This window comes from Streptomyces sp. TAA486, assembly GCF_000426165.1.
On the sequence record NZ_AUEV01000009.1, the window covers coordinates 171,652 to 229,322 of the forward strand.

A 57,671-nucleotide genomic window follows, 5' to 3' on the forward strand; every position below is an offset into this window, starting at 1 on the left:
GGATCAGTTCACTGCCGTCGACGGCCGGATTCTTGGTTTCCTTCGAAGTGCTGCTCTCAGTGGACAAGTCGACGCTCCAGGACTCTCATCAGCAGGGATGCCGGGTATGCGATCAGAATGAAGACGATGCCGATGACCGTGATCGGCTCGGTCGGCTGGAAGGTCTCGGCACTGAACTGACGGGCCTGGCCCAGCATTTCGAGTGCGCCGATGGTCGCGATCATCGGTGAGTCCTTCAGCATCGCGATGACGTAGTTGCCCAGTGCGGGCACCACGCGTCGGATCGCCTGCGGGAGGATCACCGCACTCCAGGTGCGGGTGCGCGGCAGGCTGAGTGCCGTGCACGCTTCCCACTGCCCGACGGGCACGCCGTCGATGCCGGCGCGGTAGACCTCCGCCGTGTACGTCGAGTAGTGCAGCCCGAGGCCGATCACGCCCGTCACCAGTGCGGAGAAGGTGATGTTCCACTCGGGCAGTACGAAGTAGAGGAAGAACAGCTGCACCAGCAGCGGGGTGTTGCGGATGAACTCCGTGACGGCCGTGACGGGCCAGCTCACGATCTTCAGGGTCGACCGCTGGGCGAGTGCCCAGACAAGACCCAGCGCGAAGGCGATGAGGGATCCCAGCACCAGCGCTTGGAGCGTGAGCAGCACGCCGTCCCACAGGCGCGGCATGAAATCGCCGACTGCGGACCAGTCCCAGCTCATGAGGCACCTCCGGCGGTGGGAAGGTCACGGGAGGCGTCGGCCTGACGCGGCACGCTGGCCCGGCGGCGTGCGCCCAGGTTCTTCTCGGGCGGAGCCTGGCCGATACCCGCCTTGGCATGGCGCTCCAGCACGCGCATGCCACGGGTGAGGACGAAGGCGAGTACGAAGTACATCACCAGGATGATCGTGTAGACGGGCGCGCTCTGGCCGGTCGCGTTGCGCACCAGCGAGGCACCGAAGGTGATGTCCGCGACACCCATGATCGACACCAGGGCGGTGCCCTTGAGCAGTTCGATCAGCAGGTTGTTGGCGGGCGGGATCATCTCGGGCCACGCCTGCGGCAGCACGATCTTGGTGAGCCGCTGCCAGGGGCTGAAGCTGAGCGCGATGCCCGCCTCCTGCTGCGCCGGGGCCACGGCCGCGAGCGCGCCGCGCACGATCTCCGATCCGTACGCGCCGTAGGACAGGCCGAGTGCCAGGACCGCCGCCCACATGGGGACGAGCTGCCAGCCGAAGGCGACCGGGAGCACGAAGAAGATCCAGAACATCAGCACGAGCGCCGAGGTTCCGCGGAAGATCTCCATGTACGCACCGGAGAGGAAGCGCACGAAGCGCAGCCGGTGGGTTCGGCCCACACCGACCACGAAGGCCACGGTGGCGCCGAGCAGGGCGCTGAAGACCGTCAGCTGAACCGTCAGCCAGACGCCCTTCAGCAGCAGCTCCCACAGACCCGCGGTAAGGTCCGTCATTTGCACCGCTCCTTCGCGGTCTTGGTCGTCATCTCCCGCTCGACGAACCCGAAGGGCTTCATGATGCGGAAGAGCTCGCCGCTCTTCTTCATCTTGTGGAGCTCCTCGTTGAAGGCGTCGCGGAGATTGCTCTCGCTCTTGCGGAAGGCGAAGGCGCCGGTGCCCAGGTCGGGCTTGCCGTCCAGCGTGGGCACGAAGTCATCGGTGAACTCCGTCTTGCCGCTCTTGGACTGCTTCACGACATTGCGCACCGTGATCGCGGTGCCCGCGAAGACGTCCGCGCGACCGCCCTGGACCTCCAGCAGTCCCGCGAGCTGGTCCGGGAGCAGCTTGATCTCGCCCTCCTTGACCCCTGCGTCCTTCGCGTAGTCGATCTCCGCGTAGCCCACGCCGGTGGCCATCTTGGCGCCCTTGTCGGCGATGTCCTTGTAGCTGTGCAGGCCCTTGGGGTTGCCCTTGCGAACGATGAACGCGTCCCGCATCTCGTACTCGGGGTCGGCGAAGATGACTTGCTGGCACCGCTCCGGGTTGATGTACATACCGGCAGCGACCACGTCGAACTGCTGGGAGTTGAGACCCGGGATGAGCGAGTTGAACTCGGTCGGCAGCGGCTGCACGTTGTCGATGCCGAGCCGTCCGAAGATGACCCGCGCGATGGCAGGGGAGGAACCGGTCAGCTCACCGTTGGTGTCGATGTAGCTGTAGGGCTGCTCGCCCGCGATGCCCAGCCTGACCGTGCCCTGCGCCTTCAGTCTCTCCAGCAGATCGCCCCCGTCCCCGGTTTGGGCGCTGGACACACGGCTGCAGGCCGTGGTGGCACCCAGCGTTCCGAGCGCCGTCAGCGATGCCGCGCCTGCGAGCATCGAGCGGCGTCCCAGACTTCTGCCGGCTTTCCCGGCATTTCCGGTGTTTTTGCCTGGTGGTGGAGCCATGGGCGCGCAGCTACCCAGGCCCCTGGAAGATATGCGGATCGTTTTCAGCCCTTGACCTGCTCGTTGTGGGCTTGACCGCTGCGCCACCATTGACACGTACGAATCACCACTGCGCGACGCGGAGGCACGATGGCCGAGCGGTTCATTGAAGTGTCGTTGGACAAGCGGGGAGTGAGCTGCACAGCGAAGCTGCTCGACGACCGCGCCCCGATCACCTGCGAAGCCGTGTGGAACGCGCTGCCCCTGGGGGGCGACGTCTACCACGCGAAGTACGCCCGCAACGAGATCTACGCACTGATCCCGCCGTTCGCTCCGGAGGAACCGCCGCTGGAGAACCCGACGATCACGCCCATTCCGGGCGATCTCTGCTATTTCACCTTCACCAACACGCAGTTGAGCACCGCGTCGTACGGCTACGAGGCGGCGGCCGAGAAGCAGGGAGGCCAGGCCGCCCACGCCACCCGGTCCACCGTCATCGACCTCGCGCTCTTCTACGAGCGCAACAATCTCCTCATCAACGGCGACGCCGGCTGGGTGCCCGGCATCGTCTGGGGTGCGGTCGTCGAGGGCCTCGACGCGATGGCCGAGGCCTGCCAGGACCTGTGGCGGGCCGGCGCTCTCGGCGAGACCCTCAACTTCCGCCGGGTCTGAGCGGTCAGGCGCTGCCGGCCAGGGCGGGGGCCGGCACATCCGCGGCCCCCGCCTCGTACAGCGCGTGCGAGGCCCGCAGCACCAGATCGTCCCGGTGGCGTGCGGCCACGATCTGAACGCCCATCGGCAGCCCGTCGCCGTCCAGCCCGCAGGGCAGCGAAGCGGCGGGCTGCTGCGTCATGTTGAAGGGGTAGGTGAACGGCGTCCACTCCGTCCACCGCCGGTAGCCGGATCCCTCCGGCACCTCCAGTCCGGCCCCGAACGCGGTGCCGGGCGTCGTCGGCGTGACCAGCACGTCGTACTTCTCGTGGAACACGCCCATCCGCTTGCCGAGCGCCATGCGGACATCGACGGCGGCCAGGTAGTCGAGGGCGCTTCGCGAGGCGCCGTCCTCGGCGATCTCCCGCAGCGCGGGGTCCATCCTCTCGCGCTGTTCGCCGGTGAAGTACTGGGTCACGCGGGCCGCACCTGCGAACCACAGGGAGTGGAAGGCCTCGATCGGGTCCTCGAATCCGGGGTCGGTCTCCTCGACGTGGGCGCCCAGCTCCTCCAGCCGCTCGACGGAGCGGCGCACCCCGGCGGCGACAGCGGGATCGACCTCGACCCGTCCGCCGAAGTCCGGCGAGTACGCGACGCGCATCCCGCGCACGCCGCTCTTCACCGCTTCGCGGAAGCTGCCGTGCGGCGGTGCCAGCTGGGACCAGTCGCGGGCGTCCGGCTGCGAGATCACGTCCATCAGCAGCGCGGTGTCCGCCGCGTCCCGGGTCATCGGGCCGACGTGCGCGAGCGTGCCGAAGGCGCTGGCGGGATAGATCGGCACCCTGCCGTAGGTCGGCTTGAGGGCGAAGATCCCGCAGAAGGCGGCCGGGATGCGCACCGATCCGCCCGCGTCGGTGCCCAGGGTCAGCGGCCCGGCGCCGAGTGCCACGGCCGCGGAGCCGCCGCCGCTGGAGCCGCCGGCCGTACGGGAGGTGTCGTACGGATTCCGGGTGATGCCGTGCCGCGGGCTGTCCGTCACGCCCTTCCAGCCGAACTCGGGCGTGGTCGTCTTGCCGATGAACACCGCACCGGCGTCGCGCATGCGCGCCACGGACGGCGCGTCCTCCTCCCAGGGGCCGTCGGTGGAGGAGGACCAGGAGCCGCGGAGGGTCGGCTTCCCGCGCAGCAGCAGGATGTCCTTCACCGTCACCGGGACACCGTCGAGCGGGCCCTGCGGTTCGCCGCGGCTCCAGCGCTCGGCCGACTCGCGTGCCTGCGCGAGGGCGTCGTCGACGTCGATCCGGACGAAGGCGTTCACATGGGGCTGCACCTTCTCGGCCTGTTCGAGCACGGCGCGCGTCGCCTCGACGGGGGAGAAGTCTCCGTTGCTGTACCCGGCGACGAGCCGTCCGGCGGTGAGGCTGCTGAGATCCGACATGGGAGCCTTTCGAGTCGAGCGAGTCCGGCCATGGCCGAGGGGTCGGGAGACCGGCGGCGGCTGTCGCACGCGGGCGGCAGCCGAGACCGTCGGACGGATGGGGAAGAAGCGCCACCGGGCGTGGCCCCGGCCTGGCAGACCGGGACCGCGCCGGGCGGGCTCAGGTCGAGGGAACGTAACCGAGGTTCTTGTCGACGACGTTCAGCAGGGGCTCCCCGGCCTCCCAGCGGTCGAAGTTGTCGAGGAACTGGTCGGCGAGGTCGTCCCGCCATCCGATCGTGTCGCCGCTCATGTGCGGCGAGATCAGCAGCCCGGGGACCTCCCAGAGTGCGCTGTCCTCGGGAAGCGGCTCCTCGGCGAAGACGTCGAGGGCGGCGCCGGCGAGCCGGTTGCTGCCGAGCGCCTCCACCAGGTCGTCCTCGATCACGTGCTGACCGCGGCCGACGTTGATGAAGTGCGCGTCGGGCTTCATCCGGGCGAAGGCGCTCGCGTCGAAGAGGCCGCGCGTGCCCTCCGTCAGCGGTGCGACGCACACGACCCAGTCGGCCTGGCCGAGCAGTTCGCCGAGCGCCGCGTTGCCGTGGACACGTCCGAAATCGGGGTCGTCGGCCCGTTCGGTGCGGCCGACGAGGTCCACGGAGACCCCGAGTCCCTTCAGCGTCCGGCCGATAGTTCTGCCAATTGGTCCGGAGCCGACCACAACGGCCCGGGACCCGCCGACCCTTTTCGTCTCCCGGTGCTTCCACCGACGTTGCCGTTGCAATTCCCAGCTGCCGCGGAAATCTTTGGCCATGGCTAGAACCAGCCCTGCCACGTATTCGGCAATGGGTTGGTCAAAGACTCCTCTGGCGTTCGTGACGAGCGTCTCAGGTGAGGCCGCCAGCTCCGGCAGCAGACGGTCGACTCCGGCGCTCGGTGTGTGCACCCAGCGGGGGCGCCGGCCGGACCCCGGCCACGCGTGCCGGACCGCGTCCGACAGGAAGTCCCACACGAGCAGCACGTCGGCCGTCGGCAGCTTCTCCACCAGGCTTTTCTCGTCCGCGTGCTCGACGCGGGCACGCCCGGCGAGGCGGTCTAGCCGGGGCAACGGATCATCATCGAGGACAAGGAGGACAGGCTCGGTCATCGGCAGGAAACCACTTCGAAACGAGGGGGCGGTTGACTGGGCGGGACGGCTCAACTCGGCCGCGGGAAGTCGGCGCACATGCGAGGATTGACCACGGTAGGTAGCGCGAACTACCGTCGTCAATGAAGGCATCTGTCCCGGCGTTCCGGCTAATGACCGGCTTTCATTTCTTCCCTTTCTGGCCATAGGCCACCCCTCCGTTCTTTGGGGCTTACCCATGGATGTCTCCTTCCTCGGCGGACCGCAGCCACAGCGCGGTGTCGGAATCGTCGCTCCCTTCGACTTCGCACTCGATCGGGAGCTGTGGCGTTGGGTGCCGGACGATGTGTCATTGCACCTCACACGCACCCCTTTTGTGCCCGTCGAGGTGAGCCTCGATCAGGCTCGCCTCGTCAGTGAGCACGAGACGCTGCGCGGGGGCGTTCAGGCCCTGTGCGCGGTGGCTCCCGAAGTGGTGGCCTACGCGTGCACATCCGGCAGCTTCGTCGGCGGAGCCGCCGGTGAGCTGTCCATGACCGCGGCCATGGAAGAGGCCGGCGAGATCCCCTCGCTGACCACTTCCGGTGCGCTGCTCGCCGCGCTCCGGGAGATCGGGGCGATGCGTGTGGCCGTCGTCACCCCGTACACGAAGTCGGTCACCGACTCGCTGGAGGACTTCCTCGGCGAGGCCGGCATCGCGGTCACCGGCCGCAGCTATCTCGGGCTGACCGGGGAGATCTGGCGCGTGCCCTACCGCGACGTCGTGGACATGGCGCGCGACGCCGTCGCCGGTGACGCTCCCGACGCCCTCTTCATCAGCTGTACCAACCTGCCGACGTACGACGTCATCCCGCAGCTCGAGGCGGAGCTGCGCATGCCGGTGCTCTCCGCGAACCAGGTCACGGTCTGGGACGCGCTCCGCCGCATCGGAAAGGAAGCGGTGGGCCCGTACCAGGCGCTGCTCGACCCGGTGGCGAGGCGCGGCCCCGCGGCGATGACACCTTCGCCGACGCTGCCGGTCAGCAGGCCTGAGGCGCCGGCAGAGTCGGTCGTCGAGTTCGTCGAGTTCGTCGAGCCGGCCGCCGAGCCGACGGTCCTCCCGGTCGAGCCGGAGGCGGCGCTGGCGAGCGCGGGCACCGACAGCGGCGATCCCCTCGAGGGATACGACCCCGGCCTCGCCTCCGGCTACACGGACGAATGGGGCGGCGGCAACCAGCCGCCGGTGTGACCTCCGGCCGTGTGAGATGAGACACCCCGCCGCAGGGCGGGGTGCACCCAAGAAGAACGGGCGCCGGACAAGGAGTCCGGCGCCCATCCGTGCCCGCGGTCCCCGGTCGTACGTCCGTGTACGAGCTCGCACGCGTCCGTACGACCGGGAAGGTGCGTCACACTCGGCAGCACTCCCCCAGCTAACGCTGGGAGGTGCCCCCGCCCGGCTAACGCTGGGAGGTGCCCCGACATGCGGGACGAGGCAGTCCGTACGCGGGAGTCCGTATGCGGATCAGCCACCAGAACCCCCGGACCGGCCACGCACATCACCGGTGCCGGGCATCCGATCATCCAGCGACGCTTCAGGAGGAGCAGATGGCGAACGCGGCAGCGCAGTCGCAGGCGGTGGGATTCCTCTACCCGGGCTTCTCGGCCGAGGACGACTACCCGCGGCTCGAGCGAATCCTCTCGGACGCCGGCACCGACGTCCGGCTGCCGCTTGTCCACACCGACATCGGCGAGGACGCGCACCGCGCCGACGCCCTGCTGGAGATGGGCTCGGCGAAGCGGCTCGCCGCGAAGATCGAAGAGGTCAAGCAGCACGACATCGAGGCCGTCGTCTGGGCGTGCACCAGCGCCAGCTTCGTCTTCGGCTGGGACGGCGCGCACGACCAGGTGCGCGAGCTGTCCGCCACCGCCGGGCTGCCCGCCTCCAGCACCTCCTTCGCGTTCGCCCACGCCGTACGGGCCCTGGGCGCGGAGCGCGTCGCCATCGCCGCGACCTACCCGGAGGACGTCGGCGAGCTCTTCACCGCGTTCCTGAAGGCGGCGGGCACCGAGGTCGTCGCCATGCGCGGCAGCGGCATCATCACCGCCGCGGAGGTCGGCACCTGGGGCCAGGAAGAGGTGCTGGCGCTCGCCCGCGGCGGCGACCACCCGGAGGCACAGGCCGTGCTGCTCCCCGACACCGCGCTGCACACCGCGGCGTGGATCGAGGACATCGAGGACGCGCTGGGCAAGCCGGTCCTCACCGCGAACCAGGTCACGGCCTGGGAGGGCCTGCGGCTGCTGGACCTCTCGGTGCGCTGCCCGGCGCTGGGCACGCTCTTCACGTCCTGAGGCGCACGACCCGGGTCGCGGCGCAGGAGCCGGAGGCCCGGGGAAGAGATGAGTGCCGCCCGCCGTTGACCACAGCTGGACGTACGTATCACCAGCGAGCGGAGGGCGGCACCCGTGCACGAGGGCAACGCCACAGGCAGCGCGGCAGGCACCGGCACCGGGTCCGGCAGCGGCGACGGCATACGCGGCGAGGCGAGGGGCACGGCCCCCGTACCGCTGTCGGTCCTGGACCTCGTGAACGTCGGAACAGGATTCACCTCCGGCGACGCGCTGCGAGCCACCGTCGAGACCGCGCGTCTCGCCGAACGGCGCGGCTTCACGCGGTACTGGGTCGCCGAGCATCACTCCATGCCCGGTGTCGCCAGCTCCTCGCCGGCCGTGATCCTCTCCCATCTCGCAGCCCGCACCGACCGCATCCGGCTCGGTTCGGGCGGCGTGATGCTGCCCAACCACGCGCCGCTCGTCATCGCCGAGCAGTTCGGCACGCTGGAGGCGCTCGCCCCGGGCCGCATCGACCTCGGCCTCGGACGTGCCCCCGGCACCGACGGTGCGACGGCCGCGGCGCTGCGCCGCACGGACGCCCTACAGGAGGGCGCGGACGAATTCCCGCAGCAGCTCGCGGAGTTGATCCGCTTCCTCGACGACGGCTTCCCCGAGGGACACCGCTACTCACGCATCCACGCCGTGCCCGGGCCGGTGCAGGGCGAGGTGACGCGTCCGCCGGTCTGGCTCCTGGGGTCGTCCGGATTCAGCGCCGAACTGGCCGGCCGGCTGGGGCTGCCGTTCGCTTTCGCGCACCACTTCTCGGCCCGCAACACCCTGCCCGCGCTGGACCTCTACCACGAGACCTTCACACCTTCGGCCGTGCTGGACGAGCCGTACGCGCTCATCGGCGCCGCCGCCCTGGCGGCGGACGACGAAGCCGAAGCCCGCCGGCAGGTGCTCACCGGCGCCCTTGCCATGTTGCGGCTGCGGACGGGCAGGCCCGGCCTCGTACCGTCACCGGAGGAGGCCGAGGCGTACGACTTCGGTGCGGCGGAGCGTGACTTCGTGGAGAGCTGGCTGGCCAACGTCACGTACGGCACGCCCGACGCCGTACGCGAAGGGCTCGACGCCCTCGTCAAGCGCACCGGTGCCGACGAGTTGATGCTCACGGCCAACGTGCACACGCCCTCGGCACGGGTCCGCTCCTACGAACTCGTCGCTGACGCCTACGAATTGCCCTGACATCCGGCGCCGCTCCGGGCGGCCTCGGAGTCACCGTCGCCGCGACGGGACGCAAGGACCAGAGCCGGGCAAAACAGCCCGCCGTGCGCCGAGCCTGCGGCGCTCAGCGGAGCAGTGCCGAGATGCAGTGGGCCGGCATGGGCTTGGCGTAGTGCCAGCCCTGGCCCGTGTCGCAGCCGATGCGGCGGAGCCGGTCCGACTGTGAGGGGTTCTCGACGCACTCGGCGGTCACCGTCAGGCCGAGCTGGTGCGCGAGCCGTACCAGCGCCGTGACGATCGTCTCGTCCGCCGGATTGGGATGCCGTGCCGCGCGGAAGCCCCGTACGAAGCTGCCGTCCAGCTTCAGCACACGCACCGGGAGCCGGCTGAGGTACGCCAGGTTCGAATAGCCGGTGCCGAAGTCGTCGATCGCGATGCGTACGCCCATCTCGCTCAGGGCGTGGAGGGCCTGCAGGGGACGTCCCGCGGAGCCCATCACCGCGGACTCCGTCAGTTCCAACTGGAGCAGGCCCGAAGGCAGTCCGGTCTCCTCCAGCACGCGGCGCACGTCCGCGACGAGGTCGGAGTCCCACACCTGCCGCACGGCCACGTTCACGCTGACGTATGCCGGCGGGCCCGGGTGGGCGAGCATCCACTTTCTCGCCTGGCGGCACGATTCCTCAAGGACCCAGCGGCCCAGCGGTACGACGGCGCCGTTCTCCTCGGCGAGACCGATGAAACGGTTCGGTCCGAGCTTGCCGAACTGCGGATGCTGCCAGCGCACCAGCGCCTCGACGCCCACCAGCCGGTCGTCGTCGAGGCCGACGATCGGCTGGTAGTCCAGTACGAATTCGCGCCGCTCGACCGCGCCGCGCAGCGCGGACGAGAGTGCCTGACGGGTCATCCGGTGGGCGTTGCGCTCGGGGTCGAAGAGCGTCCAGCGCGCCTTTCCGTCGGCCTTCGCCCAGTACAGCGTCGTGTCGGCGTCCTGCATGAGCTGCGTCGGGTCGGTGCCTTCCGCCTCGCGTTCCACGACGCCGATGCTGGCGGAGACGGTGAGCCGCTGGCCGCCCAGGTCGAAGGGCTGCTGAAGGGCCTTCAGGGTGGCCTTGGCCAGGGTGGTCAGCTGTTCCGTGCCGGTCGAGCCGTCCACGAGCAGCGCGAACTCGTCGCCGCCCAGCCGTGCCGCGAGGTGCCGCTGACCGCCGTCCTCCGCGCACTGGATGAGGCGCCGGGCGACCGCGTCGAGCAGTTCGTCCCCGACCCGGTGCCCCATGGTGTCGTTGACGGCCTTGAACCCGTCGAGGTCGAGATAGCAGATGCCGACGCGGCCGGTCGCCGTGTCGGAGAGAGCCGTCGCCAGACGCTCGAAGAAGAGGGTGCGGTTGGGAAGGCGCGTGACCGGATCGTGCATCTGGAGATGGCGGAGCCGGTCGCGCAGCTCGCGCTGTTCGGTGACGTCGGCCACCGACAGCAGCGTCTCGCCGTCGTGCTCGGTGGGCATGAGCGAGATCTCCGCCCAGAAGGTGTGCCCGTCCGGGTTCTTCAGGCGCCGCGTGCAGTTCACACCGGACGTCTCCCAGGTGGTGGCCCGGCGCGGGACGGCGTCGCCGGGGGCCGTGCCCGGAGCGACCGGATGCGGCCGTGCGGCCACGCCGAGCCCGTTGCGGATCATGCTTCCGTCCAGCCCGAGCGAGGGGAGGTCGGTGAGGGAGGTGGAGACGAGCGAATCCGGCGCGGCGCCCAGCAGTGTGCCGAGGGCGTCGTTGGCACTGACCACCCTGCCGTCGCTGTCGACGATGGCCATCGCGAGGCGCGCGGCGTTGAACGCGGCCCGGAAGTCGCTCTCCCGTTTCCGGGCCCGCCACTCCGCCCGGCCGTGCCATCCACCCCGGGTGCGGCCACGCTGCGTGATTTTCTGCGGTGAAGTCCCGGTGCTCTCGCCGGAGTTCCTGCCCGGTCCTTCGATGGGTCCGTTCACCAATCGCTCCCGCCGGGGGGCTCGTCGCGTGCGAATCAGCCGGGCGGTCGGCCCGAGATGCTGTGTGGCGATCCGCGCTGGAAATGTGCCGATCATAGGGGTTCGGGCGTGAGCGGAGCCAGCAACCACGGCGTCCCACCGGGGCGTTGGTGCGCGTGGGACGTAAGTGTGAACGCGAGGGTGACCGTTCCGGCAGGAGTGCGAGAACGGGGTCGTCCGCGTAAGGCAGCGCATCACACACAGTAGTCATATTGCCGCTCACGCGCATGGTCTAACGGAACAGGACTTAGCGGGCATTACGGGCAACGGTTGAAGGGTCCTTACTCCCGTCCCAGTGAGGTCCACACGTGGCGCGTTCGACCAAGCACGGCTCCCGGAGACCTTCCTCCGTGATGTCCGGATGGCGCCGCGCAGCAGCGGTCCTCGTGGCACTCACCGCCTTCGTCGGCATGGGCCTCTTCGCCGGGCCGATCACCGCCGTCGCCGTCGCCGCACCCTGCGCCCTGCCGCGGACCGGCGCCCACCACTCCCTGGGGGTGGACAGCTGGGACCCGGCCTATCCGCGGCCCCGGCACCGCATAGACGCCGCCATGCTCTTCCTGTCCTTCCCCGACTCCCGGCCGCAGACCACGCCGCGGGAGCTGACCGCCGACCACTTCCCCGCCACGTCCGACTTCTACAGACGCGCCTCCTACGGCAAGTTCCGGCTCCACACCACCCCCGGCAAGCGCTGGATCCGGATGCCCTCCAGCTCCCGCTCGTACGGGATAAGGCGTGACTGGAACGAGCGGCAGCGCACGGACTACCTGCGGGACGCCGTCGCCGCGGCGGACCCGAGCGTCGACTTCAGCCGGTACGACCTGGTCTACCTCGTGGCCGACCCGGATGCGCAGGGTGTCGACTCGGACGCGACGAAGGTCGTGAACTTCGAGACCCCCATCGAGGCCGACGGCACCGAGCTGCGACGGCTCGTCACCGTCTTCGAGCAGAGCCCCCCCGACCGTCACGTCCTGGCACACGAGACCGGCCATGCCTTCGACCTGCCGGATCTCTACCAGCGTCCGGCCTCCAACCTGGCCGACTGGGACACCTACGTGGGGGACTGGGACCTCATGGGAAGCCAGTTCGGGCTCGCCCCCGACCTCTTCGCCTGGGAGAAGTGGAAGCTCGGCTGGCTCGCCCGGCGCAACGTCAGCTGCGTACCGTCCGGGGCCGGAGCCAGCACGCACAACCTGCGCTCTCTCGGCGCCACCCCGCTGGGCAGTCGCGGGGACCGGAGGCTGGCCGTCGTACGCACGGGCCGGTACGAGGCGCTGGCGATAGAGGCCCGCGACTCCGAGGGCAACGACCGGGGGCTGTGCGCCGAGGGCGTGCTCCTGTACTGGGTGCGCAGCGACCGCGCCTCGACGTACGGACCCGTGAAGGTCGTGGACGGGCACCCCGGCACCCATGGTTGCTCCGACGGCTCGGTCTATCCGTCCCTCGCGGACGCGCCGCTGGGCAAGGGCGAGAGCTACACGACCGAGCGCGGCGGCGGGGTGCGGGTGGAGGTCGCCGGACGCACGGCGGACGGCGGCTGGCGGGTGAAGGTGACCCGCAAGGACGGGGCGTAGGGGAGTGTGAGCCACGCCGGGAACCGCCGGCTCTGAAGGGCGATGAGGCGGGAATGTTCTTCGTCCTCGCCGAATACTCTTTGTCCTCGCCCTGGCAACGGGGGTGCGGGTGGCGAAGCCCCCGCTCCGCGAGGCGCGGACGAGCAAAAACGACGAGGGCGAAGCCGTTCGCGCTTTCCGCGAACGCCTTCGCCCTCGTCGTCGTGCGCCGCCAGGGACTCGAACCCCGGACCCGCTGATTAAGAGTCAGCTGCTCTAACCAACTGAGCTAGCGGCGCCTGGTGACGTCGTAGACCCTAGCATCACGGTCCGCTGTTCCGGAAATCGGTTCTTCGACGCTCGCGAGGCTCCGACCTGCGCGTACGGGCCTCTGGAGGCGCGTGGCGGTGCGGTCCGGGCGGGGGCGGACGCAGGCGCGCAGCAGGACTTCCGGGCCGGGCAGCCAGGGGTGGCGGACGTCGGGTGCGACCAGCCAGCGGGACTGGCCGGCCTTCCACTCGTGAGCACCCAGAGGTGTGTGCCCGTCCTCATGCTCGGGCTGATGTGTGCTGGGGGCACCGCCCAGCGGTAGCTGGGGGAACAGGGCGGGGATGGTCACGGAGTCGCCGGAGCCCAGGCAGAGCAGCGAGGGGAACGTTTCCGCAGGGGATCCGCCCGCCCATCGGCCCGCCGTGCGCCACTCTCCCCAGCTGAGCAGGGCCGGCAGCCGCTGAGCCGTACCCGGGGCGGCGAAGAGGAGGAGGCGGCCACGGTGGACGGCCACCGGTCCGCTTCCGGGGCCGCTGGACCACAGCCGCTCGAGGATCAGCCGCCCGGTCAGCGGCGCCGTGCTCACCACGTCGAAGGCCGTGCCGCTCGGGAGGACGCTCGGGGAGTCGGGCCGGTGCAGCCACAGGGCGTGGACGCTGGCGGGAAGCGTGCAGGCGGAGGCGAGCCACTCGGCCCCGGCCTGTGTGACGCGGGAAGTGCCCGGCGTGGCGGTGCAGGTTCCTCGCGTCGTGCTGTGCGGCGCCGGGTCGGAGGCGAGCTCGAAGATGTCGGGGATGCCGACGGGGTGGGGGTGCGGGGGAGCGGTGGTTCCCCGCTGCCAGTCACTCATGAGGAACAGATGTACCGGACATGAGGTTCTGTTTTTGAACTTTGAATAGAAATCGGACAAGTGGGGGCGGTGTGCAGTATCGTGCACGCCCTGCATATGCCCGATGACTTGGCGCTGTCACCGCTGCGGAATGCAAGCCGCTTTCCGGACGTCCTCGCGCCCCCGCGCCCCGCCGGAAACCTGTCGCGGCGTCCGCGCACTACTGGGGTCCGCGGTCCTCGAGGAGCTCCCGGCCGAACTCGATCATCTTCCGCGCGTAGTCCTCCGACCAGTCGCCGCGTTCCGCCACGGCGGCGTCGGAGAGACGGTCGAAGCGTTTGGGGTCGGCGAGCTGCGCCGCCGCCATCGCCTGGAACTCCACGGCGCGGTCGGCCGCGGCACGGAACGCCAGGGCCAGCTCGGTCGAGCGCTCCAGCAGCTCACGCGGGTCCGTGATCGTGTCCAGGTCGAAGAACTGCTCGGAGTCCTCCTTGCTGTCCGAGGGCTCGAAGAGCAGCGGTGCGGGTCGGCGGAAGCGCGGAGTGCCGCCGCGCGGGTCCGGAGCCGAATGCGGCTCGGGCATGTGCCTACCTCCATGTGTCGTGGCCGCGACCATTGTCCCGCGTCGGCGGCCCGCTGTGCAGGTCGGCGGCCGCACGGCTCCGGAGCACGGGCGCCGCGCGGGCTCCGGCGCACGCGCGGCTCGCCGGGGCTCACTCCCGCCAGGGCACGGTGTGGGCCGACAGATGCGCGAGCACGGCGTGGTTGGCCTCCCAGCCGTCGGGAAACTTCACGGAGACCCCGAGCTGGACGGGCTCGGTGCCGGGGTGATCGTCGAGCAGTTCCGGGACGCCTGCCCGGCAGACGACGACGCACGCGTGCCGGTGCCGTGAGGTCAGCACGCACAGCCGGCCGGTCTCCAGGTGGAACGCCGTGGCGTCGGGGCGGCCGGAGAGCGGATGGAGCACCACCGTCACGTCGAACTCCCGTCCCTGCAGCCGGTTCGCCGTGTCGACGGTGACGTCCTTGGCGCGCAGCTCTGCCGGCAGCCCGAGCCCGGCCAGCGCGGACCGCACCGCCGCGGCCTGGTCGCGATGCGCCGTACCGACCGCGATCCGGTCGGCGGTGAGCGGGACCGGCCCCGGTGAGCGTTCGTCGGAGCTGCTGCCGTCGCGGGTGAGCAGGCGGCCGACGACCTGGGCCACCGCGGCGACGGCCTCCGGGTCCGTGCGCGGCGTCAGCCGTGCGGGCAGTTCCAACAGGCCCCAGCCCGATCCGGCCGCCTCGTCGATCACCCTGTCCGCCGCGCTGCCGCCCGCCGGCGTCCCGAAGACGAGACGCCTGTCGCCGGGCCCGCTGCCGCTGCGGAAGGGCGTGTACGGATAGAAGGCGCCCGAGACCAGCGGCGCGGCCGAGGCGGGCAGCCGCCACGAGACCGGCAGCCGGTGCTGCGGCAGGTCGGGATTGTGGGACAGCAGGGTGGTCACCGCGCTGGCCGACGGATCGTGCGTTAGGCCCGCCCACTGCTCGGCGCCGACCTGGCTGAACGGGTCGAGCTGACCCGGATCGCCGACGAACAGAGCCCTCTCGAAGAGCCCGGCCACGGCCAGCAGGGCGTCGGAGCGCATCTGGTACGCCTCGTCCACGATCGCGTGGGCCCACGGCTCTTCGCCCTCGCCCCGCTTCACCCAGGCCCACTTCGCGGCGGTGGACAGGACGACGGGCAGCGCGGCGAGATCGGCGATCTTCGCCGAGGTGACGACGTTCGGATGCTCGTCCAGCGCGGGATCGTACGGGCGGGCCTCGCTGCTGTGCAGCCGTCCCACGGGGAGCTCCGGGTCGGCGGTGGCCAGCCGGCCGGTGAGGTCGTCGACCTGGGCGTTGGTCTGCGCGATCACGATCAACGGCCGCCCGGCCGCGGCGAGTTCACGCGCGGCACGTACGACGAGCGTCGACTTCCCGGCACCGGGCGGCGAGTCAACGACGACGCCCCGGTGGGAGCCGCGCAGGGTGTCGTGGAGGATCGCCGCGGTGGCGAGGGACGCGGCTTCGCCGGGCGCCGTCCCACCGGAGGCCGTCGCCCCTGGTGCCGACGGGTGAGGGGGCGCGCTCACAGCAGGTCCTCACTGGTGACGGGGTCGGGTTCGGGGAGCTGCGGCTGCGGTGCTGCGGCGCCGGTCGATGCCGCAGCACCGGCCGGCCCCGCCGAGACGGGTTCGGCGGGCGGCCCGCCGTGCGTCCACGGTGTGTCCTCCACCTCGGGCAGCCCGGGGCCGCCGCGCGGCGCGTGCTCGAAGAGCGTCCAGCACAGCTGCTCGCCCTTCTCCGGCACGGTGCCGGGAGCAGGCTCCTTGCTGCGCCCCATGCCTCCGGTCAGCCGCAGCGTCACCAGCCCGGGCTCGTGGTCGTCGTGCCGTACGAACTCGGCGCTCTGCTGCGCGCCTTCGTCCAGCGCGCGGTGTGCCTTGACGCCGTCGCCGAGATGCGGACGGTCCTGCGTTCGCAGCGTGACCAGGGGACGCGGCATGGCCCGCTTGCCTTCCGAGTACGCCATCTCCACCGAGATGACCTCGCCCGCGAACGCCTCGCCGGAGAACCGCCGTTCGGCCATGACGAGAGGGTCGTCGAGCGCCTCCTGCGCCTCCAGCCGGGCCTGTTCGCGTTCGCGCTGTGCGAGCTTGGCGGCGGCGGTCACGGCGTCGTCGCGCCGCGGCTGCGGTGGTTCCCCGCCGCGCACGCGGTCGCGGTGTGCGGTGTAGGACCAGCGGTCGCGCTTGAAGCGCTCCGCCACGTGCTCGCCCTCCGGCAGCGTCCGCAGCAGATCGATGCCACGCCAGACCGCGTCCCACGCGGGACGCAGCTGGGAGGCGATCAGCTCACGCACCTCGCCCTCCGCGCCGGGGACGCCCGCGTCGAAGCGGTCGATCGCGGGTGACAGCAGCCTGTTGTCGAACGCGGGGTCGGTGGCCGGTCCGGCGGGCGGACACAGCAACTGCCCCGACGCGTCCCGCTGAACCTCCGCCCGGAGCGCCGCCTCGCCGCCCTTCAGACCGTCCGGCGGGTCGATCCACGCCAGCAGCGCACCCAGGTGCTGGTCCTCCAACGCGCTCTGGCCGGTGGCCCAGTGGCGCGCCAGCAGCTCGGTCATGGACACCAGCAGTGAGGAGCCGGGGACGCGGGCGCGTTCGCCGTACAGAGTGAGCCAGCGGCCGAGCAGCGGCACACGCGGAGGAACGAGGTACTGAGCCTGGGCCTGCTGATGCTGGTCCTGCTGCGAGTCGGGCGGGAGGCCGGCGTGCCCTGCCTCCGCGTCCTCCTCGGCGGTGCGCCGGAAGCGCATGGAGCGGCCCAGCAGCCGCACGAAGTCGGCGCCGGGGCCGTTGGGTACGACCAACTGCGGTGCGTCCGCACACAGTTCCACCTGGACCGGCACCTTCTTGCCCGTCTCCGGGTCCGTCTCCTTGCGTTCCTCCCACTCGATGTCGTCCTGCGCCGACTCCACGTGCGGCAGCACGGCGCCGGCGAGGCCGGCCAGGAAGGCGAAGCGGAGATCGCGGTCGCGGGGCTGCGGTACGACGAGCAGTTCCGGGGCCTCGCGGTCGGTGCCGACCATGGCTCCCAATGGCGCTCCCGCCTCGCCCGCCGTGGTCAACGGAACCAGGACCAGGGGCCGTTCCGCCAGGTGCCGGTGGCGCACGGTCGTCCTGGGCTGTGCCCGTCCGGCCGCGGCGGCCTCCATGCGGGCGAGCGCGGACATCAACGACACGGTGGCTCCCCTCAGTTGCGGCGTCCGGCAGCGCTGGTCAAGGCGGCGTTCAGCACGGTGCGCCTCCCAGTGCCTCGGCGCGCAGCCGCGCCGCACGGCGCAACGCGGCCGCCGCGGGCTCCTCCGCGAACGTACCGCCTTCGGCGCGGGCTCCGGGGGCGGAGCCAGGGCCGATTCCGGCATCGGCTCCGCCGAGATCGCCTCCCTCGGGCGGCTGTTCGCCGGCTGCCGCGAGTACGGCGTCGATCGTCGTGAACCCGCCCAGCTCACCTCGCACCGACCGGCCCAGCGACTCCACCGCACCGGCCGCACGCGCGCGGTCACGGCAGTGGAACGCCAGCTCGCACGTGGAGAGGCATTCGGGGGCGTATGCCGCGGCCACCGATTCGACGGCGGCGGTCAGTTCGGGCACGGGCCGGGAAGGGTCGAAGACCGTGCCGTCGGGAAGCGCGACGGCGATCTCCTCGAGCCGGGTGAGACGGGTCAGTTGGCGCCGCGTGCTGGCGACCTGCTTGCGGATGTCCACGCCGTGCGCCGTGGGGAGGTTGGAGAAATCCTTCGGGCACACCAGCAAGGCGTGCTCGCGAACCGCTCCCGCCACGCCGGGCTCCCCGAGGGCGAGTGCGTAGACCGCGGCCTGGCGGGCGGCGGCTCCGACCTTCGCGGCATCCGCCGAACCGTCCAGGATCGGGAAGGACTTGATCTCGACGACCGTGCGGCTGCCGTCCGGGTGGACGGCGATCGCGTCCGGTTCCAGATAGGCCGTCGAACCTGCGACCTCGAGCGCCAGCATCGGGTGGAAGAGCACGGCCCAACCACCGTCGGCGTCGTCCATGGCCTCGCCGGTCTCCCCTGCCCGCGGCCGCTCAAGTGCCAGGCGGGTACGGGCAGTACGGCCCGCCGGGCCGTCCGCGGACAGGTCGGGGAGGGCGACCGCGCCCGGCTCGGGCGGCGTCTCGCCAGTACTTTCACACAGCAGCCGTATGAGCTCCGCGCCACCGTCCGACGTGACCCTCGCCTCGAAGGAGTTGCCGCGGGCGAAGGCGAACTGGGACTGGCCGAAGGGCGCGGGCGCCCCCAACGCGCGGGCCACAGCGGCCTTGTCGACGCCCGCACCGTCCAGCAGTGCGCGCCGTCGGCAGCCGGGGTTCGCGGCGAGGGCGGCCAGGGCGCGGGCGTCCATCGGACGCGGCGGGACGTCGGGGCCGCCGCGCAGCTCGGCGAGACGCCGTCGCAGCGCGCCGGCGCTGCCGGCTGAGTCGGTCATCGGCGTACCCTCGCGGAAGACTGCATCACCTGCGGAAGTGTGGCATCCGGAACCGACAGACGCCGCAGCGGCGCCCGCGCGCCTGTCCCGCTCCGCGGAGACGGTAGGGGCGAACATGGGGCGAGAACGGCAGAGATGACCGGATGCGGGGCAGTGGCAGTCAGCAGGCAGACAGCTGCCGGACGACGGCAGCCGCGTGCCACGGTCATGGTCTGCCACCCCTCCGACGGCTGAAGAGGTTCTCCATGGCAGCGCGCATCCTGCTCGTACGGCACGGCCGGACAGAGTGGTCCACGACCGGACAGCACACCAGCCGCACCGACGTCCCGCTGCTCGAATCGGGCCGCGACGACGCCCGGCTCCTGGGCGAACGGCTCAAGAGCGAGCCGTGGAACGGCCTCCCCGGAGCCGAGGTGCGCACCAGCCCCCTCTCCCGCGCCCGCGAGACGTGCGACATCGCCGGCTTCGGCGACCGTGCCACCGAGTGGGACGCACTGCGGGAGTGGGACTATGGCGCGTACGAAGGACTCACGACGAAGCAGATCCGCGAGGACACGGGCACCGACTGGTACATCTGGCGCGACGGCGTCGTCGACGGCGAGACCATGCGTGAGGTCGCCGCACGTGTCGACGGCATCGTCGAGTGGGCCCGGTCGGCGGACCGCGATGTGCTCGTCTTCGCGCACGGCCACATCCTGCGTGTGCTGGGGGCGCGCTGGCTCGGGCAGGAGACCCCGTTCGGGGGATGCCTGTCCCTCTCGCCGGCCTCCTTCTCGGTACTCGGCTGGGCCTACGGGAAGCCGGCGATCAGCCGCTGGAACGACACCGGACATCTGGACTGAGCGGTGCCCGGCCCCTTGAGGGAGCACGCGCGCCGGTTCTTTCCGTGACCTGCCGCTGCTGACAGGCCCGGTCAGAGTCCCTGTCAGGCTCTGCCGGGCCCTGCCGTCAGGCTCTGTCCGGGGCTGTCAGGCCGTTCGCGGCCGGGGCACGGCGCGGCGCTGCTGCGTGAGGAACGCGTCGACGGTGCTGTCCCCCGCGTACGGGCTCAGCCTGTGGGCCGCCGTGCCGAGCATCGCGCGGATGCGTGAGGACTGCACGGGCCCCAGCAGCGCGAGCGCCTTCGTGCCCGCGTCGGCGGCCTCCTCCGGTCGGTTCAACGCGGCCAGGTCGCCCGCCAGTTCGGCCGTGAACAGGGCCCTGTTGCGCAGGAAGTGCGGGTCCTGCAGAGCCACGGCGCGTCGGGCGTGCGCGGCCGCACGCTCCCAGTCGTGCAGCGCCGACCAGCACTGCGCCTCCAGGCCCGCCAGTTCGGCCTCGCCGAAGAAGCTCATCCATGCCGGGTCGGGGTCGGAAGGGCCGCACTCGAAGAGTGTCTGCGCCCTGCTCAGCGCCTCCTGGCAGGCGGTGCGGTCGCCGAGCCCGGCCCAGCCGCCCGCCTCGCGCATGTTGAGCAGCGACAACAGCCGTGCCGACCCCAGGTGTTTGGCCGCCTGCTGCCCGGCCTGCGCCGCCCGTACGGCCTCGCGTGGGCGTCCGGCGTCGCGGGCGAGGAAGGCCGTGTTGCAGAAGGCGTGGGCCTCCAGCGCCGGGTCGCCGGCGACGCGGGCGGTGGCGAGCGCCTCGGCGTAGTGCGAGCGGGCGTCGCCGAAGCGCTCGGAGTCGTGGGCCAGCCAGCCCACGGAGATGGCGAGTTCACCCGCACCGTTGTGCAGGCGGTCCGTGACGGACTGGCGGCTGGGGGTCCCTGAGTCGAGGAGTTCGTACGCACTGCGCAGCGAGTCGCCGGCGCGCTGGTAGAGGGCATCGGCGCCGTGCCGGTCGTCCAGCAGACGGATCCGCCGTACCGCGTGTTCCAGCGCCTCCGCCTCGGCCTCGCCGACGCGCCGGTGGGCGTGTGCGGACGCGGTGCGGCCGTCCGCTGTCGTGGCCACGGCGCCCAGCGGCGGCATGGCGGTCAGGGCGGCTGCCGGGCCGCCGATCATGAACGCGCGACGTAGCACGTCGCTCTCCTCGTGAATCTCGGAACAGTCTGAACAGATGGTGCAGGTCAGCGAGTTGAGGCCGGGTGCCGTCAAGGCGGCCGGGTCGTCCCCGGGCGAACCGGTGGCACTGCTGGGGCTGTTGGGGTCAATGAGGTTTATGTGATTACTGAGAATGCTGGGGCCGCTGTGATGACCGATGAGCGTACGGGATTCCGGGTGACGCGGCGTCAGGTATGTCGGCGATTTGTCACCTCCGTAAGCCTGTTGCGGGGAGCGGGCCGTGCGGCCCCGTACGGCCTCACGGGCGGAGAAGCCCATGTCGGTGAGCGTGCGACCTGGGAACATGTGCAGGAAGACCCGCTCGTAGGCGTAGTTGGGGCAGCGGATCTCGCCGGCCTCCACCCGTCCGATGTAGCGCGCGTCGCAGGCGACATGCTCACCGATCTCGCGTGCGGCGCGGCGCACGGCGGCGGCGAACTCGGCAGGCGACCGCGCGCCGCGCAGCTGCCGGAAAGCGGTGTTGGGCGCGCGGTGCGGACCCTGCGACGCGGAAGAGGACGACGCCATGGCCGGACGGTACCGGCTGTGACAGGTTCGGCACGCTGAGTTCCGCTACAAAACGGATATCTCACCCATCATCTGCCATGAAGTGCCATCCTTTGTGGCGTGGTCTGCCGTAGCCGTTGACGGTCCCGGGCGTTGAACTCTGCATGACCATTGCCGAGGAGCTCGGAGGAGGCGTCGCTATGGACACCGGTTTGGGAGTCCGCACCGTCTCCGGTGGTGTGCCCTGCGACCTGGTGACCGTCCCCGCCCGTCAGGGCCTGGAGGCCGTGGACATTCTGCGGCTGCGGGACGGACTGGGCCCGGTTCTGCTCTGCGACGGGGACGCCCTCGGCTTCCTCGTACCGCCGGGCACCGCCGCCTGCTGGGATCTGCCGGGCAGCGCCTGCACCCAGACGCCGGGGCGGCCCCGAACGGTCGCACAGGAACCTCCACTTGCCGGAACCGGCTGGCTGGTTCCCCCGGAGTACGCGTTCGGAGTGGCCACCGACGCGTCGCTGCTGCGGGCGGCGCTGGGGGAGGCCGCCCGCACCATCGAGGCCGCCGACCGCTGTCAGTGAGCGGCGGCCCGTGCTGAGCCGCGGCCCGTGCTGAGCCGCTGCCCGTACTGAGCTGCGACCGTACTGAGCTGCGCTGACGCTCTGCGGCGATACTGGACGTGTGGCCAAGGGCGGACAGCGGCGGAGCGGCGGCGCGAAGAGCGACCGCGGAAGAGGTGGCGGCAGCGCCGGAAGCGGCGCGGGTGCCGGTGGCACCCGCGGCAGAGGCCGCCGGGCGCGGGAGACCCTGACCGCGCGGGTCGGGGGCGGCGCCGCCGAACTCGTTCCGGACCCCGAACGTGCGCATGGCTGGTCGCTGTTGCTGGAGGGCGCACCGCAGTCCTACGTCGACCTCGGTGACCCCACCCACCTCGACTTCGAGTACCAGCGCCGGCTGGGCCACGTCATCGACCTCGCCGCGCCGCCCGGACGCCCGCTGCAGGTGCTGCACCTCGGAGGGGGCGCCCTCACCCTCGCCCGCTACGTCGCGGCCACCCGGCCGCGGTCCACGCAGCAGGTCGTCGAGAGCGACACCGCACTGATCGAGTGGGTTCGCACCGAGCTGCCTCTGGAGCGAGGATGGCGCATACGGATACGTGGCGGGGACGCCCGCGAGGTACTGACCAAGCTCCCTCAGCGCTGGGCGGACCTCGTCATCGCCGACGTCTTCGCCGGCGCACGCACCCCCGCGCATCTCACGAGCACCGAATTCCTGCACGAGGCGCGGCGCGTACTGCGTGCGGACGGGATGTACGCCGCGAACATCGCGGACGGGCCGGGAGGGGGTGATGGCGATGGTGCGGTGCCGGGGCGCACGCGCCGCCCGCTGGAGCACTTGCGTTCCCAGATCGCCACCGTGCGCGAGGTGTTCACCTGCGCGGCTCTCGCAGCCGATCCCTCGGTGCTGCGCGGGAGGCGCTTCGGCAACGCCGTACTCCTCGCCGCCGACCGGGAGTTGCCCGTCGCGGCGCTGACGCGGCGCTCAGCGGGTGACCCGCATGCCGGACGTGTGCAGTCAGGAGACGCCCTGGCCCTGTTCGCCGGCGGCGCCGCACCGGTCACGGACGCCACGGCGACGCCCTCGCCCGTACCGCCGGACGACGTCTTCCGCTGACGTACATACGCAGACTGCCGATCGCTGACGGGCCGAAGCGGTCGTCCCTCGGCCGCGCGCGGGCTCAGCCGTTGTCGTAGGACTCGATGCGCGGTGGCCCGCCGTCCCAGCGGCAGAAGATCGAGGAGGACTGCCCGTCCTTGGTGAAGGTCACCCGGATCCAGGTGGTGTCCTTCCAAACCTGCGTGTCCCAGCCGTCGTTGGGGGTCGCCGAGACGAACGTCGCGTAGTCCTCACGCATGTCGAATACGGCCCGGCCGCCCGCGACGCTGGCGCCCTCCACCCTTCCCGAGTACGCGGGGGCCGGCTCGGACGATTCGGACGGCGGCCTGGTCGTGCGCCCGCCGCCCGGCGCGGACTCGGACGGGCTCGGCCGCTGCGTCTCCGGTGGTTGCGGCCTGGACTTCGAAGGGGACGGCGTCGGCTCGGGCTGCTGCGGGGAAGGCGATCCGGGACCGGTCGTCGACGACGAACCGTCCGCGATGGGCAGCGACCGCGGCGGCTCGTACTCCGTTCCGGCCAGGACCGTGTGTACCCCGAACCAGGACAGAGTCACTGCAGCGCTCGTGGCCAGTGCCCACGCTGCGGCGTGCACAAGTGCTCGTCGTCCCATCCCTGTCACCTTAGCCGCAACCTGCTCACTGCCGTTTCGGTATGGACTAATGTGCGCGCATGGCCCGTGTGCTCGTGGTCGAGGACGACCAGTTCGTACGTTCCGCCCTCATCCGACACCTCAAGGACGCCTCGCACGTGGTGCGCAGCGTCGGCACGGCGCTGGAGGCACTTCGCGAAGTCGCCCAGTACGGATTCGACGTCGTGATCCTGGACTTGGGCCTCCCGGACCTGGACGGCGCAGAGGCGCTGAAGATGCTGCGCGGCATCACGGACGTACCGGTGATCATCGCCACCGCGCGCGACAACGAGAACGAGATCGTCAGGCTGCTCAACGACGGAGCGGACGACTACCTGGTCAAACCCTTCTCCGTGGAGCACCTCTCGGCCCGCATGGCCGCTGTGCTGCGCCGCTCGCGAGGCGGCACGAACGGGGGAGGAGGCCAGGGCACGGTCAGGGAGCGGGTGCTGAAGGTGGGCGGCCTCGCCATAGACCCCCTGCGGCGGCAGGCGGAGCTCGACGGGGCGCTGCTGGACCTGACCCGGCGGGAGTTCGACCTGCTGACCTTCCTCGCCGGCAGACCGGGCGTGGTCGTGCCGCGCAAGGAACTGCTGGCCGAGGTGTGGCAGCAGGCATACGGGGACGACCAGACCATCGACGTCCATCTCTCGTGGCTGCGCCGCAAGTTGGGCGAGACGGCCGCCCGGCCCCGCTATCTGCACACCATCCGCGGCGTCGGCGTGAAGCTGGAGGCGCCGCAGCAGGCGCGGCCGTGAGAAAGGACATACGGGCATGAGATGGGCACTGGTGAAGGTGTGTCTCGCCGTGACAGTCATGGTGGTGATCGCCTTCGCTGTGCCCTTGGGGCTCGTGGTGAAGGAGACCGCGCGGGACCGGGCGTTCTCCAACGCGGAGCGGCAGGCGGCAACGGTCGGTCCCGTCCTGGCGATCACGACGGACCGGCAGCAACTGGAGAAGGCCGTGGTCAGCACGGAGGCCGGTGGTGAAGGCCGCCTCGCCGTGCATGTGCCGCAGGCCCCGGAGTCCTCGTCCTCCAGGAAGGCGGGGTCCGCGGAGGCCTCGGCCAGGGCCGGTTCGCAGGGCGCCGTCGAGGTGGGCCGGCAGCGCGCGACGAAGGAGCAGCTGGAGACCGCCCGGCGCCAGGGCCGCGCCTCCACGGTCAGGGTGGAGGGCGGCTACACGCTGCTGCGGCCCACGGCCGTGGCCAGCGGCGAGTTCGCCGTCGTCGAGGTCTTCATCCCGAACGACGAGGTGACTCACAACGTCACGACGTCCTGGCTCATCCTCGCGGGTGTCGGCATCGCACTGATCCTCGGTTCGGTGGCGGTCGCCGACCGGCTCGGGACGCTGATGGTCCGGCCGGCGGGGCGCCTGGCCGCCGCGGCGCACTCCCTGGGCGAAGGCAAGCTGGGCGTGCGGGTGCCGGAGGACGGGCCGAGCGAACTGCGTTCCGCCGCCGTCGCGTTCAACGCCATGGCGGACCAGGTCGTACAACTCCTCGCCAACGAACGGGAATTGGCGGCCGACCTCTCCCACCGGCTGCGCACACCGCTGACGGTGCTGCGCCTCAACGCGGCCTCGCTCGGCGACGGTGACGCGGCCGAACACACCCGTGAGGCCGTCGCCAAGCTGGAGAGCGAGGTCGACCACATCATCAGCACCGCACGCGAACAGCGCGAGCAGCGGGCCCAGACGACCGGCACCATGGAGGCTTCGGCCTGCGACGCGGCGGAAGTGATACGCGAGCGTATGTCGTTCTGGTCGGCACTCGCCGAGGACGAGGGCCGCGAGGCGCGGCTGGCCGGCGTCGACCGTCCTGTCCGTGTGCCCGTCGCCCGGGGTGAACTCGCCGCGGCGCTCGACGCGATGCTCGGCAACGTCTTCCGGCACACGCCCGAGGGCACGGCGTTCTCCGTGGACGTCCACCACGGCGGGACCGCGAGCAACTCGGTGATCGTGCTCGTCTCCGACGCCGGTCCCGGCATAGCCGACCCGGACGCGGCGCTCCGGCGTGGCCACGGCGACGGCAGGCCCGGCTCCACCGGGCTCGGGCTGGACATCGTGCGGAGGGTCGCGGAGTCCACGGGCGGCGACGTGCGCATCGGCCCGTCCGTGCTCGGCGGCACCGAGATACGGGTCTGGCTGACGCTGGACGGCGGCGAGGCGGAGCACCGCCGGCGCGGTCGCCGCCGTTCGGACCGTGTGCGCCGCTCCCGTCTGCCGCTGCGCCGCGCCTGACGCGCGCTGCGTGCGTATGTCCGGTACCGATGCGGCCCTGCGTGGCTGACGGCTCCGGCGGACGGGGGTTCCCGCTGGCGCGGTTGGTTGCCCAACCGGCCTGGGCGGACGGGCGGTTCGGCCCGTGCGACGGGCTCGGCGCCATTGTGCGTCGCCGCCATGTGCATCGCTGTGCCGTACGCGCCTCGCTACCCGCCCCTGGTCCCTGTCGGCGTCGGTACGCGGGACGCGCCGATCGCTGCACGACGCCGATCCGCGTGAGGGACCCGGAACGGTGTGCACCGGGGGAGACGGTCGCCCCGCCGGCCCGAGGCGGCGACGCGACCCGCGCGCACCCACCTGAACCTGCACGTTCGCGCGACTCGCACCCACCTCGTCCGCACCCGGGCGGACCCGCCCGGAGGGCGCTCCGTACGCAGGGATTCCCGCCCCCGTGAGGGGCTTCGGCCCTTCCATAACCGGACCATTGCCCTCCCTTAAGCGCGGCCTAAGTATTTCAACTCCCGTCCGTAACAAGGGAATTGTCCGACTCGGCCCCGCTAGTTTGCTACTGGTCCGCACCATCACCCCCACCCTGATGAGGCATCCCCACGATGACGAACAACCCTGCGGCACAGCCCTCTCGGAGCAGCCGGAAAGTGAAGCTCGGCGTGGCCGTCGCCGCCGCGGCGGCCGTCGCCGGATCGGCCTTCGCGTTCGCCGGGAACGCGAGCGCCGGTGAGGAGGACCAGGACGGCGGGAGCAAGGCGAAGCCCGCGGCGGCCGGCGGTTTCGCGCCGTACGTCGACACCTCGCTCCAGCCCTCCTTCGACCTCCTCAAGAGCTCCGAAAAGACCGGCGTGAAGGAGTTCAACCTGGCCTTCATCACGTCCGGCGGCGGCTGCACCCCCAAGTGGGGCGGAACCGAGGACCTCGGTTCCAACGCCGTGGCGAAGCAGATCGAGGAGTTCCGTGCCAAGGGCGGAGACGTGCGGGTCTCCTTCGGCGGCGCTGCCGGTTCCGAACTGGGCCTCGCCTGCAACTCCGCCGGTGAACTGGCCGAAGCGTACGGCAAGGTCATCGAGGCGTTCGCCCTGAAGAAGGCCGATTTCGACATCGAGGGATCTGCCCTCCCCAACACCGAGGCCAACACGCGCCGTGCCCAGGCGATCGCCCAACTCCAGAAGAAGCACAAGGACTTGGACGTCTCCTTCACCCTGCCGGTGCTTCCCGAGGGGCTGACGCAGGACGGCACCGGACTGCTCGAGAACGCCAAGAAGAACGGCGTGAAGGTCTCGGCCGTCAACATCATGGCCATGGACTACGGGCCGGCCTACGACGGAGACATGGGCAAGTACGCCATCGACGCCGCGACGGCCACGCAGAAGCAGGTCAAGTCGGCGCTGGGCATCGATGACGACGCCAAGGCGTGGAAGACCGTCGCCGTCACGCCGATGATCGGCGTCAACGACGTCACCGTCGAGATCTTCAAGACGGACGACGCGGCCGAGGTGAAGAAGTTCGCCGACAAGAAGAACCTGGGCTGGCTGTCGATGTGGTCGGCCACCAGGGACAAGGAGTGCCCCGGAGGCCCCAAGGACCAGGCGGACCCGACCTGTTCGAGCATCGAGCAGGGCCCTGACGCCTTCGCCGAGGCCTTCACCGGCTGACGTCCGACACGCGCCGGCCGCCCGGCGGCCGGCCCCCGGATCAGAGTGGGGCGCAGCGCCTTCCCCCCCCCACACCCCGTTGCGCCCCACTCTTTCTTTCTCCCGGCTCCGTCAGCGAGCCGGCCAGACGGCCAGGCGGCCCCGGCCGGGCCAGAGGCACGTCCCCGCTGTCACACCTGACCTCACCCCAGAGGGTGACGGAGAGTCGAGATCGTCACCCCTCCGGACAACTCCCGCGTGCGGGCGCCCAGCGGGTGACTTTTGCTGCCAGGTATGACACCTGAGACGCGGCGAGAGTCAGGCATCGTCAGGAGGATATTGACCGGCGGGCTCGCAGCAGCCGTATCCATATGCGGCTTCGCCGGTTCGGCGTCGGTGAACAGCCGGCCCCACAATCTGGCACCGGCGTCCGACGGCGCCGGGCACGGACAGGCCCCGGGACACGAGCGACATGCGCACAGCACGCCGGCGTTCTCCTACTCACGTCCCATAACGAAGGCCGCCCGTATATCCGAACGGTGGGGAGTTCCCGGAGGGTGGGCGGCCGGCCATCACACAGGCATCGACTTCGCCGCCCCCATAGGCACCCCCGTGCGGTCCGTCGGCACCGGCAGGGTGGAACTCGCCGGGGAGGCAGGCGCGTACGGCACAGCCGTGATCGTTCATATGAAGGACGGGAAGCACGTCCTCTACGCACACCTCTCGAAGACCACCGTCCGGTCGGGGCGCGTCGTCCGCGCGAACTCCGTGGTCGGTGAATCGGGCAACACCGGCCGCTCGACCGGCCCCCATCTGCACTTCGAAGTACGCAAGGAACGGGGTTACGGCACCGAAGTCGACCCCGTCACCTACCTGGCCCGGCACGGAGTCCGCATCGCGTAGACCGCGAGGCATCCCGCCGGGCCAGCATGAGGCCCTCACCGGAGAGGCGTCCCGGTGAGGGCCTTGCCATGCCTCGACCGCACACAGGCGTCAGCGGCGGCCGCCGTTGGCCGTGGCGGTCCGCGCGACCGTGGACAGCAGGGTGCCGATGACGACACCGATCACGAGATAGACGCCGGCCGTGCCTGCCTTCGCCTCCCAGCTCGCGTCGGAGGTGAACGGCAGCAGCATCACGGCCGCGGTCCCCAGCGCGATGATCCAGCCGAGGAAGCGCCCCGGCTGCGGCGTCGCGAGCACCAGCAGATGCAGCACGGCGGTGGCCGCCAGCGCGGCGAGTGCGGAGCCCAGCGCGAGCTGCCCCGTGGAGGTCAGCTCCATCGTGCCTTCCTGCTCGGGCGCGAAGACGGGGATGTCCAGGACGCCACGTACGAGCAGCAGCGCGACCGCCGCCGCGAGTGCGGCCACCAGCGCCACGACGACACCGCCCGCCCACAGGCGCGCGAAGCTGACGTGCCCCCGGCCGCCGGGCGGACGGTCGTGGTCGAAGCCGTTCGTCCCCTTCTCGGGCACGTACGTCCCGGAACTGCGGTACGGGTCGGGGTAGCGGGCGGCAGGGGTGTAGTAGCCCCTGGTCGGGTCGAAGGTCTCGAACGGGCCGTCCTGGTCGTGGGAACCCTGCGGGTCGGCCCCCGGGTCCTGGCCTCCACGGCCGGACTGCCCTGATTCCCCGTCCCCACGGCGCCGACCGTGCGGGCTGTGAGGGTCCTGAGGGCCGTTCGGGTCTTGTGGACCTGCCATAGGTATCGAGTCCTCTCCCTGGGCCACCCCGGACCGCCGTCCGTTCCCACCAGGCTCGGTCCGCCCCGCGGCCGCCGCATCCCCAGCGGTCGCACGGCTCACCCACGCGGCCGTACGGCGCCGGTCCGGCCGTCCCGAACGACCGCCCGGCGCAGGGCCGTCGGCGCCGACGGCGAAGCACAAGGCTTCCCACGGCGCACGAAAAAGACCCCCACCCGGTTTCCCAGGTGAGGGCCTTGATCAAAGAGGGTGAATGACGGGACTTGAACCCGCGACATCCTGGACCACAACCAGGTGCTCTACCACCTGAGCTACATCCACCACGACCGGCGCGCTTCCGACCGGCCGAGAAAGAGTGTACAGGGTCGGCCGGGGTGCACGCGCACGGGTTCCTGCGGGGCCGACGGGCCTGCGCGGCCTCGAGCCGCCCCTGCCGCCGACGTGCCGCCGGCCTCAGGCGGCGGGCGGCACCACGTGCTTGGCCGCGATCTTCTTCGCGCCGTCCGCGTCGGGTCCGGGCGCGGGTACGAAGACCGCCTCCCGGTAGTAGCGCAGCTCCGCGATGGACTCGCGGATGTCCGCGAGGGCGCGGTGGTTGCCGTTCTTCGGCGGGCTGTTGAAGTACGCGCGCGGGTACCAGCGGCGTGCCAGCTCCTTTATCGAGGACACGTCCACGATGCGGTAGTGGAGGTGGGCCTCCAGTTCGGCCATGTCGCGCGCGAGGAAGCCGCGGTCGGTGGCCACCGAGTTGCCGCACAGCGGCGCCCTGCCCGCGTCGGGCGCGTACTTCCGCACGTACTCCAGGACCTGCGCCTCGGCGTCGGCCAGGGTCGTGCCGTCGTCGAGTTCGTCGAGCAGGCCCGACGCGGTGTGCATCTCACGCACGATCTCCGGCATCGAGGCCAGTGCCCGTGCCGGAGGACGGATCACGACGTCCACGCCCTCCCCGAGTACGTTCAGCTCGGAGTCGGTGACCAGAGCGGCCACCTCCACGAGCGCGTCGTCGGACAGCGAGAGGCCCGTCATCTCGCAGTCGATCCACACCATGCGGTCATTCATGCGCTTCACCCTACGTCCACACTGTCAGCCGCGGCCCCGCTGTCCCGGCACTCTGGGGGCCCAGGCATCCGATTCGGGTTTGCCGGGCTCCGAGCCCTCCTGGCGGGACTCGCGGTGGACGCGGGAGGCGTCACGCAGGTCGCGTGAGGCGTAAGGGCCGGCCGAGTGCAGCATTCCGTGATGGCCGCCGTTGCCCACGCCGCCGGAAACCGTCGCGTCGCTATGGTGCATCGCGGAGCCGCGTCCGCCTCCCTCAGCGCCGCCCGTGCCCCCGTCGTCGTCCCCGTGACCATTGCCCCCGTTGGCGCCCTCCGGCCGCCGGATGCGGTAGGCCGCCCGGTAGGCGGCCGGCGACGAGCCGAGCTGCCGCCGGAAGTGGCCGCGCAGCGCGACGGGGGAGCGGAAGCCGCAGCGCCCGGCGACCTCGTCGACCGAGTAGTCGGAGGTCTCCAGCAGCCGCTGCGCCTGGAGTACGCGCTGGGTGATCAGCCACTGCAGCGGTGCGCTGCCCGTCAGGGAGCGGAAGCGCCGGTCGAAGGTCCTCCGCGACATGTACGCACGGGCGGCCAGCGTCTCCACGTCGAACTGCTCGTGAAGGTGCTCCAGCGCCCACGCGACGACCTCGGCGAGCGGGTCCGCGCCCATTTCCTCGGGTAAAGACCTGTCCAGATGGCGTGAATGGGCTCCGCCCTCGGTGCCGCTGCCGCGTCGGGGAGGCACCACGAGGCGGCGGGCGAGGGCGCCGGCCGCTTCGGTCCCGTGGTCGGTGCGTACGACGTGCAGGCACAGGTCGATACCGGCTGCGGTGCCGGCGGAGGTGAGGATGTCGCCGTCGTCGACGAACAGCTCGCGCGGGTCGACGTGGACGGACGGGTAGCGCTTGGCGAGCGTCGGCGCGTACATCCAGTGCGTCGTGGCGGGGCGCCCGTCCAGCAGCCCCGCGGCGGCGAGCACGAAGGCCCCGGTGCACAGCCCGACCAGGCGCGCACCTTCCTCGTGCGCCCTGCGCAGGGCGTCCAGAGCCGCGGCCGGCGGCGGCTGGGTGATCGACCGCCAGGCCGGGACGACGACGGTGCCCGCTCGGGACAGTGCGTCCAGCCCGTAGGGAGCGCTCAGTTGGAGCCCGCCGGTCGTACGCAGCGGCCCGTCCTCCCCCGCACACACCAGAAGCCGATAGCGGGGGACCCCGGCGTCCTGGCGGTCGATGCCGAAGACGGAGAGCGGTATGGAGCTCTCGAAGATGGGACCTCCGCTGAACAGCAGTACCGACACGATCTCTCGGCGCCGCCGTGCGGCCAGCTTGCGGGTCGTCGCCGGGCCGTTCGTCGAGTCCTGATGGCTCTTTGGAACGCTCACCGGAAGTCAGCCCCCCTCAATCGTCGCGTCCTCTCGGTCCTGCACGTTTCCCCCGCGGCGAAAGCCAAGATCGAATCTACTGTGTCGGACGTGGCCGGTGGGACAAGTTCGACACTCGACGCTATGTCGACATGGCAACTTGGCGTGAAGCATTCGATCACGAAGCGTTCCATTCGGTGACGCCACTGGGAAGTGCGCATGCCGTCCCTGCCCCGCCGCCGTATGAGCCACACGTGCCCGTCGGTCCTTTCCTCGCAGGTGGCGAGGGGTGGTGAAGTTGCCGTCTCAACTGCCGTGACCAGGAACAAATTTGGCCGAAAAACACGGGGGACGCACGTGGGATTCGGACACACCTCAAACCTACGCCCCCGTGAACCGGCGTACGCCGGTGTGAATTCGGCCGCTACGGCTGACCCGGGGTTCCCCAGTACCGTCCGCCCCTGTGCAGTCCCGTACCGGTGCGGCTGTGACGGCCACGGTGAGGGCCCGGTCCGCCGCTGGTGAAACGGCCGGGGCCCCGCTGCGCGTGCGCGTACCCGGAGAGGCGCAGAAGCACCCCGCACGCGACCGTGACGACGGTGAGCCCGGCGGCCACGCCCAGGGCCGTGGGGAGCGGAACGTCGCAGGTCAGCAGCGTCAGCGGGACCAGCGCACAGCTGAACGCGCCCCAGCGGACGAGCCCGGCGGCAGCGGCGGAGGCGCGGGCCGCGGACTCCGCCTCGGGGTCGTGCTCGTCGTCGTTCTGGTACGCGCGGAAATCGAATCGGAGCGCTGTGGACGGAAGTCGGCGGTTTCCGCCTTGTCGGTGAGTCTGAGTGGGCACGCAGGGATAACGCGGAGTGCGCCGGGGTGTAACTCAACGTGTCCGGATGCTTGTTGTGCGTAAGGGGCGGGACGGGGCGTTGCGTGACGCTGCTCCCTCAGGCATGCTCCGGGGTCAGCCAGTCGCGGCCGGTGCCTCCCAGCGCCCCTGGGCAAGGGGGGAGTCTGGTCGTACCCTTACGGGTAAGAGGCTGGAGAGGGGCCTTGGGGCGAACCTTTGGCCGGATCTTTCCGGGTGCTCAGCGCCCCTCGGCATCCCCGTCCCCGTACGGAAGCTCACAGTCAACCGCCGCTCCCTCCGCACAGAGGACTCCTTTCGCCGAGACACAGATGGCCGGACACGAGATCCCCGAACCAGCGGACCGCAAGCAGGTCGCAGATCACAGTGCGACCGATGAAGCGGTGGAAGAAGCACGCCACTCGTGCGACCCCGCCTTCCAGCACGGCGTCGTGGTGGGCTTCGACGGGTCCATGTCCAGTGAACGTGCCCTGGCTTATGCGATCGGGATGGCCTACAGGTCCGGCTCGGGCCTGATCATCGTCCACGTGGCCAACAGGCTGCCGACGACGGTCTGGGCGGGGTGCGAGCCGCCCGTCTTCGTGGATGTGCCGGACCATCGCACGGAGGTGCTCGGCCTCGAACTCGCTTGTGCGGAGCACCTGTCGGAGGTTCCGTGGATCCTCGTCGAGCGGGGCGGCGACATCTGCCACGAACTCGAAGAGGTCGGGCACGAGTACGAGGCCGACGCCATCGTCGTCGGTTCGACGCACGGTCTCGCGGGGCGGATCTTCGGCTCGGTGGCCGGGCGGCTGGCTCGGCGGGCCGAACGTCCCGTCGTGGTGATTCCGTAACGGCTTCTCTGCCTGTGGGTGCCCAATCGTCCCCTGTGCGGCGCGAGTTCATTTTTTGTCCGGCGCTGAATCTTCTCAACTCGGGATGTGGATTGTGCGCTTGTGAGGGGCATATAGGGGGCACGAGTCACTGCACACATGAACAGCGTGCTGTCGCACGGGAGGTGACGGTCCCGTGGGACGGCAACCTGCCGGCGTTATGGGCGACGCCGGCAAGGGGAGGCGGAATCCCGCGTGGTTGGTGGCCCGCGCGGGATTCCGCCCACCGCTGTCGTGTGTGTGCGCCGCCGCTACTCGACGGTGACGGACTTCGCCAGGTTGCGGGGCTTGTCGATGTCACGGCCGAGCGCCAATGCCGTGTGGTAGGCGAGCAGTTGCAGCGGAATACCCATCAGCACCGGGTCCAGCTCGACCTCGTTGCGCGGCACGACGATCGTGTGGTCCGCCTTCTCCTGCTCCTGGTGCGCCACCGCGAGGATCTTGCCGCTGCGGGCCTTGATCTCCTCCAGCGTCGCCCGGTTCTTGTCGAGCAGTTCGTCGTTCGGGAGGATCGCCACCGTCGGCACGGCGGGTTCGATCAGCGCGAGCGGCCCGTGCTTGAGCTCGGAGGCCGGGTAGGCCTCGGCGTGGATGTACGAGACCTCCTTCAGCTTCAGGGACGCCTCGCGGGCGACGGGGTAGCCCCGCACGCGGCCGACGAACATCATGCTCTTCGCATGTGCGTAGTCCTCCGCGAGCTTCTTGATGTCGTCCTCCGTGCGCATGATCTCGTCGATCTGCCCGGGGAGGCGCCGCAGTCCGGCGATGATCCGCTTCCCGTCGGCCACCGACAGGTCGCGGATGCGGCCGAGGTGCAGGGCGAGCAGCGCGAACGCGACCGCGGTGTTGGTGAAGCACTTGGTGGACACGACGCAGACCTCGGGCCCCGCGTGCACGTACACCCCGCCGTCCGTCTCGCGCGCGATCGCGGAGCCGACGACGTTGACCACGCCCAGCACGCGTGCGCCCTTGCGCTTGAGCTCCTGCACGGCGGCGAGGGTGTCGTAGGTCTCGCCGGACTGGCTGACCGCGATGTAGAGGGTGTCCGGGTCGACGACCGCGTTGCGGTAGCGGAACTCGCTGGCGGGCTCCGCGTCGGCGGGTACGCGCGCCAGCTCCTCGATCATCTGGGCGCCGATCATGCCCGCGTGGTAGGCGGAGCCGCAGCCGAGGATCTTCACGCGGCGCATGCTCCGGGCCTCGCGGGCGTCGAGATTGAGGCCCCCGAGGTGGACCGTCGCGAAGCGCTCGTCGATGCGGCCGCGCAGCACCCGGTCGACCGCGTCGGCCTGCTCGGCGATCTCCTTGTGCATGTAGGTGTCGTGGCCGCCCATGTCGTAGGACTCGGCGGCCCACTCCACCGTCTCGGGCGAGGTCGAGGTGCGGGAGCCCTCGGTGGTGTACGTGCGGTAGTCGTCGGCCTTGATCGTGGCCATCTCGCCGTCGTCCAGGGTGACGACCTGGCGGGTGTGGGAGACGAGCGCGGCGACGTCGGAGGCGACGAACATCTCGTGCTCGCCGATGCCCAGCACGACGGGCGAGCCGTTGCGTGCCACCACGATGCGGTCGGGGAAGTCGGCGTGCAGCACGGCGATCCCGTAGGTGCCCTCGACCATGCGCAGTGCTTCCTGGACCTTGGCCTCGAGGCGTTCGGCCTGTGCGCGGGCGATGAGGTGGCAGAGGACCTCGGTGTCGGTCTCGGAGACGAACGTGATGCCGTCGGCGGTGAGTTTGGCGCGCAGTTCAGAGGCGTTGTCGATGATGCCGTTGTGGACGACGGCGACCTTCTCGTCCGCGTCGAGGTGCGGGTGGGCGTTGACGTCGTTGGGGGCGCCGTGCGTGGCCCAGCGGGTGTGTGCGATGCCGGTGGTGCCTGCGAAGCGGGTCGGTACGCGCTCCTCCAGGTCCCGGACGCGGCCCTTGGTCTTGGCCGTCTTCAGGCCCGAGTTCTTGCCCGTGCCGCTGCTGTGGATGGCGATGCCGGCGGAGTCGTATCCCCGGTACTCCAGCCGCTGCAGGCCCTCCAGCAGGAGCGGGGCAACTTCGCGTTGGCCGATATATCCCACGATTCCGCACATATTGGCTGTTGCCTCTCCCTCGTCGGTTTCCACTTGGTGGTGGGCTGGTCGTCGTGTTGTCGTGTGCCGGGCTTCGGTCGCCGGTCGCGTCCGTCAGTCGCGGGCCGTCATCCGTGTGCGGCGACAGCCGCCGTCGTGCGTCATCCGTAGACGATGCGGCGCAGTTGCCGCAGCGAGAGATCCGGGGGTGCCACCGCGCGGTGCGGCAGCTCGGACGAGATGCGGGCGAAGATCTGCGTGTTGTTCTGTCCTCGGGACTGCAGCTCGCGGTGGCGTCGGCGTACGAACTCCTCGGTCGACTCGTCGAAGTACGCAAGGACGTCCATGACGATCCGGGCCGCCTCACCGCGGTGGAGCGGTGTCGTGCGGACCAGATGGTCGATGAGGTCGTCGTGGACCGGCGTACGCACTTCCAGCACCCTTTGATATTGCGGGCTCGGCGCGATGAACGCAAGAAACCTGCCCGATATCGGGCACGTGTCGCTCTGAATAACTGTGTGTGATGCACACCCCACACCTCGCGGAGCCTGCCCGGTGTCACGGAGCGCGTCACGAAGCGCCGCAGCTGAGGGGGTGCGGAAGGGCCGCGAGCGGCTGACGGCGAGTGGTCTACACCTTGACCCGGCGTGAGCGGCGCGATACACGTGTGTCCGTTCGTCTGCTCCACGCTCAAGCCATGGCCACGCAGTGACGCTGCGTGCGCCCCCATGCACGACGCCCACCGAAGGGACCGCTCGTGAGACGAATCCGGCCGCTGCTGCTGTGCGCCGCTCTCCTCGCAACCGTCCTTCCCGCATCCCTCACCACCCCCGCCGCGGCCGCCGACGACGACTCAGGACGTCAGGCGCGGCAGCCCACACCGCTGAACCAGGTGGTGCCGGCGCCGGAATCGGTACAGGAGGGCGGCGGGCCCTTCACCGTCACGGAGCGGACCGTGATCCGCGTGACCGGCTCCTCCGGCGAGGCCCGCCGCGTCGGGGAGCAACTCGCCGCGCTGCTGCGGCCGTCCACCGGATACCGACTGCCCGTCACGGCGCGGCCCGGCAGCGACGGCATCCAACTGCGCCTCGGCGGCGGGAAGTCGGGCAAGTCCGAACTGGGCGCGGAGGGTTACCGGCTTCAGGTCTCACCGCGGGCGGCCGTGATGTCAGCGCCCACCGGTGCGGGCCTCTTCCACGGCATGCAGACACTGCGTCAACTGCTGCCCCCGCAGATCGAGTCGCGCACAGAGCAGCCCGGCCCGTGGCAGGTGGCCGGCGGGACCGTCACCGACAAGCCGCGCTACGCCTACCGCGGCGCGATGCTCGACGTCTCCCGGCACTTCTTCAGTGTCGACGAGGTCAAGCGCTACGTCGACCAGCTGGCCATGTACAAGATCAACAAGCTGCATCTGCATCTCTCCGACGACCAGGGGTGGCGCATCGCCATCGACTCCTGGCCGCGGCTGGCGACCTACGGCGGCGGGACCGAGGTGGGCGGCGGCCCCGGCGGCTTCTACACCAAGGCCGACTACCGGGAGATCCTGCGGTACGCCGGCGAGCACGAGATGACCGTCGTGCCCGAGATCGACATGCCCGGGCACACCAACGCGGCGCTCGCCTCGTATGCCGAACTCAACTGCGACGGCGTCGCGCCGCCCCGCTACACCGGCACCGAGGTCGGCTTCAGCTCGCTGTGCGTGCCGCTCGATGTGACGTACGACTTCGTCGACGACGTGGTGCGTGAGCTGGCCGCGATGACTCCCGGCCGGTATCTCCACATCGGCGGGGACGAGGCGCACTCGACCAGCCACGAGGACTACGTCGCCTTCATGGAGCGGGCGCAGAAGATCGTCGCGAAGTACGGGAAGACCGTGATCGGCTGGCACCAGCTCACCGGTGCGAAGCCCGCCAAGGGTGCTGTGGCGCAGTACTGGGGGACGAGCGGCGCGGCCGACGAGCCCGAGGTGGTGGAGGCCGCGAAGAAGGGGACGCAGCTGATCCTCTCCCCGGCCAACCGCGCCTACCTCGACATGCAGTACAACAAGGACACTCCGCTGGGGCTGCACTGGGCCGGCTACGTGGAGGCGGAGCAGTCCTACGACTGGGAGCCCGGCAGCTACATCCAGGGCGCGCCCGCAGACGCCGTGATGGGAGTCGAAGCGCCGCTGTGGTCGGAGACGCTGGAGAAGAGCGAGCACATCGAGTTCATGGCCTTCCCGCGTCTTCCGGGGATCGCGGAGCTGGGCTGGTCGCCCGCCTCGGCGCTCGACTGGGACGACTACCGAATGCGGCTCGCACAACAAGGGCCGCGCTGGGAGCAGTTGGGCATGGAGTACTGGCGTTCGCCGCAGGTGCCCTGGCCCGCCGAGGGGGACTGACCGGGGGCGGGTGCCCCTGGCCCCTTACCGGTTTGCTGACAGAGGCCCGTCCCCTCTCCCTGGTGCGAGAGGGGACGGGCCTCGTCTGTACGTCCGCTCGCGGCGTGCCCTGCGGTTCGGGCATCCGGCCTCACCCGCCTGTGGCCGGCGGCTCCGGCCGGCCGTCCCGCCGGGCCGGCCGACTGCCCCACACCATCAGGCAGTCGGCGCCGTGCCGCGACTATCCGACGCCGAGCTCCCTGGCCACCAGCATGCGCTGGACCTCGCTGGTGCCCTCGCCGATCTCCAGGATCTTCGAGTCGCGCCACATCCGGGCCACCGGGTACTCGTTCATGAAGCCGTAGCCGCCGTGGATCTGCGTGGCCTCGCGGGCGTTGGTGACGGCGATCTCGGAGGAGTACAGCTTCGCCAGCGCCGCCTGCTTCTTGAACGGCTCGCCGAGAATCAGGCGGGACGCGGCGTCGCGCCAGGAGATCCGCGCCGTGTGCGCCCGCATCTCCATGTCGGCCAGCTTGAACTGGATGGCCTGGTTGGCGCCGATCGGCTTGCCGAAGGCGTGCCGGCTGTTGGCGTACGCGACGGATTCGTCGACGCAGCCCTGCGCGAGGCCCGTGGCCAGTGCGGAGATCGCGATGCGGCCCTCGTCGAGGATCCGCAGGAACTGGGCGTAGCCGCGGCCCTCTTCACCGACCAGGTTCGCTGCCGGGACGCGCACGTCGGAGAAGGAGAGTTCGCGGGTGTCCGACGCGTTCCAGCCGACCTTCGAGTACGGGGCGGCGACCGTGAAACCGGGGGTGCCGGAGGGCACGATGAAGCTCGAAATGAGGGGAGCGCCGTCGTCCTTGCGGCCGGTGACGGCGGTGACGGTGACCAGACCGGTGATGTCCGTACCGGAGTTGGTGATGAAGCTCTTCGTGCCGTTGATCACCCACTCGTCCCCGTCGCGCTCGGCGGTGGTGCGCGTACCGCCCGCGTCGGAGCCGAAGTCCGGTTCGGTCAGGCCGAAGGCGCCCATGATCTCGCCGGAGCACAGACGCGGCAGCCACTCGCGCTTCTGCTCCTCGGTGCCGAAGCGGAAGATGGGCATCGCGCCGAGGGAGACGGCTGCCTCCAGGGTGATGGCCACCGAGGAGTCGACTCTGGCCAGCTCCTCCAGGGCAAGGCAGAGCGCGAGATAGTCGCCGCCCATGCCGCCGTACTCCTCGGGGAAGGGCAGCCCGAACAGGCCCATCTCGCCCATCTGGCGCACGATCTCGTACGGGAACTCGTGCCGCTCGTAGAACTCACCGATCTTCGGGGCGACAACCTTCTGCGCGAACTCCTCGACGGTGCGGCGGAGTTCCTCGTGCTCGGAGGAGAGGCGGTGGTCGAGAGACATGGTCACTGCTCCTTGTGGGAGTTCGGGTGGGAGCCGGCACCGGTGTCCGCGCCGGTGAGCGCTCGCACGGTGCGTGAGGGGCTGGGGCGGCCCAGCCGGTCCGCCATCCAGCCGCTCGTGGCCGTCAGACGGGCGAGATCGACCCCGGTCTCGATGCCCAGGCCCTGCAGCATCCAGACGAGATCCTCGGTGGCGAGATTGCCGGTGGCGCTCTTGGCGTAGGGGCAGCCGCCGAGGCCGCCCGCGGAGGCGTCGACGGTGGTCACCCCGTGCCGCAGCGCGGTGAGCGTGTTGGACAGCGCCTGGCCGTAGGTGTCGTGGAAGTGGACCGCGATCCGGGCCGCGGGCACTCCGGCGGCGGTCAACTCGCCGACCAGCGCTGTGACATGACCCGGTGTGGCGACGCCGATGGTGTCGCCCAGGCTCAGCTCGTCACAGCCCATGTCGAGGAGCGCACGGCAGACCTTGACCACCTGAGCGGGCGGGACGGGGCCCTCCCACGGGTCGCCGAAGCACATGGAGACATAGCCGCGGACCCACTGATCCTCTGCCTTGGCCCGCGTGACCACCGGCTCGAACATCGCCAGGGATTCGTCCAGGGACCGGTTGAGGTTGGCCCTGGCGAAGGACTCGGTGGCGCTCGCGAACACGGCGATGTGCCGGCAGCCGTGGGCGACGGCGCGGTCCAGGCCGCGTGCGTTGGGTACCAGGACCGGCAGCCGGACGTCCCCCGGGAGGTCCGCGAGCAGCGGCATCAGCTCTTCGGCGTCGGCGAGTTGGGGGACCCACTTGGGGTGCACGAAGCTCGTCGCCTCGATGGTCTCCAGTCCGGCCTCGCGCAGCCGGTGGATGAACTCGGACTTCACCTCGACGGGGACCGTCGCCTGCTCGTTCTGCAAGCCGTCCCGCGGTCCCACCTCGTGGATCCGCACCCGCGGTGGAAGCCCGTCGTCGCCGAAACGCATGGGAAGGCCCTCGATCACGCCTCTGCCTCCTTCTCCTCGGCGCCGTCCGCCGCGGGATGCGGCTCCACGACGGCGAGCACCTGATCCATGGCCACGGTGCTTCCCGCCGTGACGTCCAGCTCGGTGACCGTGCCGTCGTAGGGGGCGGTGATGACGTGCTCCATCTTCATCGCCTCCACGACGAGCAGGCTCTGTCCCGCGGTGACCTTGTCGCCGGCGGCGGCCTTGACCACCGTGACCGTGCCGGGCATGGGTGCCGTCAGGGCGTCGGCGCCGTGAGCTCCCGCACCGCCGCGGAGGGCGGCCGCCACCGGGTCGTGGTCCTGTACGTGCCAGCTGTCTCCGTCCCGGCCCAGCCAGTGGCCCGACCCGGAGGGGACGTGGGCCAGTTGGAAGGTGATCCCGCCCCACTCGACGAGCAGCCCGTGTGTTCCGGCGCCTTCGCGCAGCCGGGCCGCGCGGGCCTCGCCGTCACCGACACGGACCTGCACGTCGTCGGGACTGCTCGCGGGGGAGTGGCCCCCGACGCGGACGACAACCGGGTCGTGCCCGGGCACCTTCAAGTGGTGCACGGTCCAGGCCGGTTCACCGCCGAGGCGCCACCCCGAGGGCATCGAGAACGGGTCGGTCCATCCCGACGCTGCTTCTCGTGGCTCGAGCGCCGCCTGGCGCAGCAACGCGGCCGCTGCGTAGACCTCTTCGGGAATGTGCCGCGGCACCAGCGAGGCCGCGGCGCGGTCCACCAGACCGGTGTCGAGAGCGCCCGCGGCCACGTCGGGGTGCCCCAGCAGCCGTCGAAGGAAGCCCGTGTTGGTCTCCACGCCGAGCACCGTCGTCTCGGCGAGCGCGGCGCGCAGCCTGCGCAGCGCGGTGGGCCGGTCCGGACCGTGGGCGATGACCTTGGCCAGCATCGGGTCGTACGTCGTGCCCACCTCGGTGCCGGGCAGCAGCCCCGAGTCCGTGCGTACGCCCAGGCCTTCCGCCTCCCGGAGCAGCAGCACCGTGCCCGCCGAGGGCAGGAAATCCACCCTGCCGCCGTCCGGACCGGAGGCGCTGCCGGCTCCGCCCGGGGCGGCCTGGACGAGGGCCGTCTCGGCGCAGATGCGCGCCTCGACCGCGTGGCCACTGAGGCCGATGCCGGCCTGGCCGAAGGGCAGTTGCTCTCCTGCCGCGACCCGCAGCTGCCACTCGACCAGGTCCACGCCCGTGATCATTTCCGTCACGGGATGCTCGACCTGGAGACGGGTGTTCATCTCCATGAAGTAGTACGGACGCGGGGTGCCGCCGTCCCGCGGCGCCTGCTCGCCGCCCGGAACGATGAACTCCACCGTGCCGGCGCCCCGGTACCCGCAGGAGCGGGCGGCCTCCACGGCGGCTTTGCCCATCGCCGTGCGCGTCGCCTCGTCGAGCAGCGGGCTCGGCGCCTCTTCGATGATCTTCTGGTGGCGCCGCTGGAGGGAGCATTCGCGCTCGCCCAGGTGCACCACGTTGCCGTGCCCGTCCGCGAGGACCTGGATCTCGATGTGGCGCGGCGAGTCGATCCAGCGCTCCACCAGCAGCGTGTCGTCGCCGAAGGACCCGAGGGCCTCACGCCTCGCCGCCGCGATCTCCTCCGCCAGCGCCGCCTCGTCCCGCACCAGCCGCATGCCCTTGCCGCCGCCCCCGGCGGACGGCTTCAGCAGCACAGGCATGCCGATCTCCCGTGCAGCGGCGGCCAGTTCGGAGTCGTCGAGACCCGATCCGGACGAGCCCGGCACGACGGGGACGCCCGCAGCCCGCACCGTCTCCTTGGCGCGGATCTTGTCGCCCATCAGATCGATTGCCGTCGCGGGCGGGCCCACGAAGACAAGCCCGGCCTCCGAACAGGCCTGCGCGAACGGCGCGTTCTCCGCAAGGAAGCCGTAGCCCGGGTGGACCGCCTGGGCGCCGCTGCGCTCCGCGGCCTCCAGCAGCCGCTCCGGAGACAGATAGCTGGCGGCGGCCTGCGCCGGGCCGATACGCACCGCCTTGTCCGCCTCCCGGACATGGCGTGCTGCGGCGTCTCCGTCGCTGTATACGGCGACGGAAGTGATGCCCAGCTGCCGCAGGGTGCGGATCACCCGCACCGCGATCTCGCCGCGGTTGGCAACCAGCACGCTGTCGAACATCGTCACAGTCCCCATCCTCACGATGCAGCCCCTCACATACGGAAGACGCCGAAGCCCGGCTCCCCGGAATCCTTCGCCGGCAGCGGTGCGTTGGCGCACGCGGTGAGCGCGAGGCCCAGCACGGTCCGTGTCTCCAGCGGGTCGATCACGCCGTCGTCCCAGAGCCGCGCCGTCGCGTAGTAGGCGTTGCCCTGCTCCTCGTACTGGGCACGCACAGGGTCGCGGAACTCCGCCTCCTCCTCGGCGCTCCACTCCTCGCCGCGCGCCTCCATCTGGTCGCGCTTGACGGTCGCCAGGACGGCGGCGGCCTGCTCGCCGCCCATCACGGAGATCTTCGCGTTCGGCCACATCCACAGGAAGCGGGGGCTGTAGGCACGGCCGCACATCGAGTAGTTCCCCGCGCCGTACGAACCGCCCACGACCACCGTCAGCTTCGGCACCCTCGTGCACGCCACGGCCGTCACCATCTTCGCGCCGTGCTTGGCGATACCGCCCGCCTCGTAGTCGCGCCCGACCATGAAGCCGGAGATGTTCTGCAGGAAGAGGAGGGGGATGCCGCGCTGGTCGCACAGCTCGATGAAGTGGGCGCCCTTCTGGGCCGATTCGGAGAAGAGGATGCCGTTGTTGGCGACGATGCCGACCGGATGGCCGTGGATCCGCGCGAACCCCGTGACCAGCGTCGTGCCGAACTCGGCCTTGAACTCCTGGAACCGGGAGCCGTCGACCACACGGGCGATCACCTCGCGCACGTCGTAGGGCGTGCGTGAGTCGACGGGCACCGCGCTGTAGAGCCCCGAAGGGTCGACGGAAGGCGGCTCCGACGCCCGCACGGACCAGGGCAGCGGGCCTCGCTCGGGCAGGGTGTCCGCGATGCGCCGCACGATGCGCAGCGCATGCGCGTCGTCCTCGGCGAGATGGTCCGTGACACCGGAGACCCGGCTGTGGACCTCGCCGCCGCCCAGCTCCTCGGCGGTGACGACCTCGCCCGTGGCCGCCTTCACCAGCGGCGGACCGCCGAGGAAGATCGTGCCCTGACCGCGCACGATCACCGCTTCGTCGCTCATCGCGGGTACGTAGGCGCCGCCCGCCGTGCACGAGCCGAGCACCGCCGCGATCTGCGGGATGCCCGCACCCGACATGCGCGCCTGGTTGTAGAAGATCCGCCCGAAGTGCTCGCGGTCGGGGAAGACGTCGTCCTGCATAGGGAGGAACGCGCCGCCCGAGTCGACCAGATAGACGCACGGAAGCCCGTTCTCCAGGGCGATCTCCTGGGCGCGCAGATGCTTCTTCACCGTCATCGGGTAATAGGTGCCGCCCTTGACCGTGGCGTCGTTGGCGACGACGACCACCTCGCGCCCCGAGACCCTTCCGATGCCCGCGATCACGCCCGCCGCCGGTGCCGCACCGCCGTACATCCCCTCGGCCGCGAGGGGGGCGATCTCGAGGAAGGGGGAGCCCGGGTCGAGCAGCGCGTCCACCCGGTCGCGCGGAAGGAGCTTGCCCCGCTCCGTGTGACGCGCGCGGGCGCGCTCGCCGCCGCCCAGCCTGGCGGCGGCCAGCCTCTCCCGCAGCTGTGAGGCCAGCTCCCGGTGCGCGGCCTCGTTCGTGCGGCAGGCGTCGGACGCCGGGTCGATGCTGCTGACCAGCGCCGGCCCCGGCCCTCCGGCCTGGCTCGGGGGAATCCCCCCGGCCTGCGGGACAGCTGCCCGCCCCGGTGCCGACTGCGGCTGCTCGTGCCTCACCTCGCGCCCCCTCGCCCTCTGCTCATGACTGCTGCGGCTGCCCATGACTCCGGCCCGTTTCGCGGAGCACCCCGGTTCATCACGACCGTCCGCCCGCCACGGGTGCCGGCGGCGGTGGTCGAAGCGGTGGCCGATCTGTGCCCGGTGTCGCGCTCGGCGACTGTGATCCACGACTGCTCATCAGCGGTTAACGTCCATTAACCACCGTCCTCAAGGTTAACGCTCGCTAACCCTCCTGTCTAGAATGGATTCATGAGCACGCAGACGGGGCCCACCCCCACCCGCCGCGAGCAGATCCTGCGCGAGGCCGCCCGTCTCTTCGCCGAGCGCGGCTTCCACGGCGTCGGCGTCGACGAGATAGGAGCAGCGGTCGGGATCAGCGGCCCCGGTCTCTACCGCCACTTCGCGGGCAAGGACGCGATGCTCGCCGAACTCCTCGTCGGCATCAGCGAGCGGCTGCACGAGGGCGGCCGCATGCGGGTGGAGGAGTCGGCCGCTGCGGGGCTCGCCCCGGAGGCGGCCCTGGACGCGCTGATCGCCGGGCACATCGACTTCGCGCTCGACGACCGTTCGCTGATCACGCTCCACGACCGCGAGCTGGACAGGCTGCGTGAGAGCGACCGCAAGCAGGTGCGCAAGCTCCAGCGGCAGTACGTCGAGCTGTGGGTGGACGCCGTGCGGGCCATCTACCCGGAGCTGACGTCGCTCGAGGCACGCGTCGCGGTGCACACCGTCTTCGGTCTGCTCAACTCCACGCCCCATCTGAGCGGTTCGTCCGCCCTGCCCGACCGCGAGACCACGGCCGCGCTGCTGCACCGGCTCGCGCGGGGCGCCCTTGCCGCGGCTCCCGCCGAAGCGGAACCGGGGCGCATGCGTGCCGGATCAGTGGGCACCACCGCTGGTACCACCTCTGGACAGCGCAGCTGACCCGTGGGTAGCTTTGACTGAGCAAGCGCTTAGCCCAAGCTGAGTCACGTCCGTACGCGCATGCATCCTGCCCGGTGCCTGGCCGCCCGTACGGGCTCTGTTTCGGCCCGGTGCGCGAGAGAGCGGGACATGAGGAGGCGTGCCAGTGCGACGCACGGTATTCGGCGAGGACCACGAGGCGTTCCGTCAGACCATCCGGGATTTCATCCAGGCCGAGGTCGTACCCCACTATCCGGAATGGGCCGAACAGGGCTACGTCCCGCGGAGCTTCTACAAGAAGCTCGGTGAGCTGGGCGTCTTCGGCATCGAGGTCCCGGAGGAGTACGGCGGCGCGGGCGAAAAGAGCTTCAAGTTCAACGCGGTGGTCACCGAGGAGTGCGCGCGGGCCGGCGTCAGCTTCGGCGGCTCCAGCGTGCACACCGCGCTGTGCCTGCCCTACATACTCAAGTACGGCTCCGAGGAGCAGAAGCAGCGCTGGCTGCCCTCCTTCGTGTCCGGCGACATGATGACCGCCATCGCCATGACGGAGCCCGGCACAGGCTCCGACCTCGCGGGCATGAAGACCACGGCCAGGCTGTCGTCGGACGGCAAGCACTATGTGCTCAACGGCGCCAAGACCTTCATCACCGGCGGGGTCCAGGCCGACCGCGTCCTGGTGTGCTGCCGTACCTCGCCCGCCGACCCCGAGGACCGGCGCGGCGGCATCTCCATCCTCGTCGTCGACGCCAAGAGCGAGGGCTACGCCGTCGGCAGGAAACTCGACAAGCTCGGTCTGCGCTCGTCCGACACCGCCGAACTCTCCTTCACCGACGTCAAGGTGCCCGTCGAGGACATGCTCGGGGAGCCTGGCAAGGCGTTCACGTACCTCACGCACAACCTGCCGCAGGAGCGGCTGGGCATAGCCATCGGCGCGTACGCCATGTCGTCGGCCGCCGTGCGGTTCGCGCACGAGTACGTGAACGAGCGGACCGTCTTCGGCCGCGAGGTGGCCTCGTTCCAGAACACCAAGTTCGTGCTGGCCGACTGCAAGGCCGACGTCGATGCCATGCAGGCGGTGTGCGACCGCGCCCTGGAAGCGCTGGACGCGGACGAGTTGACGGCGGCCGACGCCGCATCGGCGAAGCTGTTCACCACGGAGCTGGCTGCCCGGGTCATCGACAAGTGCCTGCAGCTGCACGGCGGTTACGGCTACATGCTCGAGTACCCGATCGCCAATCTGTACGCCGACACCCGCGTCTCACGCATCTACGGCGGCACCAGCGAGGTCATGCGCTCGATCGTGGCCAAGTCGATGGGGCTGTGACGGTGCGCCCGGGAGCACGTCCTGCGGATGTGATCCGGAACGCTTCACTCCGGATTGTGATCTGCGCCGTAACCGCAGGTAGTTCACCACGGGCACAATCGCAGGCATGAGCAACGAACTGACGTCACTGGTCGACCTGCTCGATCTGGAGCGGGTCGAGCAGGACATCTACCGGGGCGACAGCCGGGAGGCCGTCGTCCCGCGGGTGTTCGGGGGGCAGGTCGCCGCGCAGGCACTCGTCGCCGCGTGCCGGACCGTGCCCGAAGGGCGTCTCCCGCACTCCCTGCACTCCTACTTCCTCCGCCCCGGCGACCCGGGCGCGCCGATCGTCTACACCGTCGACCGCATCCGCGACGGACGCTCCTTCACCACCCGCCGGGTCGTGGCCGTCCAGCACGGGCAGCCGATCTTCCACCTGTCGAGTTCCTTCCAGACGTACGAGGAGGGGCTCGAGCACCAGGAGCCGATGCCGGAGGCGCCCGATCCCGAGACGCTGCCGACGGCCGCGGACATGCTGCCCCGGTACGCGGAGCTCTTCCGCGGCTCGGACGTTCCGCAGCGGCTGATGAAGGCACGTGCCGCCGTCGATCTGCGGTACGTGCGGGAGCCCCCGTTCGCCAGTGCGGGGCAGCCGCGTGAGCCCCGTTCGCAGGTCTGGTTCCGCACGAACGGGAAGCTGGACGGGGCGCTCGACGACCCCACACTGCACATCTGCCTCGCCACGTACGTCTCCGACATGACGCTGCTGGACTCGGTGCTGCTGGCGCACGGCCGCGGAGGCTGGGCGGTCGGCGACGTCGTCGGGGCGAGCCTGGACCACGCGATGTGGTTCCACCGTCCCTTCCGTGCGGACGAGTGGCTGCTGTACGACCAGGTCAGCCCGACCTCCCAGGGCGGACGCGGCCTCGGCAGCGGGCGGATCTACACCCGCGACGGGCGCCTCGCCGTCTCGGTCATCCAGGAGGGTGTCGTGCGGGTGCCGCGCGGCCAGGACTGAGGGCGCGCGGCGCACGGCACGAGCCGTGCGCCGCAAGGGAGTTCAGCGATCCTCCAGCTCCGTGAAGAGTGTCAGCCACTGCTGCGGAGTCACCAGCCCGACCGGTGCGGAGGGGTCGGCGTCCGCGCGTGCGAAGGCCGCGCGGACACGGGCGGTGCGGTGCCGGCGCGACAGCGTCGCCCCGAGCGAGCCGCCGACACCGGTGAAGCCGTGTGCGACGAACTCCCGGTAGGCGGGCATCCGTCGGTGCGGCAGGAGCGGCGTGCCGCGCCGTTCGATCCGCAGCACCGCCGAGTCCGTACGCGGCACAGGCGTGAACGACTCGCGGCCCACCCGGCCCAGCCGGCGCCACCCGAACTGGGGCCAGGTGCTCACGGTCAGCAGCGGCCAGCGCCCGTAACCCCCGGTCGACCTGGCGGCGTACTCGAACTGCGTGAGGAGCGTCGCCGAGGTCAGATGTGACGCGGCGAGGCACCAGCGGACGATGTCGGTCGTACGGGAGTAGGGGATGTTGCCCACCACGGCGAACGGCTCACGTGGGGCCCGGGAGCGGAGGAAGTCCCCCCGGACCAGGCGCAGTCCGGGCCGGGAGCCGAGGCTGCGGGAGAGCTGTGCGGCCAGTCGCGGGTCGATCTCGTAGGCGATGACGCGGCGGTCACCGGTGGCCAGTTGGCGCGTCAGCACCCCTTGCCCCGCGCCGGGTTCGACGACGAGAGCGTCCGGGGGCAGTGCGCCGGCGCGGATGACGCGCCGTACGGCGGCGGTGTCGTGGAGGAAGTTCTGGGAGAGCGTCTTGCGGCGGCGTGCCACGGCGAGGTCCTCGGGTGTGTGAGGACGGGCGCGGCAGCGTGCCGGCGTGCGTAGGTGTGCGCGGTCGCGACGAGCGAGGCGTTCCTTGTGCGCGCATGCGAGGCGTTCCGTACGGCGCTCGTACGGCACGGCTCTGCCGGGCCTGTCCGGTCGATGGGGACACCGGAGGCCCTGGGCACATGCCGGGACGCGTGGCGGAAGCGGTGTTGCGGCAGCGGACGGCTGCGGTCAGGCGGAGCCGCCGGCCGGACGTGGCCGGGCATGCGTGGCGGCAGCGGGAAGCCGGGTGCGCCTCAGGCGTCCTGGCGGATGGCCAGGGCCGGGCGCCGGCCGCGCGGGCGGATGACGAGCTGGGGCATGCGGCCCCAGCCGGTGTTCACCCATAGCCCTGCGGGCATGGGAAGTGCCCCCAGCGCGGCGGCGCGCACACCGTTGATGATCGCCTGCATGGCTGCGGACATGGTCAGGACGCTAAGCGGGTTCGGTGCAGCGGAGCAAACGGTTTTCTCCGCGCCGGCCCGCGGTCACTCCGTGCCGGGTTGTGCCGCCGCCAGCAGGTAGGAGGTGAGGGGCTCGTAGAAGCGCGGGTCGGTGACGTGGTCGTCGAGCGGCACGGTGGCCGCGAGGGTGTTCTCGGCCTCGCCGAGGAAGAGCGCCGGGTCGTTGCAGTCCGCGAAGCCGACCGTCTCGATCCCCTGCTGCCCGGCGTACCCCGCCCAACCGTGATCGGCGACGACCAGGTCCGGCAGCCGTTCCCCGGCCCGGCTGAGCTGGTCCAGCACGGCGGCCATCGGAGCGGGGGAGTGGGTGTGCCACAGGGACGCGCCGCGCTCGTGCACCGCGACGCCGCCGAACTGCACCACGACACCGTCGTCCGTGTACGTGCCCAGCGGTACGCGGACGATGTCGCAGCCCGCGTCGTGCAGCGACCGCGCGAGTGCCCCGTGCATGTCGAGCAGCGCGCCGGGGTGTCCCGTCGCGAACAGCACCCGCAGACGGCCCTCCGCGGCCTTGCGCAGCTCCGCCGCCGACCGGTCGAGGGCGCCCACGGTCATCTCCGGGTCGATGGTGTCCTGGCCGGTGCGGTGGTCCGGGTCGTCGATGACGCCGCAGCGCTCGGCCATCACCGCGAGAACGTCCTGTTCGTCCGTCCAGCGGTCGCCGAGTTCGAGGCCGAGCCAGTAGTGCCGGTCGCCGTTGGCGAGCTTGCGGTAGTGGGACAGGTTGTTCTCGCGGGGGGTGGCCACGTCGCCGGCGATGCGGGTGCGTACGAGGTGGTCGATCAGCTCGGACCTGGTCGGTGCGGCGGCGGGCGCGAATATGGGCATGCGGCCATTGTCACCCCTGGGGTGCGGGCCCCGTCAGGCGCGCCCGGCATCCGCCGCGCGCCACCCGGCCCCGCCACACCTGTACGCGGCGGACAAGTCGGCGGCCCGCGCTCCCGGTTACGGCCAACGAGCGGCCGCTTCCCGGGCGTCTACGCTCGCGCCCATGAGCAACGCTGAGCAGCACGGAGAGTCCCAGCAACCCGCCGAGCAGCCCGAACGTGCCCACCGGCCGGAGCCCGTCGGGCCGGTGGACAGCTCCCGCGTACCTCGCTACGCCGGGCCCGCGACGTTCGCGCGGCTGCCACGTCTGGACGAGGTGGGCGGCACCGCGGATGTCGCCGTCGTCGGCGTCCCCTTCGACACCGGTGTCTCCTACCGGCCGGGCGCACGCTTCGGCGGCAACGCCATCCGCGAGGCATCCCGGCTGCTGCGCCCGTACAACCCGGCGCAGGAGGCCGCGCCCTTCGCTCTCGCGCAGGTGGCGGACGCCGGTGACATCCCGGCGAACCCGTTCGACATCGGCGAGGCCGTGGAGACCGTGCAGGAGGCCGCCGACGGTCTGCTCGACAGTGGTGCCCGGCTGATGACGCTCGGCGGCGACCACACCATCGCTCTGCCGCTGCTGCGCTCGGTCGTGCGGAAGCACGGCCCGGTCGCCCTCCTCCACTTCGACGCCCATCTGGACACCTGGGACACCTACTTCGGGGCCGCCTACACGCACGGCACGCCGTTCCGCCGGGCCTTCGAGGAGGGGCTGCTGGACACCTCGGCCGTCTCGCACGTCGGCACGCGCGGTCCGCTCTACGGCCGCAAGGACCTGGACGAGGACGCGAGGATGGGCTTCGGCATCGTCACCTCGGCGGATGTGATGCGCCGCGGCGTCGACGAGGTGACGGACCAGCTGAGGCAGCGCATCGGCGATCGGCCCCTCTACATCTCGGTGGACATCGACGTGCTGGACCCGGCACACGCGCCGGGCACGGGCACCCCCGAGGCCGGCGGGCTCACCTCACGCGAACTGCTGGAGATCATCCGCGGCCTCGCGGACTGCCGTGTGGTCTCCGCGGACCTGGTGGAGGTCGCCCCCGCCTACGACCAGGCGGAGATCACCTCGGTCGCCGCCTCGCACACGGCCTATGAACTGACGACGCTCATGGCACGGCAGATCGCCGAGGGACGCACGGGGCAGTAGGTGACGCGAGTGCTCGCCGGGTTCCGTGCGAATCCGGTTCGACAAGTGGTTCGAGAGACGCACATGGGGCGGTTTCCAGCCGTATTGCGAACGGAGTGTATGCGCTTGCTCGCACAACGTGCTTGCCCGGGGCATCGGACGCCGGGGGAACATGGCTGGTGGAAGCGGTGCGTGTGATCACGCTCACACACAGTAAGCGGTAACTGTGCGAACGTGGTTTAACACAAAACGTTACTGAATCTGGTCGGTCGGTGGTGCATCTCAGGAAAGTTCCCGACAGACTTCCCACTGCGGTCCCGCGGGATGGGGACGAAACATGACGGCGACAGCGTCGGCCCTGTGGGGGGTGCCGCCTGTCAGCATTCCATGGACGTCCCCGCCGGGGCGGTCCGGAGAGCCCCCCGCTCTCCGGACCGCCCCGGTTGTCGTTCGGCCGGATTTCTCCCTCCGTCCCGCCGGTCCTCTCTGGTGCTCGGGTCCTAGGCCGAAAGTCGTGACTTCGCCGGCGTTCGTCACGGCGGGATGAATCCCCTGCCCTGGGACGTTGCAGCCTTCGGCGGCGGCGCGCGGGGCCTCTCCCCGCGCGCCAGGCACATCTTGGGGATCGGGAAGCGAGGGCACTGGTGACGACGGGGACGGAACCGGCTGACGAGAAGCAGGAGGGGCAGGGCCCGCGGGTCCTGCCCCACGGGCCGGACCTGGAAGCCGGGCCGGCGGAGAAGGCGGCGGACGGCGGGCCCTCGGCCCGGCAGGGCTGGGCGAAGCGGCTCACGGCGTACTGCTGGCGCTACCGGCGTGCCGTCGTGCTGTCCGTCGGTGCCTCGCTCGCCGGCATGGGCGTCATGGCGCTCGTCCCACTGCTCACCAAGGTGATCATCGATGATGTGGTCGTCGGCAACGAGGGCGGCCTCGCCCTGTGGATCGGCCTGCTGCTGCTCGCCGCCGCCGCCATCTACGTCCTCACTTATGCGCGCCGCTACTACGGCGGGCGGCTCGCCCTCGACGTCCAGCACGATCTGCGGACCGAGATGTACCGCGCGATCATCCGCCTCGACGGGCGCAGCCAGGACGAGCTGTCGACCGGGCAGGTCGTCGGACGTGGCACGAGCGATCTGCAGCTGGTGCAGAGCCTGCTGTTCATGCTGCCGATGATGATCGGGAACGTGCTGCTCTTCGCGGTCGCGCTCGTGGTGATGATCGTGCTCTCACCGGTGCTCACGCTCGTCTCGCTCGCCGTCTTCCCGGCGCTGTGGTGGATCGCCAACCTCAGCCGCACACGTCTCTTCCCGGCCACCTGGTACGCGCAGCAGCAGGCCGGCGCCGTCGCCTCCGTCGTCGAAGGGGCTGTCACCGGCGTGCGCGTGGTGAAGGGCTTCGGCCAGGAGGAGCAGGAGAAGGGCAAGCTGCGCGACATCAGCCGCGAACTGTTCGCCGCGCGGCTGCGCACGGTGCGCCTCAACTCCCGCTACACCCCCGCCCTGCAGAGCGTGCCCTCGCTGGGGCAGGTCGGCATGCTGGCGCTGGGCGGCTGGATGGCCACGCGCGGGGAGATCACGCTCGGCACGTTCGTCGCCTTCTCCACCTATCTCGCGCAGCTCGTCGGGCCCGTACGGATGCTCGCGATGATGCTGACCGTGGGGCAGCAGGCACGCGCTGGCGTCGAGCGGGTCTACGAACTCATCGACACAGAGCCGCAGATGACCGAGCGGCCCGACGCGCACGAACTGCCCGCCGACGCCGAGGCGTCCGTGGAGTTCGACGACGTCGGCTTCGGATACGAGCGGCAGGACGGCCCGGAGGACGCCACCGGGACCGGCGGCGAAAGCCGCGACGGCGAACACGCAGACCAGGCGGAAGGGGCCGGGCCCGCCGCGCGCGGAAGGGTTCTGGACGGCTTCCGGCTGCGCGTGGAGCCCGGCGAGACCGTCGCCGTCGTGGGCTCCAGCGGCAGCGGCAAGTCCACCCTCGCGATGCTGCTGCCGCGCTACTACGACGTGACGAGCGGCGCCGTACGGGTCGGCGGGCACGACGTGCGCGACCTGACGATCGGTTCGCTGCGCTCCGCGATCGGCCTCGTGCCGGAGAACAGCTTTCTCTTCTCCGACTCCATCCGGGAGAACATCGCCTACGGCGCACCCGACGCGACCGACGAGGAGATCCACGCCGCCGCCCGCATCGCGCAGGCCGACGGCTTCATCGCCGAACTGCCCGAAGGCTACGACACCACCGTCGGCGAGCAGGGCCTGACGCTCTCCGGCGGCCAGCGCCAGCGCATCGCGCTCGCCCGCGCCGTGTTGACCGACCCCCGGCTGCTGCTTCTCGACGACGCGACGTCCGCCGTCGACGCGCACGTGGAGTACGAGATCCACGAAGCGCTCCGGAGCGTGATGGCGGGCCGCACGACGCTGCTCATCGCGCACCGCCAGTCGACGCTCGCCCTCGCGGACAGGATCGCCGTACTGGACCGCGGGCGCCTCGCCGACGTCGGCACGCACGAGGAGCTGACGGAGCGCTGTGCGCTCTACCGCAGACTGCTGACCGATCCCGACGAGCTGGGCGAGGTCGAGCGGGACCCCGCGGGCCTGGCGTGTTCCGGGACGGCCTCAGCCGGTGCGGACGCCGTCCCCGCTGAGGGCGGCATCACCCCGGAGCTGTGGGTGCGCCGCGAGGGTTCGGCGCCCGACGGGGCCACCGTCACGGCGCGCACCGACGTGAGCGGAGCGCAGGCCGGGCGTCCCGGCGGCTTCGCCTCCGAGCTGGCCGCCTCGCCGGGCAGCCCCGAACTCCTCGCCCGGGTGGCCGCGTTGCCGCCCGCCGACGACGTACCGGAGGTCGACGAGGCGCAGGCCGAGCGAGCCGAGGAGTCCTATGGGCTGCGCCGGCTTCTGCGTGGCTTCGGCGCGGCGCTCGCCGTGGCGCTGCTCTTCGCCGCCCTCGACGCCGGGTTCGGACTCGCTCTGCCGGTGCTGATCCGCAACGGCATCGACGACGGCGTGCAGAAGGCGGCTCTCGGCGCGGTCTGGACGGCCTCCGCGGTGGCGCTGGCCGTCGTGGCAGGGCAGTGGGTCGCGCAGTACGCCGCGATGCGGCTGACGGGCCGCACCGGCGAACGCGTGCTGTACGCGCTGCGGGTGAAGATCTTCGCGCAGCTTCAGCGCCTCGGGCTCGACTACTACGAGCGCCATCTGGCCGGTGCGGTCATGACCCGGATGACCACCGACGTGGACGCGCTGTCGACGTTCCTGCAGACCGGCCTCGTCACCGCGGTCGTCTCCGTCTTCACCTTCCTAGGCATCCTCATCGCGCTGTTGCTGCTCGATCTGCAGCTGGCGCTGGTCGTCTTCGCGACGCTGCCGGTCCTGATCGTCGGGACGGTGTACTTCCGCCGCCACAGCGTCAAGGCGTACGAATTGGCACGCGAGCGCGTCAGCGTCGTCAACGCCGATCTGCAGGAGTCCGTCGCGGGCCTGCGCATGGTGCAGGCGTTCCGGCGCGAGCGTCGCGGCACGGCGCGGTTCACCGAGCGCAGCGACGGCTACCGGCAGGCGCGGGTGCGCGGGCAGTGGCTGATCTCGGTCTACTTCCCCTTCGTGCAGCTGCTGGCCTCGTTCGCCACGGCCGGTGTCCTCGTCGTCGGCGCCGGACGCATCGACGAGGGGTCGCTCACCGCGGGGGCCCTCGTCGCGTACCTGCTCTACATCGAGCTCTTCTTCTCGCCGGTCCAGCAGCTCTCCCAGGTCTTCGACGGCTATCAGCAGGCGTCGGTCGCGCTCGGCCGCATCCAGCAGCTGCTGCGTGAGGAGACCACAACTCCGGCGCCGCGGAACCCGGTCGATCCCGGCTCGCTGCGCGGCCAGATCACCTTCGAGAACGTGCACTTCCGTTACGCCACCGCGGAGGGCGGCACGCACGAGGAAGAGGCGCTCTCCGGCATCGAACTGGACGTTCCGGCGGGGCAGACCGTCGCGTTCGTCGGCGAGACGGGCGCCGGCAAGTCGACCCTCGTCAAGCTGGTCGCCCGCTTCTACGACCCGACAACGGGTGCCGTGCTCGTCGACGGTTCGGATCTGCGCACGCTCGATCTGCCCGCCTACCGGCACCGGCTCGGCGTCGTACCGCAGGAGCCGTACCTGTTTCCCGGGACGGTGCGCGACGCGATCGCCTACGGACGCAGCGACGCCGACGACGCACAAGTCGAGGCGGCGGCAAGGGCGGTGGGCGCCCACGACATGATCGCCACCCTGACCGGCGGCTATCTGCACCCCGTCTCGGAGCGCGGCCGCAACCTCTCGGCCGGACAGCGGCAGCTGATCGCGCTGGCGCGCGCCGAGCTGGTCGACCCCGACATCCTGCTGCTCGACGAGGCGACCGCGGCGCTGGACTTGGCGACGGAGTCGCTGGTCAACCAGGCGACGGACCGTCTGTCCGGACGGCGCACCACTCTCGTCGTCGCACACCGTCTGACGACAGCCGCGCGCGCCGACAGGGTCGTGGTCCTGGACCACGGGAGGATCGTGGAGGACGGCACGCACGGCGAACTGCTGGAGCAGGACGGCAAGTACGCGAAGCTGTGGCGCACCTTCGTGGGCGGCACTGAACCGGTCGGCGTATCGACGGTCAAGAGTTAGCGTTCAAAGGTTTGACGAAAAAGCGCGGTCTGTTGACTGGATGTGTTCATAACTTTAGTTTCGATCCATGCTCGGACCCCTTCGTCGTCATTACCCCTCGCGCCTCCCCCTGACTTCTCCCCCCGGCGCGGCCAGGGGGAGTGCCCCCAGGGGGAACCTTCACCGTCTGACGCTGCCCCTGCTGGCCTGCACCCTCGTGGCAGCGGTGCCTCAGGCGTCAACCACAGCGCCGCCGGGCGCCGTTGCCTCCGCCACGTCGCCGGACGCCCGGCACGGCGGATGGGTGCTCACCTCGCGCGAACGGGATCCGGACGACAGCTACCGGGCGTACGTCGGCAACGGCTATCTCGGCCAGCGCGTCGCTCCGTCAGGTTCGGGCTACAGCGCGAGCGGCGAGAAGTCCGGCTGGCCCCTGTTCACGCCGCGGTACGACGGCTCGTTCGTCGCCGGGCTGTACGCGAACAACCAGAAGACCGCCAAGAACAAGCAGGCGCTCGCCGCTCTCCCGACGTGGTCCACGCTGAATGTGGCCACCGGCGGGGACTCCGGCGAGACCTTCTCCTCCGACACCCCGGCCGGGCGCATCTCGCACTACAAGCAGTCCCTCGACATGCGTCGCGGCCTGGTGCGCACCTCGCTCACCTGGACCGCCCGCGACGGACGCGCGACGGACCTGACCTACGAGGTCCTCGCCGACCGCAACCACCAGCATTCGGGCGCCGTGCGCGTCCGGATGCGTCCCCATTGGAGCGGCGCGGCCCGCGTCACCGACGTGATCGACGGCCGTGGTGCGCGCCGCGTCTCGCAGACGGGTGGCGGCGACCGTACCGGCAAGGCGTCGCGTCCCGGGGAGCGGACCATGGACGTCGCCTTCCACACGCACGGCACGAAGACCGAGGGAGCCGTCGCCTCGACGCTGCGACCGGGACCCGGCGTACGTGTGACAAGTGAACATAAGGCCGCGCCCGCGAGGAAGCTGACGGCCAAGCAGGGCGTCTCCTTCCGTGCGCAGCGCGGCACGTCGTACGAGTTCACCAAGTACGTCGGCGTGGACACCGCGCACACCTCCGACGCACCGGAGCGCAGCGCCCTGGCCGCCTCCCGCAGTGCCGCCGTGCGCGGCTGGGAGCGCACGTACGCGGCACACAGCGCCGCCTGGAAGCGGCTGTGGCGCAGCGACATCCAGGTCGACGGCCGCCCCGAGCTGCAGAAGTGGCTCCGCTCCGCCCAGTACGGGCTGTTCACCGGCAGCCGGCGCGGCGGCGACGACAGCATCGCCCCGGCCGGTCTCAGCAGCGACAACTACGCGGGCGCGATCTTCTGGGACGCCGAGACGTGGATGTTCCCGGGTCTGCTCGCAAGCCACCCGGACCTGGCAAGGTCCGTCCTCGACTACCGCTACCGCACCCGCGAGGGCGCACGGACCAACGCGCGGAAGCTCGGCCACGACGGCCTCTTCTACGGCTGGACCACCGGCAGGGACGGCGACCTGTGGAAGGAGTGCCACAGCTGGGACCCGCCCCACTGCCGCACCCAGAACCACCTGCAGAGCGACATCGCGCTCGCGGCCTGGCAGTACTACCTCGCCACGGGTGACAGGGATTGGCTGCGCGAGCGCGGCTGGCCCCTGCTGAAGGGCATCGCCGAATTCTGGGCAGGCCGCGCCGAGAAGAACGGGGACGGCAGCTACTCCGTCAAGAACGTCGCCGGTCCCGACGAGTACAGCAACGGCGTCGACGACGGCGTGTTCACCAACGCCGGTGCCGCCACCGCCCTTCGCCACGCCACCCGTGCCGCCGGCCTGCTGGGCGAGAAGGCGCCGCCGCAGTGGACGAAGATCGCCGGCAAGCTGCGCATCCCCTACGACAAGAAGAACAAGGTCTTCGAGCAGTACGACGGCTACGACGGTTCCACCATCAAGCAGGCCGACACGGTGCTGCTCCAGTACCCGCTGGAGTGGCCGATGTCCAAGGCGACCGCGCGGCGGACCCTGGACTACTACGCCGCCCGCACCGACCCGGACGGTCCCGCGATGACGGACTCCGTGCACGCCGTGGACGCCGCGCAGAACGACGAGCCCGGCTGCTCGACGTACACCTATCTCAAGCGCTCCATCGAGCCGTTCGTGCGCAGCCCGTTCGCGCTCTTCTCCGAGGCGCGCGGTGAGAAGGCCGGCGCGGCCGACCCGCACGCGGGACAGCCCGCGCAGGACTTCGTCACCGGCAAGGGCGGCTTCCTCCAGGTCTTCACGCACGGGCTGACGGGGCAGCGGCTGCGCGAGGGGAAGCTGAAGCTGGACCCGATGCTGCCGCCGCAGCTCTCCGAAGGGGTCACGCTCAAGGGGCAGCGCTGGCAGGGCCGTACGTACGACGTCGAGCTCGGGGCGCACCGGACCACCGTCCGGCTCACGAGGGGTCAGCCCGTCACGCTGGAGACGCCGCAGGGCGAGCAGGTCGTCAGCCGGGACCAACCGGTGGTGCTGAAGA

The 57,671-nt window shown here is 70.9% G+C and carries 47 protein-coding genes and 2 tRNA genes (2 of these 49 only partly in view); 20 read left to right on the top strand and 29 right to left on the bottom strand.

Annotated elements, in window-relative coordinates; genetic code table 11:
- The 4 genes in view from ehuA to ehuB are tightly spaced (each overlapping or abutting the next) and all read right to left on the bottom strand, a layout consistent with a single transcriptional unit that may run on beyond the window.
- Window positions 1–67, bottom strand: partial view of an ectoine/hydroxyectoine ABC transporter ATP-binding protein EhuA gene (gene ehuA, locus I004_RS0115285; RefSeq protein WP_028436217.1) — the start only. Its footprint begins 749 nt before the window's first position; the window shows 67 of its 816 coding nt (coding positions 1–67); it begins with the start codon at window positions 65–67; its stop codon lies off the left edge, out of view.
- Window positions 57–707: an ectoine/hydroxyectoine ABC transporter permease subunit EhuD gene (gene ehuD / locus I004_RS0115290; RefSeq protein WP_028436218.1), complete on the bottom strand. Its 651-nt coding sequence runs from the start codon at window positions 705–707 to the stop codon at window positions 57–59. Before ehuD ends, ehuA begins: the two co-directional genes overlap by 11 nt.
- Entirely contained in the window at window positions 704–1,456 is a 753-nt protein-coding gene (gene ehuC / locus I004_RS0115295) for an ectoine/hydroxyectoine ABC transporter permease subunit EhuC (protein WP_028436219.1), read from the bottom strand. The genes ehuD and ehuC overlap by 4 nt, the downstream gene beginning before the upstream one ends.
- Complete coding sequence (gene ehuB, locus I004_RS0115300) at window positions 1,453–2,388, bottom strand: ectoine/hydroxyectoine ABC transporter substrate-binding protein EhuB (RefSeq protein ID WP_078511229.1); 936 nt, start codon at window positions 2,386–2,388, stop codon at window positions 1,453–1,455. Before ehuB ends, ehuC begins: the two co-directional genes overlap by 4 nt.
- A gap of 129 nt (window positions 2,389–2,517) precedes the next feature.
- On the opposite strand from ehuB, the gene I004_RS0115305 reads away from it, so the two are divergent.
- Window positions 2,518–3,039, top strand: coding sequence for a DUF3830 family protein (locus I004_RS0115305; RefSeq protein ID WP_028436221.1), 522 nt, complete (start codon window positions 2,518–2,520; stop codon window positions 3,037–3,039).
- 4 nt (window positions 3,040–3,043) lie between these two features.
- Here I004_RS0115305 and I004_RS0115310 read toward each other — a convergent pair whose 3' ends face one another.
- The gene (locus I004_RS0115310) at window positions 3,044–4,456 is read right to left on the bottom strand and encodes an amidase (RefSeq protein ID WP_028436222.1); all 1,413 of its coding nucleotides are present in this window, start codon (window positions 4,454–4,456) and stop codon (window positions 3,044–3,046) included.
- A 160-nt stretch (window positions 4,457–4,616) separates the two neighbouring features.
- Window positions 4,617–5,582 (bottom strand): D-2-hydroxyacid dehydrogenase, encoded by a 966-nt coding sequence (locus tag I004_RS0115315; RefSeq protein WP_028436223.1) that lies wholly within the window; start codon window positions 5,580–5,582, stop codon window positions 4,617–4,619.
- A gap of 217 nt (window positions 5,583–5,799) precedes the next feature.
- Between I004_RS0115315 and I004_RS0115320 the strand changes: the two genes are divergently transcribed.
- The 3 genes from I004_RS0115320 (at window position 5,800) to I004_RS0115330 (ending at window position 9,116) form a co-directional block, all read left to right on the top strand.
- Entirely contained in the window at window positions 5,800–6,789 is a 990-nt protein-coding gene (locus tag I004_RS0115320) for an aspartate racemase/maleate isomerase family protein (RefSeq protein ID WP_028436224.1), read from the top strand.
- Between the two features lie 356 nt (window positions 6,790–7,145).
- Window positions 7,146–7,889, top strand: coding sequence for an aspartate racemase/maleate isomerase family protein (locus tag I004_RS0115325; protein ID WP_028436225.1), 744 nt, complete (start codon window positions 7,146–7,148; stop codon window positions 7,887–7,889).
- A gap of 114 nt (window positions 7,890–8,003) precedes the next feature.
- Window positions 8,004–9,116 (top strand): LLM class flavin-dependent oxidoreductase, encoded by a 1,113-nt coding sequence (locus tag I004_RS0115330; protein WP_051345061.1) that lies wholly within the window; start codon window positions 8,004–8,006, stop codon window positions 9,114–9,116.
- A 103-nt stretch (window positions 9,117–9,219) separates the two neighbouring features.
- Here I004_RS0115330 and I004_RS0115335 read toward each other — a convergent pair whose 3' ends face one another.
- Window positions 9,220–11,076: an EAL domain-containing protein gene (locus I004_RS0115335; RefSeq protein ID WP_028436227.1), complete on the bottom strand. Its 1,857-nt coding sequence runs from the start codon at window positions 11,074–11,076 to the stop codon at window positions 9,220–9,222.
- A gap of 392 nt (window positions 11,077–11,468) precedes the next feature.
- Between I004_RS0115335 and I004_RS0115340 the strand changes: the two genes are divergently transcribed.
- A complete protein-coding gene (locus tag I004_RS0115340) occupies window positions 11,469–12,689 on the top strand; it encodes a M6 family metalloprotease domain-containing protein (RefSeq protein ID WP_037976318.1) in 1,221 nt (406 codons plus the stop codon).
- A 204-nt stretch (window positions 12,690–12,893) separates the two neighbouring features.
- On the opposite strand, the gene I004_RS0115345 is transcribed toward I004_RS0115340, so the two are convergent.
- From I004_RS0115345 to I004_RS34105, 6 genes are all read right to left on the bottom strand, one after another.
- A tRNA-Lys gene (locus I004_RS0115345) sits at window positions 12,894–12,967 on the bottom strand.
- Window positions 12,958–13,788 carry a hypothetical protein gene (locus I004_RS38205; RefSeq protein WP_486580010.1) on the bottom strand — a complete coding sequence of 277 codons (831 nt, stop codon included), beginning with the start codon at window positions 13,786–13,788 and terminating at the stop codon, window positions 12,958–12,960. The genes I004_RS0115345 and I004_RS38205 overlap by 10 nt, the downstream gene beginning before the upstream one ends.
- A gap of 199 nt (window positions 13,789–13,987) precedes the next feature.
- Complete coding sequence (locus tag I004_RS0115355) at window positions 13,988–14,350, bottom strand: hypothetical protein (protein WP_028436229.1); 363 nt, start codon at window positions 14,348–14,350, stop codon at window positions 13,988–13,990.
- A 130-nt stretch (window positions 14,351–14,480) separates the two neighbouring features.
- A complete protein-coding gene (locus I004_RS0115360) occupies window positions 14,481–15,881 on the bottom strand; it encodes an AAA family ATPase (RefSeq protein WP_028436230.1) in 1,401 nt (466 codons plus the stop codon).
- Window positions 15,878–17,533, bottom strand: coding sequence for a hypothetical protein (locus I004_RS0115365; protein WP_028436231.1), 1,656 nt, complete (start codon window positions 17,531–17,533; stop codon window positions 15,878–15,880). The genes I004_RS0115360 and I004_RS0115365 overlap by 4 nt, the downstream gene beginning before the upstream one ends.
- 49 nt (window positions 17,534–17,582) lie before the next feature.
- The gene (locus tag I004_RS34105; protein WP_078511235.1) at window positions 17,583–18,800 is read right to left on the bottom strand and encodes a hypothetical protein; all 1,218 of its coding nucleotides are present in this window, start codon (window positions 18,798–18,800) and stop codon (window positions 17,583–17,585) included.
- A 245-nt stretch (window positions 18,801–19,045) separates the two neighbouring features.
- Between I004_RS34105 and I004_RS0115375 the strand changes: the two genes are divergently transcribed.
- On the top strand, window positions 19,046–19,642 hold the full coding sequence (locus tag I004_RS0115375) for a histidine phosphatase family protein (protein ID WP_028436232.1): 597 nt from the start codon (window positions 19,046–19,048) through the stop codon (window positions 19,640–19,642).
- A 126-nt stretch (window positions 19,643–19,768) separates the two neighbouring features.
- On the opposite strand, the gene I004_RS0115380 is transcribed toward I004_RS0115375, so the two are convergent.
- Complete coding sequence (locus I004_RS0115380) at window positions 19,769–21,352, bottom strand: NsdA family TPR-like regulatory protein (protein WP_028436233.1); 1,584 nt, start codon at window positions 21,350–21,352, stop codon at window positions 19,769–19,771.
- Window positions 21,353–21,531: 179 nt separating this feature from the next.
- On the opposite strand from I004_RS0115380, the gene I004_RS0115385 reads away from it, so the two are divergent.
- Together I004_RS0115385 and I004_RS0115390 are read left to right on the top strand one after the other, a co-directional pair.
- Complete coding sequence (locus I004_RS0115385) at window positions 21,532–21,909, top strand: hypothetical protein (protein WP_037976322.1); 378 nt, start codon at window positions 21,532–21,534, stop codon at window positions 21,907–21,909.
- 100 nt (window positions 21,910–22,009) lie between these two features.
- Window positions 22,010–23,002, top strand: coding sequence for a fused MFS/spermidine synthase (locus I004_RS0115390; protein ID WP_028436235.1), 993 nt, complete (start codon window positions 22,010–22,012; stop codon window positions 23,000–23,002).
- Window positions 23,003–23,066: 64 nt separating this feature from the next.
- Here the strand turns inward: I004_RS0115390 and I004_RS0115395 are convergent, their stop codons facing one another.
- Complete coding sequence (locus I004_RS0115395; RefSeq protein WP_028436236.1) at window positions 23,067–23,615, bottom strand: hypothetical protein; 549 nt, start codon at window positions 23,613–23,615, stop codon at window positions 23,067–23,069.
- Between the two features lie 59 nt (window positions 23,616–23,674).
- Here I004_RS0115395 and I004_RS0115400 point away from each other — a divergent pair, with 59 nt between their 5' ends.
- The 4 genes from I004_RS0115400 to I004_RS37565 all read left to right on the top strand — a co-directional run bounded on the left by I004_RS0115400 (window position 23,675) and on the right by I004_RS37565 (window position 28,405).
- A complete protein-coding gene (locus I004_RS0115400) occupies window positions 23,675–24,391 on the top strand; it encodes a response regulator transcription factor (RefSeq protein ID WP_028436237.1) in 717 nt (238 codons plus the stop codon).
- A gap of 16 nt (window positions 24,392–24,407) precedes the next feature.
- Window positions 24,408–25,874: a sensor histidine kinase gene (locus tag I004_RS0115405; RefSeq protein WP_028436238.1), complete on the top strand. Its 1,467-nt coding sequence runs from the start codon at window positions 24,408–24,410 to the stop codon at window positions 25,872–25,874.
- A 593-nt stretch (window positions 25,875–26,467) separates the two neighbouring features.
- Window positions 26,468–27,523, top strand: coding sequence for a chitinase (locus tag I004_RS0115410; protein WP_028436239.1), 1,056 nt, complete (start codon window positions 26,468–26,470; stop codon window positions 27,521–27,523).
- Between the two features lie 273 nt (window positions 27,524–27,796).
- Window positions 27,797–28,405, top strand: coding sequence for a M23 family metallopeptidase (locus I004_RS37565; RefSeq protein WP_078511237.1), 609 nt, complete (start codon window positions 27,797–27,799; stop codon window positions 28,403–28,405).
- A gap of 90 nt (window positions 28,406–28,495) precedes the next feature.
- Here the strand turns inward: I004_RS37565 and I004_RS34115 are convergent, their stop codons facing one another.
- The 5 genes from I004_RS34115 to I004_RS34120 all read right to left on the bottom strand — a co-directional run bounded on the left by I004_RS34115 (window position 28,496) and on the right by I004_RS34120 (window position 32,441).
- Window positions 28,496–29,203 carry a DUF6069 family protein gene (locus I004_RS34115; protein ID WP_078511239.1) on the bottom strand — a complete coding sequence of 236 codons (708 nt, stop codon included), beginning with the start codon at window positions 29,201–29,203 and terminating at the stop codon, window positions 28,496–28,498.
- Window positions 29,204–29,451: 248 nt separating this feature from the next.
- Window positions 29,452–29,524: transfer RNA gene (locus I004_RS0115425), tRNA-His, on the bottom strand.
- 132 nt (window positions 29,525–29,656) lie between these two features.
- Window positions 29,657–30,262, bottom strand: coding sequence for an oligoribonuclease (gene orn / locus I004_RS0115430; RefSeq protein ID WP_028436240.1), 606 nt, complete (start codon window positions 30,260–30,262; stop codon window positions 29,657–29,659).
- Window positions 30,263–30,286: 24 nt separating this feature from the next.
- A complete protein-coding gene (locus tag I004_RS0115435) occupies window positions 30,287–31,618 on the bottom strand; it encodes a helix-turn-helix domain-containing protein (protein WP_028436241.1) in 1,332 nt (443 codons plus the stop codon).
- A 403-nt stretch (window positions 31,619–32,021) separates the two neighbouring features.
- Window positions 32,022–32,441 (bottom strand): hypothetical protein, encoded by a 420-nt coding sequence (locus I004_RS34120; RefSeq protein WP_199779398.1) that lies wholly within the window; start codon window positions 32,439–32,441, stop codon window positions 32,022–32,024.
- A gap of 329 nt (window positions 32,442–32,770) precedes the next feature.
- Here I004_RS34120 and I004_RS0115445 point away from each other — a divergent pair, with 329 nt between their 5' ends.
- Entirely contained in the window at window positions 32,771–33,292 is a 522-nt protein-coding gene (locus I004_RS0115445; RefSeq protein ID WP_028436242.1) for a universal stress protein, read from the top strand.
- Between the two features lie 290 nt (window positions 33,293–33,582).
- Here I004_RS0115445 and glmS read toward each other — a convergent pair whose 3' ends face one another.
- Both glmS and I004_RS0115455 read right to left on the bottom strand, forming a co-directional pair.
- On the bottom strand, window positions 33,583–35,409 hold the full coding sequence (gene glmS / locus I004_RS0115450) for a glutamine--fructose-6-phosphate transaminase (isomerizing) (protein WP_028436243.1): 1,827 nt from the start codon (window positions 35,407–35,409) through the stop codon (window positions 33,583–33,585).
- A gap of 140 nt (window positions 35,410–35,549) precedes the next feature.
- Complete coding sequence (locus I004_RS0115455; protein ID WP_028436244.1) at window positions 35,550–35,828, bottom strand: hypothetical protein; 279 nt, start codon at window positions 35,826–35,828, stop codon at window positions 35,550–35,552.
- A gap of 326 nt (window positions 35,829–36,154) precedes the next feature.
- On the opposite strand from I004_RS0115455, the gene I004_RS0115460 reads away from it, so the two are divergent.
- Window positions 36,155–37,768 carry a beta-N-acetylhexosaminidase gene (locus tag I004_RS0115460; RefSeq protein WP_486580018.1) on the top strand — a complete coding sequence of 538 codons (1,614 nt, stop codon included), beginning with the start codon at window positions 36,155–36,157 and terminating at the stop codon, window positions 37,766–37,768.
- Window positions 37,769–37,988: 220 nt separating this feature from the next.
- Here the strand turns inward: I004_RS0115460 and I004_RS0115465 are convergent, their stop codons facing one another.
- Genes I004_RS0115465 through I004_RS0115480 form a run of 4 tightly spaced genes read right to left on the bottom strand, consistent with a single transcriptional unit; the run spans window position 37,989 to window position 44,045 of the window.
- Window positions 37,989–39,146 (bottom strand): acyl-CoA dehydrogenase family protein, encoded by a 1,158-nt coding sequence (locus tag I004_RS0115465; RefSeq protein ID WP_028436246.1) that lies wholly within the window; start codon window positions 39,144–39,146, stop codon window positions 37,989–37,991.
- Between the two features lie 2 nt (window positions 39,147–39,148).
- Window positions 39,149–40,111 carry a hydroxymethylglutaryl-CoA lyase gene (locus tag I004_RS0115470; RefSeq protein WP_037976433.1) on the bottom strand — a complete coding sequence of 321 codons (963 nt, stop codon included), beginning with the start codon at window positions 40,109–40,111 and terminating at the stop codon, window positions 39,149–39,151.
- A gap of 14 nt (window positions 40,112–40,125) precedes the next feature.
- Window positions 40,126–42,258: an ATP-binding protein gene (locus I004_RS0115475; RefSeq protein WP_028436248.1), complete on the bottom strand. Its 2,133-nt coding sequence runs from the start codon at window positions 42,256–42,258 to the stop codon at window positions 40,126–40,128.
- A gap of 32 nt (window positions 42,259–42,290) precedes the next feature.
- Window positions 42,291–44,045: a carboxyl transferase domain-containing protein gene (locus tag I004_RS0115480; protein WP_486580011.1), complete on the bottom strand. Its 1,755-nt coding sequence runs from the start codon at window positions 44,043–44,045 to the stop codon at window positions 42,291–42,293.
- Between the two features lie 207 nt (window positions 44,046–44,252).
- Between I004_RS0115480 and I004_RS34125 the strand changes: the two genes are divergently transcribed.
- From I004_RS34125 to tesB, 3 genes are all read left to right on the top strand, one after another.
- Entirely contained in the window at window positions 44,253–44,927 is a 675-nt protein-coding gene (locus I004_RS34125) for an SACE_7040 family transcriptional regulator (RefSeq protein ID WP_078511241.1), read from the top strand.
- Window positions 44,928–45,072: 145 nt separating this feature from the next.
- Window positions 45,073–46,230, top strand: a complete 1,158-nt coding sequence (locus tag I004_RS0115490) for an acyl-CoA dehydrogenase family protein (RefSeq protein ID WP_028436250.1) — start codon at window positions 45,073–45,075, stop codon at window positions 46,228–46,230.
- Window positions 46,231–46,336: 106 nt separating this feature from the next.
- Entirely contained in the window at window positions 46,337–47,227 is an 891-nt protein-coding gene (gene tesB, locus I004_RS0115495; RefSeq protein ID WP_028436251.1) for an acyl-CoA thioesterase II, read from the top strand.
- A gap of 42 nt (window positions 47,228–47,269) precedes the next feature.
- On the opposite strand, the gene erm is transcribed toward tesB, so the two are convergent.
- From erm to I004_RS0115510, 3 genes are all read right to left on the bottom strand, one after another.
- Window positions 47,270–48,037, bottom strand: coding sequence for an ErmE/ErmH/ErmO/ErmR family 23S rRNA (adenine(2058)-N(6))-methyltransferase (gene erm, locus I004_RS0115500; RefSeq protein WP_028436252.1), 768 nt, complete (start codon window positions 48,035–48,037; stop codon window positions 47,270–47,272).
- 293 nt (window positions 48,038–48,330) lie between these two features.
- Entirely contained in the window at window positions 48,331–48,498 is a 168-nt protein-coding gene (locus I004_RS39490) for a hypothetical protein (protein WP_158677040.1), read from the bottom strand.
- Between the two features lie 63 nt (window positions 48,499–48,561).
- On the bottom strand, window positions 48,562–49,365 hold the full coding sequence (locus tag I004_RS0115510; protein ID WP_028436253.1) for a phosphatase: 804 nt from the start codon (window positions 49,363–49,365) through the stop codon (window positions 48,562–48,564).
- A 163-nt stretch (window positions 49,366–49,528) separates the two neighbouring features.
- Here I004_RS0115510 and speB point away from each other — a divergent pair, with 163 nt between their 5' ends.
- From speB to I004_RS0115525, 3 genes are all read left to right on the top strand, one after another.
- The gene (gene speB, locus I004_RS0115515) at window positions 49,529–50,557 is read left to right on the top strand and encodes an agmatinase (RefSeq protein ID WP_486580012.1); all 1,029 of its coding nucleotides are present in this window, start codon (window positions 49,529–49,531) and stop codon (window positions 50,555–50,557) included.
- Between the two features lie 698 nt (window positions 50,558–51,255).
- Window positions 51,256–55,185, top strand: a complete 3,930-nt coding sequence (locus I004_RS34130) for an ABC transporter ATP-binding protein (protein WP_051345082.1) — start codon at window positions 51,256–51,258, stop codon at window positions 55,183–55,185.
- A 67-nt stretch (window positions 55,186–55,252) separates the two neighbouring features.
- On the top strand, window positions 55,253–57,671 hold the 5' portion of the coding sequence (locus I004_RS0115525; RefSeq protein WP_078511243.1) for a glycosyl hydrolase family 65 domain-containing protein. 362 nt of this gene lie beyond the right edge of the window; 2,419 of the gene's 2,781 nt are visible here — the first part of the coding sequence; the start codon lies at window positions 55,253–55,255; its stop codon lies off the right edge, out of view.

Bases quoted from the DNA above. Each gene is read 5' to 3' on its own strand.
- ehuD (WP_028436218.1), bottom strand. From the start codon at position 707: ATGAGCTGGGACTGGTCCGCAGTCGGCGATTTCATGCCGCGCCTGTGG.
- ehuC (WP_028436219.1), bottom strand. From the start codon at position 1,456: ATGACGGACCTTACCGCGGGTCTGTGGGAGCTGCTGCTGAAGGGCGTC.
- ehuB (WP_078511229.1), bottom strand. From the start codon at position 2,388: ATGGCTCCACCACCAGGCAAAAACACCGGAAATGCCGGGAAAGCCGGC.
- I004_RS0115305 (WP_028436221.1), top strand. From the start codon at position 2,518: ATGGCCGAGCGGTTCATTGAAGTGTCGTTGGACAAGCGGGGAGTGAGC.
- I004_RS0115310 (WP_028436222.1), bottom strand. From the start codon at position 4,456: ATGTCGGATCTCAGCAGCCTCACCGCCGGACGGCTCGTCGCCGGGTAC.
- I004_RS0115315 (WP_028436223.1), bottom strand. From the start codon at position 5,582: ATGACCGAGCCTGTCCTCCTTGTCCTCGATGATGATCCGTTGCCCCGG.
- I004_RS0115320 (WP_028436224.1), top strand. From the start codon at position 5,800: ATGGATGTCTCCTTCCTCGGCGGACCGCAGCCACAGCGCGGTGTCGGA.
- I004_RS0115325 (WP_028436225.1), top strand. From the start codon at position 7,146: ATGGCGAACGCGGCAGCGCAGTCGCAGGCGGTGGGATTCCTCTACCCG.
- I004_RS0115340 (WP_037976318.1), top strand. From the start codon at position 11,469: ATGTCCGGATGGCGCCGCGCAGCAGCGGTCCTCGTGGCACTCACCGCC.
- I004_RS38205 (WP_486580010.1), bottom strand. From the start codon at position 13,788: ATGAGTGACTGGCAGCGGGGAACCACCGCTCCCCCGCACCCCCACCCC.
- I004_RS0115355 (WP_028436229.1), bottom strand. From the start codon at position 14,350: ATGCCCGAGCCGCATTCGGCTCCGGACCCGCGCGGCGGCACTCCGCGC.
- I004_RS34105 (WP_078511235.1), bottom strand. From the start codon at position 18,800: ATGACCGACTCAGCCGGCAGCGCCGGCGCGCTGCGACGGCGTCTCGCC.
- I004_RS0115375 (WP_028436232.1), top strand. From the start codon at position 19,046: ATGGCAGCGCGCATCCTGCTCGTACGGCACGGCCGGACAGAGTGGTCC.
- I004_RS0115380 (WP_028436233.1), bottom strand. From the start codon at position 21,352: ATGGCGTCGTCCTCTTCCGCGTCGCAGGGTCCGCACCGCGCGCCCAAC.
- I004_RS0115385 (WP_037976322.1), top strand. From the start codon at position 21,532: ATGGACACCGGTTTGGGAGTCCGCACCGTCTCCGGTGGTGTGCCCTGC.
- I004_RS0115395 (WP_028436236.1), bottom strand. From the start codon at position 23,615: ATGGGACGACGAGCACTTGTGCACGCCGCAGCGTGGGCACTGGCCACG.
- I004_RS0115400 (WP_028436237.1), top strand. From the start codon at position 23,675: ATGGCCCGTGTGCTCGTGGTCGAGGACGACCAGTTCGTACGTTCCGCC.
- I004_RS0115405 (WP_028436238.1), top strand. From the start codon at position 24,408: ATGAGATGGGCACTGGTGAAGGTGTGTCTCGCCGTGACAGTCATGGTG.
- I004_RS0115410 (WP_028436239.1), top strand. From the start codon at position 26,468: ATGACGAACAACCCTGCGGCACAGCCCTCTCGGAGCAGCCGGAAAGTG.
- I004_RS37565 (WP_078511237.1), top strand. From the start codon at position 27,797: ATGACACCTGAGACGCGGCGAGAGTCAGGCATCGTCAGGAGGATATTG.
- I004_RS34115 (WP_078511239.1), bottom strand. From the start codon at position 29,203: ATGGCAGGTCCACAAGACCCGAACGGCCCTCAGGACCCTCACAGCCCG.
- orn (WP_028436240.1), bottom strand. From the start codon at position 30,262: ATGAATGACCGCATGGTGTGGATCGACTGCGAGATGACGGGCCTCTCG.
- I004_RS0115445 (WP_028436242.1), top strand. From the start codon at position 32,771: ATGGCCGGACACGAGATCCCCGAACCAGCGGACCGCAAGCAGGTCGCA.
- glmS (WP_028436243.1), bottom strand. From the start codon at position 35,409: ATGTGCGGAATCGTGGGATATATCGGCCAACGCGAAGTTGCCCCGCTC.
- I004_RS0115465 (WP_028436246.1), bottom strand. From the start codon at position 39,146: ATGTCTCTCGACCACCGCCTCTCCTCCGAGCACGAGGAACTCCGCCGC.
- I004_RS0115470 (WP_037976433.1), bottom strand. From the start codon at position 40,111: ATGCGTTTCGGCGACGACGGGCTTCCACCGCGGGTGCGGATCCACGAG.
- I004_RS0115475 (WP_028436248.1), bottom strand. From the start codon at position 42,258: ATGTTCGACAGCGTGCTGGTTGCCAACCGCGGCGAGATCGCGGTGCGG.
- I004_RS0115480 (WP_486580011.1), bottom strand. From the start codon at position 44,045: ATGGGCAGCCGCAGCAGTCATGAGCAGAGGGCGAGGGGGCGCGAGGTG.
- I004_RS34125 (WP_078511241.1), top strand. From the start codon at position 44,253: ATGAGCACGCAGACGGGGCCCACCCCCACCCGCCGCGAGCAGATCCTG.
- tesB (WP_028436251.1), top strand. From the start codon at position 46,337: ATGAGCAACGAACTGACGTCACTGGTCGACCTGCTCGATCTGGAGCGG.
- I004_RS39490 (WP_158677040.1), bottom strand. From the start codon at position 48,498: ATGTCCGCAGCCATGCAGGCGATCATCAACGGTGTGCGCGCCGCCGCG.
- I004_RS0115510 (WP_028436253.1), bottom strand. From the start codon at position 49,365: ATGCCCATATTCGCGCCCGCCGCCGCACCGACCAGGTCCGAGCTGATC.
- speB (WP_486580012.1), top strand. From the start codon at position 49,529: ATGAGCAACGCTGAGCAGCACGGAGAGTCCCAGCAACCCGCCGAGCAG.